The sequence below is a fragment of the Nocardioides sp. NPDC101246 genome, from assembly GCF_044767415.1.
In the GTDB taxonomy this organism is placed as follows: domain Bacteria; phylum Actinomycetota; class Actinomycetes; order Propionibacteriales; family Nocardioidaceae; genus Nocardioides.
Genome location: NZ_JBIWNX010000003.1, coordinates 444654 through 487783 on the forward strand (window position 1 = coordinate 444654; position 43130 = coordinate 487783).

At 70.4% G+C, this 43130-nt stretch carries 34 protein-coding genes (1 of these 34 only partly in view); 9 read left to right on the top strand and 25 right to left on the bottom strand.

Annotated elements, in window-relative coordinates:
- Positions 1–1239, bottom strand: the 5' portion of a protein-coding gene (locus ACIRON_RS07650; RefSeq protein WP_402991090.1) for a DUF222 domain-containing protein. The gene continues 36 nt to the left of window position 1, outside the view; the window shows 1239 of its 1275 coding nt (coding positions 1–1239); its start codon is at positions 1237–1239; its stop codon lies off the left edge, out of view.
- A 597-nt stretch (positions 1240–1836) separates the two neighbouring features.
- Here ACIRON_RS07650 and ACIRON_RS07655 point away from each other — a divergent pair.
- The gene (locus ACIRON_RS07655; RefSeq protein ID WP_402991092.1) at positions 1837–2988 is read left to right on the top strand and encodes an MFS transporter; all 1152 of its coding nucleotides are present in this window, start codon (positions 1837–1839) and stop codon (positions 2986–2988) included.
- Here ACIRON_RS07655 and ACIRON_RS07660 read toward each other — a convergent pair whose 3' ends face one another.
- Together ACIRON_RS07660 and ACIRON_RS07665 are read right to left on the bottom strand one after the other, a co-directional pair.
- Positions 2989–4104: a DUF1972 domain-containing protein gene (locus ACIRON_RS07660; protein WP_402991095.1), complete on the bottom strand. Its 1116-nt coding sequence runs from the start codon at positions 4102–4104 to the stop codon at positions 2989–2991.
- 118 nt (positions 4105–4222) lie between these two features.
- On the bottom strand, positions 4223–5554 hold the full coding sequence (locus ACIRON_RS07665) for a glycosyltransferase family 4 protein (protein ID WP_402991097.1): 1332 nt from the start codon (positions 5552–5554) through the stop codon (positions 4223–4225).
- Positions 5555–5677: 123 nt separating this feature from the next.
- Here ACIRON_RS07665 and ACIRON_RS07670 point away from each other — a divergent pair, with 123 nt between their 5' ends.
- On the top strand, positions 5678–7072 hold the full coding sequence (locus ACIRON_RS07670; protein ID WP_402991100.1) for an AMP-binding protein: 1395 nt from the start codon (positions 5678–5680) through the stop codon (positions 7070–7072).
- A gap of 65 nt (positions 7073–7137) precedes the next feature.
- Here the strand turns inward: ACIRON_RS07670 and ACIRON_RS07675 are convergent, their stop codons facing one another.
- The 4 genes from ACIRON_RS07675 to ACIRON_RS07690 are packed head-to-tail and all read right to left on the bottom strand — an operon-like array spanning position 7138 to position 10434.
- Positions 7138–7404 carry an acyl carrier protein gene (locus ACIRON_RS07675; RefSeq protein WP_402991103.1) on the bottom strand — a complete coding sequence of 89 codons (267 nt, stop codon included), beginning with the start codon at positions 7402–7404 and terminating at the stop codon, positions 7138–7140.
- Between the two features lie 39 nt (positions 7405–7443).
- Entirely contained in the window at positions 7444–8643 is a 1200-nt protein-coding gene (locus ACIRON_RS07680) for a pyridoxal-dependent decarboxylase, exosortase A system-associated (RefSeq protein WP_402991106.1), read from the bottom strand.
- 1 nt (position 8644) lies between these two features.
- Positions 8645–9499, bottom strand: a complete 855-nt coding sequence (locus ACIRON_RS07685; RefSeq protein ID WP_402991109.1) for a hypothetical protein — start codon at positions 9497–9499, stop codon at positions 8645–8647.
- The gene (locus tag ACIRON_RS07690) at positions 9496–10434 is read right to left on the bottom strand and encodes a glycosyltransferase (protein ID WP_402991111.1); all 939 of its coding nucleotides are present in this window, start codon (positions 10432–10434) and stop codon (positions 9496–9498) included. The genes ACIRON_RS07685 and ACIRON_RS07690 overlap by 4 nt, the downstream gene beginning before the upstream one ends.
- Before the next feature lie 123 nt (positions 10435–10557).
- On the opposite strand from ACIRON_RS07690, the gene ACIRON_RS07695 reads away from it, so the two are divergent.
- Complete coding sequence (locus ACIRON_RS07695; RefSeq protein ID WP_402991114.1) at positions 10558–11223, top strand: polysaccharide deacetylase family protein; 666 nt, start codon at positions 10558–10560, stop codon at positions 11221–11223.
- Between the two features lie 20 nt (positions 11224–11243).
- Here the strand turns inward: ACIRON_RS07695 and ACIRON_RS07700 are convergent, their stop codons facing one another.
- Positions 11244–12827, bottom strand: a complete 1584-nt coding sequence (locus ACIRON_RS07700) for an acyl-CoA ligase (AMP-forming), exosortase A system-associated (RefSeq protein ID WP_402991117.1) — start codon at positions 12825–12827, stop codon at positions 11244–11246.
- Complete coding sequence (locus tag ACIRON_RS07705) at positions 12824–13489, bottom strand: hypothetical protein (protein WP_402991120.1); 666 nt, start codon at positions 13487–13489, stop codon at positions 12824–12826. Before ACIRON_RS07705 ends, ACIRON_RS07700 begins: the two co-directional genes overlap by 4 nt.
- A 208-nt stretch (positions 13490–13697) precedes the next feature.
- Here ACIRON_RS07705 and ACIRON_RS07710 point away from each other — a divergent pair, with 208 nt between their 5' ends.
- A complete protein-coding gene (locus ACIRON_RS07710; protein WP_402991123.1) occupies positions 13698–15290 on the top strand; it encodes a DUF4082 domain-containing protein in 1593 nt (530 codons plus the stop codon).
- Here the strand turns inward: ACIRON_RS07710 and ACIRON_RS07715 are convergent.
- Both ACIRON_RS07715 and ACIRON_RS07720 read right to left on the bottom strand, forming a co-directional pair.
- Positions 15225–16607, bottom strand: a complete 1383-nt coding sequence (locus tag ACIRON_RS07715) for an O-antigen ligase family protein (protein ID WP_402991126.1) — start codon at positions 16605–16607, stop codon at positions 15225–15227. The two genes, ACIRON_RS07710 and ACIRON_RS07715, sit on opposite strands and share 66 nt — an antisense overlap.
- Positions 16608–16613: 6 nt before the next feature.
- Positions 16614–17399, bottom strand: coding sequence for a hypothetical protein (locus ACIRON_RS07720; protein ID WP_402991129.1), 786 nt, complete (start codon positions 17397–17399; stop codon positions 16614–16616).
- Positions 17400–17572: 173 nt separating this feature from the next.
- On the opposite strand from ACIRON_RS07720, the gene ACIRON_RS07725 reads away from it, so the two are divergent.
- Positions 17573–18280: a hypothetical protein gene (locus ACIRON_RS07725; protein ID WP_402991132.1), complete on the top strand. Its 708-nt coding sequence runs from the start codon at positions 17573–17575 to the stop codon at positions 18278–18280.
- Here ACIRON_RS07725 and ACIRON_RS07730 read toward each other — a convergent pair.
- The 13 genes from ACIRON_RS07730 to ACIRON_RS07790 form a co-directional block, all read right to left on the bottom strand.
- Complete coding sequence (locus tag ACIRON_RS07730; protein WP_402991135.1) at positions 18264–20036, bottom strand: hypothetical protein; 1773 nt, start codon at positions 20034–20036, stop codon at positions 18264–18266. The two genes, ACIRON_RS07725 and ACIRON_RS07730, sit on opposite strands and share 17 nt — an antisense overlap.
- 9 nt (positions 20037–20045) lie before the next feature.
- Positions 20046–21305, bottom strand: coding sequence for a glycosyltransferase family 1 protein (locus ACIRON_RS07735; RefSeq protein WP_402991137.1), 1260 nt, complete (start codon positions 21303–21305; stop codon positions 20046–20048).
- Positions 21302–22420: a DegT/DnrJ/EryC1/StrS family aminotransferase gene (locus tag ACIRON_RS07740; protein ID WP_402991140.1), complete on the bottom strand. Its 1119-nt coding sequence runs from the start codon at positions 22418–22420 to the stop codon at positions 21302–21304. The genes ACIRON_RS07735 and ACIRON_RS07740 overlap by 4 nt, the downstream gene beginning before the upstream one ends.
- The gene (locus tag ACIRON_RS07745) at positions 22417–23883 is read right to left on the bottom strand and encodes an oligosaccharide flippase family protein (RefSeq protein WP_402991142.1); all 1467 of its coding nucleotides are present in this window, start codon (positions 23881–23883) and stop codon (positions 22417–22419) included. Before ACIRON_RS07745 ends, ACIRON_RS07740 begins: the two co-directional genes overlap by 4 nt.
- Positions 23880–24929, bottom strand: a complete 1050-nt coding sequence (locus ACIRON_RS07750) for a glycosyltransferase family 2 protein (protein WP_402991145.1) — start codon at positions 24927–24929, stop codon at positions 23880–23882. The genes ACIRON_RS07745 and ACIRON_RS07750 overlap by 4 nt, the downstream gene beginning before the upstream one ends.
- The gene (locus ACIRON_RS07755; protein WP_402991147.1) at positions 24929–25555 is read right to left on the bottom strand and encodes a NeuD/PglB/VioB family sugar acetyltransferase; all 627 of its coding nucleotides are present in this window, start codon (positions 25553–25555) and stop codon (positions 24929–24931) included. Before ACIRON_RS07755 ends, ACIRON_RS07750 begins: the two co-directional genes overlap by 1 nt.
- A complete protein-coding gene (locus tag ACIRON_RS07760; protein ID WP_402991150.1) occupies positions 25552–26703 on the bottom strand; it encodes a DegT/DnrJ/EryC1/StrS family aminotransferase in 1152 nt (383 codons plus the stop codon). The genes ACIRON_RS07755 and ACIRON_RS07760 overlap by 4 nt, the downstream gene beginning before the upstream one ends.
- Positions 26700–27701: an NAD-dependent epimerase/dehydratase family protein gene (locus ACIRON_RS07765; RefSeq protein WP_402991153.1), complete on the bottom strand. Its 1002-nt coding sequence runs from the start codon at positions 27699–27701 to the stop codon at positions 26700–26702. The genes ACIRON_RS07760 and ACIRON_RS07765 overlap by 4 nt, the downstream gene beginning before the upstream one ends.
- A complete protein-coding gene (locus ACIRON_RS07770) occupies positions 27698–28768 on the bottom strand; it encodes a Gfo/Idh/MocA family protein (RefSeq protein WP_402991155.1) in 1071 nt (356 codons plus the stop codon). The genes ACIRON_RS07765 and ACIRON_RS07770 overlap by 4 nt, the downstream gene beginning before the upstream one ends.
- A gap of 83 nt (positions 28769–28851) precedes the next feature.
- The gene (locus ACIRON_RS07775; RefSeq protein ID WP_402991157.1) at positions 28852–33579 is read right to left on the bottom strand and encodes a DUF4082 domain-containing protein; all 4728 of its coding nucleotides are present in this window, start codon (positions 33577–33579) and stop codon (positions 28852–28854) included.
- A 62-nt stretch (positions 33580–33641) separates the two neighbouring features.
- A complete protein-coding gene (locus tag ACIRON_RS07780) occupies positions 33642–34487 on the bottom strand; it encodes a glycosyltransferase (protein WP_402991160.1) in 846 nt (281 codons plus the stop codon).
- Positions 34488–34532: 45 nt separating this feature from the next.
- Complete coding sequence (locus tag ACIRON_RS07785; protein WP_402991163.1) at positions 34533–35195, bottom strand: serine O-acetyltransferase; 663 nt, start codon at positions 35193–35195, stop codon at positions 34533–34535.
- Positions 35185–35451 carry a phosphopantetheine-binding protein gene (locus ACIRON_RS07790; RefSeq protein WP_091050683.1) on the bottom strand — a complete coding sequence of 89 codons (267 nt, stop codon included), beginning with the start codon at positions 35449–35451 and terminating at the stop codon, positions 35185–35187. Before ACIRON_RS07790 ends, ACIRON_RS07785 begins: the two co-directional genes overlap by 11 nt.
- A 212-nt stretch (positions 35452–35663) precedes the next feature.
- Between ACIRON_RS07790 and asnB the strand changes: the two genes are divergently transcribed.
- From asnB to ACIRON_RS07810, 4 genes are read left to right on the top strand one after another with little or no spacing between them, the layout of a single operon-like run.
- Entirely contained in the window at positions 35664–37664 is a 2001-nt protein-coding gene (gene asnB, locus ACIRON_RS07795) for an asparagine synthase (glutamine-hydrolyzing) (RefSeq protein WP_402991167.1), read from the top strand.
- Positions 37661–38677 (top strand): NAD(+) synthase, encoded by a 1017-nt coding sequence (gene nadE, locus ACIRON_RS07800; protein ID WP_402991170.1) that lies wholly within the window; start codon positions 37661–37663, stop codon positions 38675–38677. Before asnB ends, nadE begins: the two co-directional genes overlap by 4 nt.
- Before the next feature lie 16 nt (positions 38678–38693).
- Positions 38694–39341 (top strand): SRPBCC family protein, encoded by a 648-nt coding sequence (locus ACIRON_RS07805; RefSeq protein ID WP_402991173.1) that lies wholly within the window; start codon positions 38694–38696, stop codon positions 39339–39341.
- Positions 39342–39355: 14 nt separating this feature from the next.
- Complete coding sequence (locus tag ACIRON_RS07810; protein ID WP_402991176.1) at positions 39356–39691, top strand: ArsR/SmtB family transcription factor; 336 nt, start codon at positions 39356–39358, stop codon at positions 39689–39691.
- A gap of 1881 nt (positions 39692–41572) precedes the next feature.
- Here the strand turns inward: ACIRON_RS07810 and ACIRON_RS07815 are convergent.
- Positions 41573–42847, bottom strand: coding sequence for an HNH endonuclease (locus ACIRON_RS07815; protein WP_402991179.1), 1275 nt, complete (start codon positions 42845–42847; stop codon positions 41573–41575).
- Positions 42848–43130: the final 283 nt, after the last annotated feature.

The window sequence follows — 43130 nt, forward strand, 5'->3', positions numbered from 1 at the left end:
TAGTCGCTCATGGAGGTACGCCGGGGCGTGGGCCAGACGATGGTGATGCGAACAGAGCAACGCCCCGTCCTTGAGATCGGTCTTTCCACCGGCAGCCCATGGATTGAGGTGGTGGGCGTCGCACCATTCGGGTGGCATGTCACAGCCCTCGGCTTGGCAGCACTTCTGCCGCAACCGGAGTGCTTTGCGTTGGATCGGCTGGAAGAACCTGCTGGCCCGGCCGGCGTCGAGGACCTCGCCATCACCGCCGAGGACCCAGGGGATGATGGTGGCGTTGCAGGCCATGCGCCGGGCCTCGGCGGCGGTGATGGTGGCTCCGTTGGTCTCGTCGTAGCCCAACGTGGCGGTCCCGAGGTCTTTGCGGAGCTCCTCGAGGGAGATCACCACGTTGAGGGTGGTGGCATCGCCACCGTGGCGGGGCAACGCGGCAGGGTCGATCGTCTCCAACAGGCGGGCAAAGCCTTGGCCCATGAGTCGTCCCCAGGGAGGCAACGCCGCACCCTTCTCCACCAGTTGCTGTTTGCGGGGCTGGGCGTAGGCCTCGACGAGCCGTTTGAACCGCATTCCGATCGAGGTCGGGAGCACGCCGTCGAATCCGACGGTACCGTCGTGGTTGTCCCAGACTCGGAGTGCGGTCTTCTGCTGGGCGCGTTCTTCCTCGGCGAGCAGGGCCTTGGCTTCGGCATCTTCGAACCGGGCGGGGTCGATCTCGGCCAGGATCTTCCTGCCGACGATCGCCAGTTCGTTGGCGGTGAGCCGGGTGGCGTAGTCGACCAGGAGCTTCTCGGCCAAGGCGAGGTCTTCGGTGCTGGCGACCGGGTCGGTTTCGATCTTGTCGAGGGCCTTGGTGATCGCTCGGGCCTTGTCTTGGGACACGACACCAGCAGCAAGACCCTCGGCGACGAGCTCGTACTTGGCGATCTTGGTGGCGAGCTTGATCTGCGACCGGGCCACCGCCTTGTCGACCAAGAGCTCGGCGCGCATCCAGGCGGAGGCGTCCTTGTCGCCGGTCTCCTCGGCGATATCGCCGGCCGTGGCCAACACGCGGAGCTTCAACGCAGCCTGCTGGGCCTGGATCGTCTCCAGGCGGGCCAGAAGGTCCTTCTTCGTCGAGGTCCGCCAATAGGCAGGGTCACTGGCGAGCAGGTCCTGGAGGGAGGATTCGATGGCTCTCAGGGCGGCGTCGATCGCATCACCGGGGCGGCTGCCCCAGTGGTCGACGTCGCGGTCCAGACTCATCGTGATCCCTCCCCTCAGAGGTGTGTTGTGATGGGTCTGATTCTACGCCCCCGAACGGATACCTAGCCACCTATAGGTGCAGGTCAAAGCCCATTTTCGCGGTGAGCGAACGGCATCGTCCCTGTGGATGGTAAGTGGCCCGAAGGGCCACCCTCCACCCCCACAAGCCCCACTGATCCCACCAAAGTTTCCGCTGCGCCACACCCGGGCCGCCGCCCCGATAGCCAGCCAAATCTTTTCTCGATGGTCCCCGGTGTCAAGGACCGCGAAGCGGCCGGCGAAGCCGGCGGCCGAAGGCCGTCCTTTACTCCGGGGACCATCGAGAACACCCTCAAAGCAAGGGTCGGCGGCCCACGGTCCCCCGAAGAAACAGTCCCCGACAACCGCCAGAACGAACTCAACAAAGTCGAAACACCCCGACCAGACCCCCGAACCCGACCGTGTTGATCTCGACACGCTCGCTAGCGCTCGCGGCTCGACCAGCGGCGGAGGCGGTCTCGACAAGCTCGCCCACCGGGGACATCAGTCCTTTACTAACCTGACAGAGTGCCCCACACCCCCGACTCGTCTCCCCAGCGCCCACCGTTATGGATCTCGGTGGCCTCGTTCGTGAGCAGCTTCGACCGATTCGTGGTCAGCCCGATCCTCGTCCTCGTCGCGGCGACGTTCGAGGTCTCGGTGGGGCAGGCGGTGGCGATCGCGAGCGGCTACTACCTGGCGTACGGACTGTGCCAGCCGCTGTGGGGCGCGCTGTCCGACAGATTCGGCCGGGTGCGGCTGATGCAGGGGGCGCTCGTCGGGGCGGGGATCGCCGGACTGGTCTCGGCAGCGGCGCCTGATCTCATCACCCTGGTCCTGGTGCGGGTCGTCGCGGGAGCGTTCTTCGGGGCGATCGTGCCGACCTCACTGACGTACGTCGGGGACACCGTCTCCGACACCCACCGACAGCGCGCCCTGTCCGACCTGATGGCCGCGATGGCGGTGGGTACGGCGCTGGCCGCCGCCGCGGCGGGGATCACCGGACAGATGGCGGGGTGGCGGGTCGTGTTCGCGGTGCCGGCGCTCGTGGCACTGGTCAGCGCCTGGGGTCTGAGGAAGCTCGCCGAGCCGCCACGAACCACCGGCGGCGGAATCGCAGCCTCGTTCCGGGCCGCGCTGAGCAACCGCTGGGTGATCGTGGTCGGGCTGCTGGTCTTCGTCGAGGGCGGCCTCGTCCTGGGGGTCCTCACCCTTCTCGCACCGGCGCTCCAGGCGCAGGGCGTCGACGCCGCGCGAGCAGGGCTGGCGGCGGCTGCGTACGGCATCGCGGTCCTGCTCTCCTCGCAGGTGCTCAAGGCGCTGACCCGGCGGCTCCCGCGCTGGGCGCTGATGGGGATCGGAGGCGTCGCCCTGACCGCCGGGTACGCCGTCGCGACCATGCGCGTCTCGGTGCCCACCATCATCGGCATCGTCGTGATGCTGGGGATCACCTGGGCCTTCCTGCACACCTCGCTGCAGACCTGGGCGACCTCGATCGTCCCCGAGGCGCGCGGCACCGTCGTCGCCTGCTTCGCCGCCTCGCTCTTCATCGGCAGCTCGGTCGCGGCCGTCGTCGCCGGCCCGGCGGCCGACCACGACGAGTGGCACACCCTCTTCACCGTCTGCGCCGCCACCGCCGCGGTCCTCACCGTGGCCTGCGTCGTCGCCTACCGCGCCTACGTCGCCCGCGAGGCCGCACCCCAGGGCGCGGATGTCGCCACGGACGTCTAGTCAGCGCATGTGGGCGCGGATGAGCTGCTCGTACTGGTCGGTGATCCGGCTCCAGGTGAACTCGGCGGAGTGACGATCCCGGGCGGCCGAGGACAGCGACGCCGCGAGATCGGGCTCGGACAGCAGCCGCTCCAGCGCGGTGACGACGCCAGCCTCGTCGGAGAAGTAGAGGGCGGCGGCGTCGGCGACCCAGCGGTTGTAGCGGTTGTCGTGGGCGATCACGGCGTTGCCGCAGCCGAGCGCCTCGACGAGCGAGGGGTTGGTGCCGCCGACCTGGTGGCCATGGACGTACGCCACGGAGTGGAAGCGCAGGGCCGAGACGATGTCGGTGTCGTAGATCGCGCCGAGGAAGACGACCTCGTCGCTCGCCGCCTCCAGGACGGCGCGCTGGTAGGCGTCAGCTGGGTCGTAGGACCCCAGCACGACCAGCTTCCGGCCCCAGCGTCGGCTGGAGAAGGCCCGGACGACCTCGAGGATGCTGTTCTCCGGGACCGGCCGGGCGACCAGGGTGAGGTAGGAACCCGGCTCCAGCCCGTGCTCGAGCACCGCCCGGACCGGCGCGTCGACAACACGCGGCGCGCCATAGGCGATCGTGGTGATCTTCTCGGCCGGCACCCGGGTCGCCAGGTGGCGCGCGATCTCGGGGTGGTCGGCGATGAGGTGGTCGCCCAGCCAGCAGGCGGCACGCTCCTGGGTCCACAGGAACGCCTTCTCCGGGCCGGACCAACGGGCCCGCTTCCACTCGATGCCGTCCATGTTGATGATGTTGGGGACGCGGCGAGAGCGCAGTACGGAGTTGAGCGCGCCGGTGTTGTAGCCGAACGTCACGCACACGCTGCCGTCCTGCGCGGCCTCGCGGGCGGCGTGCCGCACCGCTCCGACGTCGAACTCGATCGTCCCGCGCGGGCCGTCGTGCCGGGCCGGCACGTGGACGCGCTCGATGCCCTTCCACGAGTCGATCCGCAGGTCCGCGGTTGGCTCGTCGTCCTGGCAGTAGACGACGACCCGCCAGCCGCGGTCGACCAGGTCGAGCCCGATGTTCTCCACAGCGGTCTCGAAGCCGCCGTGGGCTGCGGGCACGCCACGGGTCCCGAGCATCCGAACAGTTGGGGTCACGTGGGGTTGACTCCTATATTCTTAGGAGCCGACGGCCCCTATTTTCAGCACAAGGAGCCATCCAAGAGGATCCGCGGGGATCGCGGTCCAGAAGTCGGGTTCATATACCCGAAATCGGTTACGTCACCGCGGGCCCGCGGGTGAGCACGAACTGGCGCAGCGCGTCCGGGTCGTCCAGATCGACGTACTCGAACCCGTCCACCGCCGCCGGCGCCTCCCCGATCGCGCACATCGAGTCGTAGACCTGCACGTACGCCGCTGACTGCGGGCCCCAGTCGAGCACCTTCGCCGCGCGCTCCCGCGCCCGCAGGGCCAGCTCGACCCGCAGCTCGGGATCATCCAGCAGCGACTCGACCGCGTCGGTGAACGCGGCCACGTCCCCCGACGGCACGAAGAGCGCCGCGTCCTCGGCGGAGACCCGCGTCTCGACCAGGTCGAAGGAGACCGACGGCAGTGCGTACGCCATGTACTCCATGGTCTTGTTCATCGTCGAGACGTCGTTGAGCGGCGTCTTCAGGTCGGGGCACAGGCCGATGGTGGCGGCGCTGAGGTGCTGGGCGATCAGCGCCGAGCCGGCCCGCCCGGTGAAGGTGACGACGTCGTCGAGACCCAGCTCGGTGCAGCGTCGCTTGAGGTCCTCGAGGCAGTCGCCGAAGCCCATCAGCACGGCGTCGACATCGCTGCGGCCGCGCCGGTGGACGAGCTCCTCCATGACCTCCAGCACCGTGTCGACACCGTCCTGCGGACCCATGATCCCCAGGTAGACCAGGGTGTGGCGCCTGCCCTTGTCGGAGACGACGTCGTGGGGCCGCACCGGGCGCATCACCGAGGTGTCCGGTCCGCTGCGGACCACGGTCACGTCCGCGGGTGCCATCCCGCCGCGGGTGATCGCGACCTTCCGGTAGGACTCGTTGGTCGAGATGACCTTGTCGGCGGTGGCGTACGTCTGCTTCTCGAGCCAGCGCAGCGCGGCCAGCTGGGCGCGGCCGGACAGCGATGTCGGCGCACCGAAGCGGGAGAGGAAGAGCTCGGGGTTGAGATCGTGCTGGTCGAAGACGAACTCGACGCCACGGCGCTTCCAGATGCGGGCCAGCAGCCAGTAGGTGTCGGGCGGGTTGCACGCCTGCATGATCGCGAACGGACGGTCCCGCCAGACCTTGTTGGCCAGCAGTGCCGTGCGGATCCAGCAGTAGACGAACTCGAGCAGGTAGCCGAGCACGCCGCGGGCCTGCGGCGCGGGCCGATACTTGTAGATGCGTACGCCGCCGAGCTGCTGGCGCCCGGGATCGCCGGGGCCCTTCGGGCAGATCACGCTGACCTCGTAGCCCCGGGCGACCAGGGCCTGGCACTCGAGCCAGACCCGTCGGTCGAGCGGCACCGGAAGGTTCTGGACGATGATCAGCACGTGCGTCTTTGCGACGCCTTGTCTCTGCTGGGCTGCGTTGACCATATGAGCAGCGTTGAGGAGCCCGGAGACCCCCTCGACGGGGACGCCCGGCATATCCCCGAATCCGGGGATCGTGAGCGGTGACGCGGGTGTCCCGGGGCCTCGCGGCTCCTAGCGTCGCCTGATGTGAACCCGCTGGCCGAGCGCATCCGTTCCGTACGCACCCGACCCCGGTCGCACGCCGTGATCGCGGACCGGCGCACGTCGGTCGACGCGGACGGGCTGGTCGGCGCCGCCGAGGAGCTGCGGCTCGCCCTCGTCGCGGCCGCCGGTCGCCCGCAGCCGCTGGTCGCGGTGTCGCTGCCACTGTCCACCGACGCGGTGGTGGCGCTCGTCGCCGCGATCCTCGGCGACCTCTCGGTCTGCTTCGTGGATCCGTCGGCGAGCGAGGACCACCGCCGATCCCTCCTCCAGGCGCTTCATCCTGACGTCGTGCTCGACCGGTCGGGGATCCGGGCGGTCGCTTCGTCGTCCCGCTCCGACCTCGAGGCCGGGTACGTCGCGATGTCCTCCGGCTCCACCGGCGGCGGCCCCAAGGGCGTGCTGTCCTCCTGGGCCGGCATCGACGCCTTCGTCCCGCACGGCGCGGCCGCGCTCGATCTCGACGCCTCCTCGGCGTGGGCCGAGGTCTCACATCTCTCCTACGACCTGGCGATGACCAACCTGCTCGTCGCCCTGGCCGCCGGCTCCTCCCTCCACCTGTCCGGATCGCTGGGCGACCGGCTCCGGCCGCTCGGCTTCTGCGCCCGGGTCGAGGCGACGCACCTGCGACTCGCCCCTCGGTTCATCGACCTCGCGGCCGCCGAGCGGGCCGCCGGGGCCCCACCCAGCCTGCGGGTGTGGGGCTCCGGCGGCGACCGGCTCTCCGCCGCCGACGCGCAGCGCGTCTTCGACCTGGGTGTCCCGACCGTCGTCAACACGTACGGCACCAGCGAGACGATCGGGTTCGCCAGCGCCGCCCGGTTCGAAGCCGGCGACGACCTGCCGGCGGTCCACGGCGCGGTCGCGATCGGGCGCGGGGTGGTCGGGGCGTGGCGTACGTCCATGGAGCCGTCGGGCGAGATGCTGGCCATCGAGTCGCCCCACCTGCCCGGCGGCTATCTCTTCGGCTCCCCGAGCGGCGAGTTCCCGCGCTGGGACGGGCCGGAGCGGGTGCTGACCGGCGACGTCGGGGCCCGGCGCGGCGAGGAGCTCTTCTGCCTGGGCCGCGCGGGCCGCCGGGTGAAGCGCAGCGCGAGCTTCGTCGACCTGGACGCGCTCGACGCCGAGGTGAAGCAGGCCTTCGGCCTGGTCACGTTCACCGCCGCCACCCCCGAGGGCGCCCTGGTCAGCCTCGTCGAGGGTCCCGAGGCTCACCTGGACGACCTCCGCCGCCGGCTGCCGACGGTGCTGCGGCCCGACTCGGTCCCCGACGTGCTCGTCCCCGTCGCCCAGCTCCCCCGCACCGGCAACGGCAAGATCGACCACGCCGCCGCTCAGGCGCTGGTCGAGGGCGGGATGTTCACCGAGTTACCTCGGTGAACAGTCACTGCCTTCGCGGAACTCCACGAAGTAGGTGGCGCCGAACCGAGGTAACTCGGTGAACATCACCCGACCTGCGCGCGCACGTGGTCGGCCAGGGACCCGACGGACTCGAAGACCTCGGCGTTGATGTCGTCCTCGTCCATCTCGAAGTCGAAGCGGTCCTCCAGGACCGTGATCAGCTCGACCAGGGCGAGCGAGTCGAGCTCGGGCAGGGAGCCGAAGAGCAGGGTGTCCGCGGCCAGGGTGCCGGCGCTGTGGTCGGGGCCGATCACCTCGGTGATCGCCTCGGCGACGCTGACGAGGGTCGCGTCGGTCGTGTCGATGGTCATGGGACTCCTTGGGTTGCAGATCGGGTTGCAGATCGGGTTTCAGACGAGAACTTCGAGCGGGACGGGGTGGCTCAGGAAGGCGGTCGGGCTGGCGGTGAGTCCGTACGCCCCGGCCTGGTGCACCACGACCAGATCGCCCACCTCGGCGCGCGGCAGGCTCACCTTGTCGCCGAGCAGGTCCAGGGGCGTGCACAGGCAGCCGACGACCTGTACGGTCTCGACCGCAGCCTCGCCATCACCGGCCACGGCGACCGAGATCGGGTAGTTGCGGCGGATGACCTGGCCGAAGTTGCCGGAGGCGGCGAGCTGGTGGTGCATGCCGCCGTCGACGACCAGGAAGGTCTTGCCACGCGAGATCTTGCGGTCGACGACCCTGGTCACATAGACCCCGGCCTCGCCGACGAGATAGCGGCCGAGCTCGATGACGACCTGCGCGGACGGCAGCGCAGGACGTACGCGGGTGGCGAGCAGCTCCTCGAGCCGCGCGCCGACCAGTGGGAGGTCGAGCGGCTGATCCTGGGTGTAGTAGGGGATGCCGAAGCCACCGCCGATGTTGAGGTACGTCATCGGCTCCGCGAGGTCACCGGAGAGCCGCAGGACGAGGTCGACGGTGCGCTCCTGAGCCTCCGCCAGGATCGAGGCGTGCAGGTTCTGAGAGCCCGAGAAGACGTGGAAGCCGGCCACCTCGACGTCGCGGTCGTGCAGCGTCTTGAGCAGCATCGGCACCGTCTCGGCGTCGACCCCGAACTGCTGGGCGCCGCCGCCCATCCGCATCCCGGAGCCCTTGACCTCGAAGTCCGGGTTGACCCGCACCGCGACCCGCGGCCGGATCCCGAGCCGTTCGGCGGCCTCGACCAGGCGGTCGGCCTCCAGCGGCGACTCGATCTCGACGAGCACCCCGGCCGCGACGGCCTGGGACAGCTCGCCGACCGACTTCCCCGGCCCCGCGAAGCTCACCGCGCCCGGATCCGTCCCGGTGTCGAGCGCCACCCGCATCTCGGCCCCCGATGCGACGTCGAGCGCGTCGACGGCGCGGGCCAGGTGCTGCACCACCGCGGGCATCGGGTTGGCCTTGACCGCATAGCTCAGGTGCACATCACCGGGAAGGGCTGCCCGCAGCGAGGCCACCCGGGCGTCGATCGCGGCCCGGTCGTAGGCGAAGAACGGGGTCGAGCCGACCCGCTCGGCCAACCTCGAGACGGTCAGTCCCCCGACCGTCGGCCCGCCGGCGTACGTCATCTCACCACTCCAGACATGTCAGCTCGCTGTACAGGTAGTCGACCCGCGCGGGGTCGAGGGCGTCGCTGCGCAGCATCTTCGGCCGCGACCGCGACAGCCGGTAGGACCCGGCCGGAGAACCGCCCACGACCCGGTGCTCGACCAGGGTCGCCGCGGCACCGTGCTGGGTCAGCAGGTGCGAGGCCAGCCGCGGCGCGTGCCGCCGGAGCAGCTCCGGGTTGCTCGCGTAGAGGACCGAGCCGAAGACACGTACGCCCTTGCGGGTGTCCTTGCGGGCCACGACGTAGCAGTGCTCGGAGCCCGTGCTCAGCACCACGTGCAGGGCGGCCGCCGCGGCACGGTGGTCGGCGTAGAGGTCTCGCTCATCGCCCTGCAGCACCGAGTCCAGTACGTCGGGACGACTGCTCACCCGCACCCCGCGCCGTCGCGGCAATGCCACTCCGGGCACCAGCGAGGTGGTCGTGTCCAGGTCGGTGAACTTGAGCTTCCGGTTGAGCGCGATCACGTTGCCCGAGGGCGAGAAGTCGGTGAACTCGTAGCCGGGCTGCTTGAGCAGCGTGGTCAGCAGCCGCAGCCCCTGATGACGGTGGCTGTCGAGCACGCACCAGGCGCCCAGGTTGCAGACCTGGAGCGTCTCCGCGCCGACCCTCCGATCGGAGTAGTAGGCGAGGTAGGCCCCGACCACCCGCTCCTCCTCGGCGAGGAAGAACCCGTGGTTGGGCTGGGGTACGTCCCAGGGCACCCTCAGCGCGTGGGTCCACTCCAGCTCCTGCACCCGCGGGTTCAGCTGCTCGTGCAGGAACGTCGAGACGGCCGGGAGGTCGTCGGCGGTGATCGGGGCGAGCACGGCCTTCATGCGCTCGCCACCCACTCGGGCCCACGCGGGGCGCTCATCCGGCGGGGGCTGACCAGGGTGCGGACGGCACGTCGCGACGTCTGCTTGCCCAGCAGCGCCCGGCTGCACTCGCGGGCCAGCACCATCAGCCAGTACGCGGCCCCTTGGACCCGCCCGCGGCGAACCGTGAAGAGCCGCACCCGGTTGGCGACCAGGAGCGCCCACAGCCCCGGTGAGGTGGTGGACTCGCCGCCGAGGTGGACGGCGCGCGCGGCGGGCACGAACCGCACCCGGAAGCCCCGGTCACGAGCGCGCAGGTGGAACTCGGTCTCCTCGGAGTAGAGGAAGTAGGACTCGTCCCAGGAGCCGCACGCGCGCCAGCACTCGGCGCTGATCAGCTGCGTCGACCCCTCGGCCCAGTCGGTGTCCTGGCCGCGGTCGTACTCGGCCGGGTCGGCCACGACCTCCCCTGCCCACCGGACCCGGCCGGCGCGGTTGGCGCCGACCACGGCATCTGCGAAGGCCCGCACCAGGCTCGGGGCGCCACGCATCGACTCGATCAGCCGGCCATCGGCGTCGACCAGCCGGGGCACGGCCACGCCGACCCCGGGCACGAGCTCGCGCGCGAGCGCGGCGACGCAGTCCGGCTCGAGGCGTACGTCCGGGTTCAGGACCAGCACCGCGTCGACGTCCGGATCCGCGGCGAAGGCTGCCGCGACACCCGCGTTGATCCCGGCGGCGTAGCCGCCGTTGCGACCGGTCTCGACGACGGTCGCGTCCGGCGCGAGACGGCGCGTAGTCGCCACGGTGTCGTCGGCGGAGGCGTTGTCGGCGACCACCAGCCGCCACCCGAGGCCGGCCAGCCCACCCGGCAGGGAGCCGACGAGATCGGCCAGCAGGTGAGCACTGTTGTAGGTCACCACCACGACTGCGATGGTTCGGATCGGGAGCGACACATCACCGAGTCTCAACGGGGTCCACCCCCGCCGGAACCGCCTCCCGACCGCAGATCCCCCGTATGAGGTAGGCCTTCGCAAAGGCTGGCCCGGCGTGGCCTCCGGATCCCTAGCGTGGAGAACATGCCCGCCCACGTGACCAACATCTGCTTCCACGGCATCGGCGAGCCCGAGCGCGAGCTGGAGCCGGGTGAGGACCGCTACTGGATCAGCCAGGACGCCTACGAGGACATCCTCGATGCCGTCGCCGGCCGCCCCGAGGTGCGACTCAGCTTCGACGACGGCAACCACTCCGACGTCGCGCTCGGGTTGCCGGGCCTGCTGACCCGCGGCCTGAGCGCGACCTTCTTCGTGCTCGCGGGACGCCTGGGGAAGCCGGGAAGCGTCGACCGTCTCGACATCCGGCTCCTCCGGGTAGCGGGCATGCGGATCGGCACCCACGGCATGGACCACGTCAGCTGGCGCGGCCTCGATCCCGCGGGCATACGCCGCGAGCTGATCCAGGCCCGCGAGCAGATCACCATGGCGGCCGGCGAGACGGTGGACGAGGCGGCGCTCCCGCTCGGCCGCTACGACCGCATCACGCTGCGCCACCTGCGCCGCCTGGGCTATGAGCACGTCTACACCAGCGACCGTGCGCACGCGGTGGCCGGCGCCTGGCTGCAGCCGAGGTTCAGCGTCACCGCGAACGACGACGGCGCCAGCGTACGCAGCCAGATCCTGAACGGGCAGGGCATCGCCAAGCGGGTGGAGCGCCAGGCGGCAGGCCTGGTCAAGCGGCTGCGCTGAGCTTCAGGACGCGCTGAGCTTCACGACGTCAGCACGCTCAGGATCAGGACGCGGTCGAACTTGCCGTTCGGGGAGCGCGGAAGCTCGGGGCGTACGTCGATGGTCGAGGGAACCATGTAGGGCGGCATCGCACGGCGCAGCGCGGTCAGCAGCCGGTCGGCCTCGATCTCCGTCCGACCGGCGGGAGGCGTCACCAGCAGCACGATCCGCTGCCCGAGCCGGTCGTCGGGCAGGCCGAGCGCCACCGCATCGCGGACCAGGCCGGTGTCGTAGGCCACCTCCTCGATCTCGGTCGGGCTGACCCGGTAACCGGAGGTCTTGATCATGTCGTCCAGGCGCCCGACGAAGTAGAGGAAACCCTCCTCGTCCGCCACCACCCGGTCCCCCGACCACACGCACAGCTCGGGCGTACGCCACGAGGCCTGCTCGCGCGGCAGCGGCCGGAACCGTTCGGCGGTCCGGCCGGGGTCGCCCCAGTAGCCTTGGGCCACCAGTGCGCCGCGATGGACCAGCTCCCCCTCCTCGCCGGGCTCGCACGGCGTCCCGTCCTGGCGTACGACGAGAACCTCCGCGTTGGGGATGGCCTTGCCGATGGAGTCCGGCCGGCGGTCGACCTCGGCCGGGTCGAGATAGGTGGAGCGGAACGACTCGGTCAGTCCGTACATCAGGAAGGGCTGCGCCGCCGGGAAGTGCTCGCGGAGCCGTTGCAGCGTGGCCCGCGGCATCCGGCCGCCGGTGTTCGCGAAGTAGCGCAGGCGCTCTCGCGCCTCCTGTGGCCACTCGACGCCGGCCAGCTGCAGCCACAGCGGCGGTACGCAGGTCAGCCCCGTCACGCCGTACTCGGTGCACAGCGCAGGGACCTCGCCGGGCAGCAGATAGTTCATCAGCACCACGTGTGCTCCGACCGCGAAGGCGGTGGTGATCTGGCTCAGGCCGGCATCGAAGCTGAGCGGGAGCACGGAGAGGATGACGTCCTCGGGCCCGTTGCCGAGATAGCTGCTGACGCTCTCGGCGCCGGCCACGAGGTTGCGGTGGCTCAGCACCACGCCCTTCGGCTTCCCGGTGCTGCCCGAGGTGTAGAGGATGGCGGCCAGATCCTGGTCGATCGTCGCGTCGGCGGGCGCGGAGGCGCCGGCCGGGAACACCTCGTCCCAGGCGTGCACCGCGATGTCGAGCGCGATCTCGTCAGGAACCCCGGTGCCGGCCCCGGTGCCGACCAGAACGATGTGCTCGAGCGCCTCGCACCGCTTCAGCTCCTCGCGGAGCATGAGCAACCGCTCGCGCGAGGAGATCAGCACCTTGACCGAGCAGTCCTCGAGGATGTGAGCGACCTGGCCGGCCTTGAGCAGCGGATTGACCGGCACGAAGACGCCGCCCGCGGCCGTGGCCGCGAAGATCGAGGCGACCGTCTCGGGTCGCTTCTCCAGGAAGATCGCGCAGCGGTCGCCCCGAGCCAGGCCGAGATCGCCGAGTCCGGCGGCGATCGCGCACGCCGAGGCCCAGATCTCGGCGTAGCTCTGCGTGCTGCCCTTGTACGAGAGCGCGGGGGCGTCAGGTCGAGACTCGGCGTGCTCGCGCAACAGCGAGTGGAGCACCGTCCTCATCGCGTCCGTACCGCGATCATCGACTTGGTCAGACCGAGGAGCCGCTCCCGGAGGATCTCGGAGTCGGGGAAGTAGGAGCGCATCTCGGTCATCCCGACCAGTTCGGTCCACTGCACATCGGCCATCGCCTCGGCCCGGGACGCGGGGAGCGTGTGGACCAGCGGCCAGCGCTCGGCGACCCGGGCGCGCAGCGCCATCGGGAGGAACTGCATCCCGGGGAAGAGCCAGTGCGGCTCGATCGGGAAGTACCGGTAGGGCGTCTGGACCCAGTGCCGTGGCGCGGCCTGACGGATCTGCTCGGCCAGCCTGGACCGCTGGGCGTGGCCCCCGACGTGCTCGAGCAGGGAGTTGGAGAACACCAGGTCGTACGCCACCGGTGCCCCCGCACCCTCCAACGCGCCGCGTGCGTCGCAGGCGTCTCCGGTCACCGGCGTCAACCAGCCCTCCTCACCGGCCCCCGGCTCGGTGAGGTTGAGCACGACGACGTGCGCAGGGCGTACGGGTGCCCGCAGCCAGGACTCGGTGGTGCCGCCGACGTCGAGCACCTTCATGTCGGCGATGTCGGGGAAGTGCGCCGTGAACCTCTCCCAGCGGCGCAGCCGAAGCGTGGCGCCCAAGGACGCGGGAGAGTCCACCAGTCGGGATCGGAGCTCGAGCTTCACCCGACAATCGTCAACGGCGCAGCCGCCCGGCGAACGGCTCCCCGAACCCGGATCCCCCGTATCAGGTAGAAGCGGTCGCGCTGCCCGGACAGGTGACCGCCCCCAGAAACATGGCCGACATACCGATTCTGGTGGATGCCCGAACGCTCCGCATCTGTGCAGGGTCGGTATCGCAACGGTGCTGCCTAGACCTGAACGGTGCAACCACATGCAAACCTCGGCAAGTCGAACGTCCGGTCCGACTGGCTCTCGAGGCCATGCCCGAAAACCGATCCTGCTGGTCGGCAGCACCCTGATCACGGTCTTCGCCATCGTCGCCTGGACGATCTGGCCGATCTCGCAGAGCCAGGCGAAGACGGTCAGCCTGCTCCCCGACGACGCGGTCCCCGCGATCGTGACCGACCCGGATCGACGTCCGGTCGAGGTCGGCCTGCGCTTCCGGGTGACCGAGCCCGCCGAGGCGGTCGCGGTGCAGTTCTACAAGAGTTCCGCGAACACCGGGCCGCACACGGGCACCCTGTGGTCCGGGCGGGGGCGTGAGCTCGCCACCGCACGGTTCGGCGACAAGCCGCGGCGTGGCCTGCAGGTGGCCGAGTTCGACCCCAAGGTGATCCTGCGACCCGGCCGGGACTACGTCGTCTCCTACACCGCGCCCAAGGGCCGCTACTCCACCGACCAGAGCTTCTTCGACAAGCCCGTGTCCAGGGGGCCGATCACCGCCGGGGTCAACGCCGGCGTCTACTCCTACCGGCCCGGCTCCTTCCCCACTCAGACCTACGGGGCCAACAGCTACGCCGTGGACATCGTGGTGCGCCCGACCGGCTCCGGCGGGTCGCCCTCGCCCTCACCCTCGTCGTCCCCGTCCTCGGCGACCTCCCCGTCGGCCGCTCCGTCGACCGCTTCACCGAGCCCGTCCCCGAGCTCGCCCCCATCGAAATCGGCTCCCGCGACCCCGACCGCCCCGCCTCCGAGCTCGGCGTCACCGGAGGTCACCGGCGGGCCGACGCCCCCGACCTCGATACCCGACGGGTTCCCGAACCCGTCCACCACCGGGGTACCCGCGGGCGTACGACTGACTCCCTACGCGGGATCGTGCAACATCACCAAGCCCGGCACCGTGATCGACGGCAAGATCGTGAACTGCACGCTGAACGTACGCGCGGCCGACGTCACGATCCGCAACTCGGTGATCAACGGGACCGTCTACAACGACGAGGGGTCCAACGGGCTCGGGTTCACGATCGTCGACAGCGAGGTCCGGATCGGCAACCGCGGCGGCACGGGCATCGGCAACGTCGGCTTCACGGCCCTGCGGGTGGAGGTCACCGGAGGCAACCGCTCGATCAACTGCTGGCGCGACTGCACCGTGCGGGACTCCTACGTGCACGGCCAGTTCACCGACGTGACCGGCGTCGCCCACGAGTCCGGGATCCGGATGGGTTCGGGGGGTGTCATCAGCCACAACACGATCACCTGCGACGCACCGGACGTCCCGCCCGACGCCGGCTGCTCGGCCGGCCTGACCGGGTACGGGGACTTCGCCACCGTGGAGAACAACCTCATCGAGCGCAACATGTTCCTGGTGACGACCGGCGGCACCTGCGCCTACGGCGGCTCGTCGTCGGGCAAGGCCTACGGCGGCACCAACCACATCCGCTTCATCGACAACGTGTTCCAGCGCACCGCCGCGCGACCGAACTGCGGCTACTGGTTCCCGATCGCCTCCTTCGACTCCTCAGCGCCGGGCAACGTCTGGAAGGGCAACGTCTGGTCGGACGGCGGCGTCGTGAATCCCGGGTGACGGCTCCGCGGGTCCCTGCTTGACCAGGCGGTGCAGGGCACCGGCGAGACCGACCACCAGGAAGAAACAGCCGGAGGACTGCGGGAACGCGAACAGGTCGTAGAAGGCCATCGCGGTCGCACCGGCGAGGACAGCGGCGAGCAGCCCCTGCGCGAGCTCGCGGTCGAAGTCCGTGGTCGCTGCCTTCCGAGCGCTGCGAGCCATGAACGCCGCGACGAGGATGACCGCGAGCAGCGCAGCCATCCCGACCAGCCCGGTCTCGATCGTGTGGCCCAGGTACTGGTTGTCCAGGATCCAGTACTGCGGCAGGAACGTCCCGGGCCCGCGGCCCAGCCACGGGTCACGCGCGATGAACTGGAACGCCACCCCGTAGGCATCCGTCCGAGACGCCACGCTGGCGTCGTCGCCGGCGCCGACGAACAGCCCGGTGAGGACACCGAGCATCCCCGGCACCACGAGATAGACCAGACCCGAGATCGCGGCCAGGCAACCGAGTGCGACCAGGCGCATGCGCCAACGCCAACGGAGGGCGAGGACCAGGATCGCGACGGCGGTGCAGAGGATCGCCGAGCGCGAGATCACCATGAAGATCGCGATCGCGACAACGGCCAGGACGACGCGGTAGAACCAGCGTCGGGTGGGTGCGTGCAGGGCGTACACGATCACCAGCGGCAGCACCATCGACAAGATGACGCCGTACTCGATCGGGTGGGTCGAGGTCCCGCTGAGCCGTGGCATGCCGCTGCGTTCGTACAGGCCGATCTCGATGCCACGGGCGGAGAGTCCGGGGATGCTGATCCGGTCCACCAGGGCCTGCCGGGTCACGAACTGGAGCAGGCCCAGCACCGCGACCAACCCGATCCCGATCACCAGCCGGCGCACCACCGCGTGCAGTCGGTCGAGGGACGAGATCCCCTCTGCCGCCACCATGGCCAGACCGGCCATCCCGATCATCTTGAGCAGTCCGCTGTCGGCGGGGGTCAGCTCGTTGCCGGGCATCGGCGCCGACATCGCCAGCACGTACGACGCCATCACGACCAGGAGAAGCCCCAGGATCGCGATGCGTAGCGGCTGGACTCCCACGTCGATCCGATAGATCCGTTGGACGTGGTACCAGACCCACCACAGGAACGCCCCGATCGCGACGATCGTCGCGGGCGCGCCGGCCGTGCCCAGCGCCGGGACGACGAGCACGGACCGGATCGAGAGCAGCACGACGATGTAGACCGTCAGGATGGCCGCGGCGTCGATCGACCGGGACACACCTACCTTCGGCTCGCCGGGACTACGCAGTCCGGTGAGCGGGGCCGTCCGCATCGTCCCTCACCTGCGTTGCACCGCTGAGGACTGCTCGTCATGCGGTACGACCTGGGCGAACCCGTTCCGGGGTGGCCTCATCCGGCCATCCGAGTCCAGGGGCTCCACGATTCTGGGGCCGGCGCGGTCATCGCCGACGTCGCCTGCTCCGTGAGACTCGTCCTCCTCCTGGCGCCTGGCACGGCCGCGCGAGAGCAGCAGCCCGTCCAGCAGCCCGATGCCGAGGAGCCCGACCACCAAGACGCCCGCACCGCCGACGATCCCCGCACGGACCTGGTCCTTGGTGACCTTCTCCGCGGTCTCGTCGATGGTGAGCTTCTGGATGGAGATGTACTCACGACGCTTGATCCCCAGGTCGGACTGCAGGCCGACGAGCACACCCGGCGCGGCGTCGAACAGGTCGTTCAGAGCACCGATCGTGTCCTCCTCGCTGGCGCCGGTCACATCGACCACGACGATCGGCCCGCTCACCGCCATGTCGGCGTACATCTCATAGCTCACGTCCGGATGGCTCTCCTCGAGCTCGGCCCGAGCCGTCTTCGAGGTCATCGCGCGGATGAGGATGTCGCGGGCCGGGTTGAGCCCGCCCAGGGAGAGATAGGGGTTGCCCTCGATCTTCTCGCCCGCTCGGGTGGTCCCATCGGGCGGGAAGAGGAGCAGGGTCCCCTGAGCCGTGTAGGAGGGACCCACCCGCCCCATCATCACCACGACGGCGACGACCGTCAGCCCCAGCGTGACGATCACGAGATACCAGCGGCGCGCCAAGGCCCCCCACACCGCGCTGAGTTCCATGTGTTCCGGTCGCTTTCGCTAGAGAGTGGCTGAAGGCATCCGCGTGCCCGGGCACAGCCATCGTCAGGTTCTCCGGCCTGCTCCGAGGCGCACCCACCACGTCATACCCAAGACGAGGTACCGACCGCACCGATCGCGGCCGCCGATCGGCGCCCGCACACAGGGTGAGGGTTGTGACAGCCCTCGAACTCGTCGGCCTGCTGCTGCGCAGGTGGTACGTCGTGGTCGTCTGCGCGTTGCTGACGCTGGGCGGCGCGGTGGTGCTGCTCGACCGGCCGCCGGTCTACTTCACCCAGTTCGAGGTGGTGCTGCTCCCGCCGAAGGAGTCGGTGAACCCGAACACCCTCCGCGAGGACCCCTATGGGATGGTCCCGATGGCGGGCCTGCTGGTGGAGGAGTACAACCAGGGCCGGCACCCGCTCAACATGAGCACCACCGAGACGACCCTCTACGGCGAAGGCCTCGACCAGGGCGAGCGGGTCCGGATGCGCAACGTCGGCAACCAGTGGCTCCCCATCTACAGCAACCCGGTGATCGACGTGCAGGTCGTGGACCCGGACGCGGATCGGGTCGAGGAGGAGGCCGCCCGGATCGCCCGGGACCTCGACGGCATCCTGCAACGGCGACAGGACGAGCTGGGCGTCCGCAAGGCGTCGCGGATGTCCACCGAGATGGCGCCTGAGGACGTGGTCGTCCAGCAGATCAGCGGCAGCAGGTCGCGTACGGCGGCGGGACTCCTGCTGCTGGGCGGATCGCTCACCGTGGTGGCGGTCATCTGGATCGAGCGTCTCTCCCGTGTCCGCGCCGCGCGCCGGACGCAGGCCCGTGATCACAGCGGTTCGACCCTCCGGCCCGAGCGGGACCTCATCTCGCAGCGGTGACTCCGGGGTGGCGCACCGCGCCGGCGGCGAGGGAGAGGTTGAGCAGGAACGCGACGGTGCCGGGCCCCGGATCGTGCCTGCCCGTCAGCACGTCGTCGAGCCAGCTCGGCTCGACGACCTCGGTCTCCGCGAGGCCGGAGACCGTCTCCGGGTGGATCCGCCAGTAGGTCACCACGGCGTCGGCCAGGATCTCGCCGCCCACAGGTGGCCGACCGCGTCGCCGGACTCGCTGGCCGAGCTTGCGACCGGCCTTGGTCATCACCGTCGCGCCTCGGCGCCAGGAGCTGCGCCATCCGGGCGTGACGTACGTCGCCGGCGAGGGGCGTCCCTCGAGCGGCAGCCGGGCCAGCTCGACATCGAGCTCGACCTGGAGCCGGGCGAGGAACCGGGAGCCCATCTTGTCCGCGGACGCAAGGGCCCGGACGGTCGCGATCCAACGATCGTCGAGCATCGGGTTGACGATCCGGCGGCGGGCGCTCACCGGCGACTCGGTCGCTCCCGCCCAGTGCTGCATCCGCTGGCCGAGGTAGAGGTCGTCGGTCGCCTCGAACCACGAGCGCCCGCCCTCGGCGAGTGCGGCCAGGACCTGGGCGTGGGCGATCTCGCGCGCCCGCTCCCGGAACGCGGGCCGGAGCGCCGAGGACTCGACGGCCTCGTTGACGAACATCCGCCAGTCGGCGAGGCGCCGCGCCCGTGCCTCGGTCACCGGGCCGTCACCGTCGCGGCCGAGGTAGTAGAAACCCCGGGCCACCTCTCCGCCGAGGCCGGAGATCCGCGGGCCCGGCATCGCCCGGGCCTCGGCGAAGTCCAGGGCCGCCCAGGCCAGCGGGTCCGCACCGAGCTCGATCGCACCGGCGGCAGCCGCACACCGTGCGTACGCCTCCTCGGGGTCGAGCGCGTCGAGCCCGTCCACACCGATGATCTCGTGCCTCATCCCGTAGCGACCTGCCAGGCCTGCGGCGATCCGTACGTCCGGAGAGTCGGGCCGCCCCAGCGTCACCACCCTCAGCCCGCGGCGACGCCGCGGGTCGATCGCGGAGAGGAGCAGGCGTGAGTCCTGGCCGCCGGTGAGCTGGAGGATCGCGTCGGGGTGGTCGTCGAGGTAGGCGTCGAGGTAGCCACGGAGCATGCTGCTCATCGAGGTGACCCCCTCGGCGAGGCCGATGCGCTCCTCGTCCGGCTCGTCGGTGAAGGCGTCCAGGCCGAGCAGGCCGTCGCGGAGCTCGACCGACCGGCCGGCGGGCACCTTCGTCACCGACTCGAACAGGCTGCGCCCACGCAGCTGCCAACCGAGCAGGCTCTGCACGGCGAGACCCTCCTCGTCCAGCGACGTCGGCGCCAGTGCCGCCAGCACCCGTGCCGACGTCGAGACCGCCGCCCAGCCGTCGCCGACGCGGTAGTAGAGGTGCCGGAACCCGAGCGCGTCGGTCGTGGCGGTGACGACCTTTCCCGCCTGCCGCACGGCGCCGAACGTCGGCAGCATCTCCGCGAGCGCCTTCCGGTCCCCGACGGCGAGCATCCGGGCCACGTCCTCGGGATCGACGCCCAGGTTCCGTCGCCTCAGCTCGCGGGTGAGGACCAGCGTCCGGCCGTCGGCCAGCGGTTCGTACGCTCCCCAGGTCGCGGTCTGGAGCCCGGACCGGGTGCCGCCGCAGGCCGCCTCGGGTGCGACGGACTCGACCGCTGCCGACAAGGCCGGCGCACTCCGGCCGACGCCTGCGGAGACTGCCGCGAAACCTGGCGGTGAGGACGTCATGCGAGAACCCTAGGAAGGGCTGCTGGCGGCGCCGGCGCCTCCAGCCACGCGTACCCAATCCACGGGAGCACCGCCCCTGGCCGTGTTCTCGATGATCCGGCGTACGCCGTCGCGTGTGCGCGCCCAGTTGTCGGTGCGTACGCTCCCGGCGGCGGCCGCCGCCCGGGCCGGGACGTTGGCCGCCCCGACCGCCTCGAACAGGGCACCGGCGATGCCTCCCGGTGTCGGGGACGCCCAGCCGACATGTGGGTTGTCCAGGTCCGCACGGGCATCGGGCGAGGAGTTGACCACCGGCACACAGCCTGCCGCGAGCATCTCCTCCGCGACCAGCGAGATGTTGGTGAACGACATCGCCAGGCCGGCGACGCACCGGTTGTAGAGCGCGTTCAGCTCCTCGGGAGTGAGCCGGCCGTGGTGGACCACCGGGAACCTGAGCTCGGGCACCGGCGAACCGTAGACGTGGATGGGCTGATCCGGGTGCCGCCGGTGGAACTCCGCGAGCGCGAGGGTGCCGAGCAGGTAGCCGCGCCGCGCCAGGCCCGGCTTGGCGTAGAAGACGACGCCGGAGCGCGGGCCCTGGTTGTGCAGCGAGTAGACGGAGGTGTCGCAGGAGAACGGCACCAGCTCCGAGGAGACGCCCAGGTCCTCGCGCAGCCGGCGGTGCACCATCTCCCCCAACGCGATGTTGGTGAACCCGAACCGGTAGGTGTCGGCGGCCAGCTCGTACTCGGAGCCGTGCGGCGAGAAGAGCGGCTCGTAGTCCTGGATGAAGTAGAGCCGGTGCAGCGGCCGCGTCGGCCGGACGGCGAGCACGTGGGCCGACTCCCACCCGGTCGCCACGCAGGCGTCCAGCCCGTCGAACCCCTCGTCGACCGAACGGACCTCGGCCCGGACCCCCGGCCAGCAGTCGCGGATCACCTCGGCCTGAGCGGCCGCCGAGCCGTGGTGCCGGTCGTAGAGCAGCACGACACAACGGTGGCCGGCCTGTTCCAGCGCCTCCACCATCCGGAACATCGTGGTGTGACCGCCCGAGCCGGCCGCCGGCGGCGTGGTCAGCCAGCCGACCACGAGCGGGCGCCCGCGCGGCACCGGCGGCACCGGACCGAGCTCCAGGCGCGTGGAGTCGGCGATGTCCTCGGGCAGCAGGCCGAAGTCGAGGGTGTGCGCGTCGAGCTGCTGATAGGCACGCCGTACGGCGCGGCGGACCACCCCGCGCGGCCCTTCGCGCCGGAGCTTCCCGGCGATGCCACCGAGCACGCCGCCGCTCACCGTCCCACCGCCCCGCTGAGAGCATCCGCGACGATCTCCTGCTGCTCTGCGGTGATGCCCGGGAACATCGGCAGCGAGATGATCTCGCGCGCGAGCGCCTCCGCGACCGGGAACGAGCCGACGCCGTGTCTGAGCCAGGAGAAGGCCGGCCACAGGTGCACCGGCGCCGGGTAGTGGATGCCGGCACCGACCCCGGCCTCCAAGAGGTCGCCCAGCACCCGGTCGCGGTCGGCGACCCGCGCGACGTAGAGGTGCCAGACGTGCTGGTTTCCCGGCAGGACCCGCGGCAGGACCACCTCGGGCACCTCGGCGAGCAGCGTGGCGTACCGCTGCGCGGCCTCGTCCCGCTCGGCGTTCCAGCCCTTGAGGCGCTCGAGCTTGAGCGAGAGGACGGCCGCCTGGACCGAGTCCAGACGGGAGTTGGTGCCGACGTCGAGGTGCTCGTACTTCGCCACCCCGCCGTGGTTGCGCAGGGCACGGACCCGGTCGGCGATCTCCGCCGACCCGGTGGTCACCGCTCCCGCGTCCCCGTAGGCGCCGAGGTTCTTGCCCGGGTAGAAGCTGGTCCCGGCAGCCGAGCCGAAGGACCCCGCCGGGCGGCCGTTCCGGCTGGCTCCCTGGGACTGGGCCGCATCCTCCAGGAGGAGTACGTCATCACCCACCGCCTCGCGGAGCCGCTCGAAGGGCGCCACCTGTCCGTACAGATCCACCCCGATGACCGCTCGGGTGCGGCCGGTGACCCGGCGGGCGACGTCGGCGGGGTCGATCAGGAAGTCCTCGTCGCAGTCGGCGAGCACCAGGTCGGCGCCGACGATCGCTACCGCCTCGGCGGTGGCGACGAAGGTGTTGGCGGGGACGATCACCTCGTCGCCCGCCCCGATGCCCGCGCCGCGCAGAGCGAGCACCAGCGCGTCGGTGCCGTTGCCGACGCCGATGCAGTGCTCGACGCCGGCGAACTCGGCGTACTCCTCCTCGAAGCGCCGCACCTGCGGCCCCAGGACGAACGCGCCGCTCTCGCAGATCTCGGCGAACGCGCTCACCGCCTCGTCGTTGATGGCCTCGTTCTGGGGCCGCAGGTCGACGAAGGGCACGCTCGGGCGTGGGTTCGCGGTCATGACGGGGTTCCTTCCGGGACGGGGGCCGGCTCGAGCCGGCGAAGCTGGGTGAATCGCGCGCGCCACCACCGCAGCAGCGGCAGTGCGTAGAGCACGAGGACGGCGGCGGCGACGGCGGCCAGCGTGAGGAGCCGGTTGCTCCAGAGGCCGGCGAGCCAGCCGCAGACGACGGCCGCCGGGACGGCCGCGAGGAGCGGGACCGCCGCCGGTCGGAGGAGGTCTCCGGACCGGATCCCGACCTTGGCGAGCGCACGCAGGTAGAGCGGCACCACCACGACCGCGACGACCACGACATGGGTCCAGCCGGCGCCGGCCAGGCCCCAGCGCGCGACGCCGACGATCATCGCCGGCACCATCGCCACGACCCACGCGACCTGCACGACGAGGACGGCTCGGGTCTCCCCCGCGGCGACGAGGAAGGTGGCCACCAGGTCGAGCACGACCCGGACACCTCCGAACACCGCGAGCCCGGTGAGCGCGGCGGCCGCCGGCTCCCAGCGCTCGCCGTAGACCAGGGTGACCAGCGGGACGGCCGCCCCGGCGAGGCCGAGCGAGGCCAGGGTGGCCACGGTGGCCAGGGGTGCGATGCAGAGCACCAGGCCACGGTTGCGGACCTGTGGTGAGGATGCCTGCGAGAACGCGGGCAGCGCCACCACCCTGATGGCGGCTCCGAGCGCGCTCATCGGCCAGGAGGAGATGTTGAACGCCAGCACGTAGAGCCCGAGCTGCTCGGGGCCGAGGGTGCGGGAGACGATGAGGTTGTCGAGGCTCAGCAGCAGCCAGGAGAGCAGGTTCGCGGCGGCCAGCGGGAGACAGAACGCGAGCGACTCCCGGGCCAGCGCAGGATCGAATCCCAGCCGTGGCACGGTCCGGGTGACGATGTACAGGCCCACCGCGATGATGCTCTGGCAGGCGATCTGGCCACAGGCGAGCGCCTCGGCACCGACACCGCCCAGGATCAGGCCGAGGGAGACGACCACCGAGGCCAGCAGGCCGAGCGCGTTGATGCCGAACAGGGCACCTTGCCGATAGGCCCTGGTCAGTCGCGCCGAGGGAACGATCGTGAAGCCGAAGACGGCGATGCTCACCGCCATCAGCCTGATCACGCCGACCGACTCCGGGCTGTCGAAGGCGAGCGCGATCGGCTCGGCGGCCAGGGCCATCGTCGCGCCGAGGGCGACGCTCACGCCCAGGCCGATGCTCGCCACGGTCGGCGCCCGCGGCTCCATGTCGGGCGCGCGGACCAGGTCGGCGCCGAGCCCGAGGTCGGCCAGGGTGCTCAGGATCGCCCAGACCGTCAGCGCCACCGCATAGACGCCGAACTCCGCCGGCGCGACCAGCCGGGCGACGAGGATCCCGAACAGCACGCTTCCGACGCGCATCGCGATGGTGCCGCCGAGCCCCCAGCCGAGGCCGCGGCTCACCCGCCCGGCCACCGTCCCATGAGAGGTCGTCGTGGTCATGTGCCGTACCTGCGCTCGAACCGCCACCGCAGGTGGTGCCGGACCTTCGCCGTCGCGCGGCTCCACGGTGCCGGACTGGGCACCCGGCCCTCCGTGGCCTCGGCCCAGGCGCGTTCCCAGGCCCTGGTGCTGCGGATGGCGGAGTGCGTCTCGGCGGCGAAGCGGAGGTGGTCGAGGAGGATCGAGGAGTCGCCGTGAGCGACCTCCCGGCCGCGAACCAGCGCTTCCTTCGCCAGCGCCTTCATCGCGTACGGCCGCAGGCTCTGGACCTCGGCGACGTCCGGTGCGCGCTCCTCGAAGAGGATGTCGAAGGTACGCCGACGCTCGCGCAGGTCGGTGAGCCAGCCCGCGTACTCGGTCAGGTGCATGTTGGCGTCGTGGACGCGGTAGGCCGCCTGGATCGGTCCGTCCACCCGGCCGACGTCCCAGCGAACAGCTGTGCGCAGCCACATGTCGAAGTCGCCCGAATGGGGCAGCCGAGGGTCGTAGCCGTCGGTCTGCTCGAGCGCCTCGCGGCGCATCACCGCCTCGGGGCTGACCAGGAAGCAGCGACCCTGCCGGGCCGCGGTGCCGAGCCAGTCCCTTCCCGACCAGACCGACCAGCTGCGGGTCCTCCTCGGCCCGACCGGGAGCTCGTCGGTGAACGAGCGGGCGTACCCGTAGACCAGGCCGACCCCGGGATGGTGCTCCATCAGCGCGACCGCACGGGTGAGCGCGTCGGGCATCAGCACGTCGTCCGCGGAGACGAGGGTGACATAGTCCCCGCGCACCCGGGAGAGCCCGTCGTTGTAGGTCTGGATGTGCCCGGCGTTCTGCTCGTGGACGAGTACGTCGACGCGTGGATCCGCGGCGGCCAGTGAACGTGCGACATCGGCGCTGCCGTCCGGGGACGCGTCGTCGACGATCAGCACATCGACGTCGACGCCGTCCTGGGCGAGGGCACCCGCGACCGCCTGAGGCAGATAGCGCCCATAGTTGTAGCAAGGGATCACGACACTGACCGACGGGCGCGTCCGCAGCGGTCGCGGGCGTTCGAACCGGCGCATCAGACCGGCACCCGGACCGGTCGGGCGGGAACCCCGGCCCACGTCTCGCCGGTGGGAAGGTCCGTGAGGAGCACGGCCCCCATGCCGAGAACGGAGTCGGCACCCACAGCGACGCGCTGGCGCACCGAGGAGTTCATCCCGAGGTAGGCGGCCTCGCCGACGACGACCTCCCCACCCAGAGCGACACCGGCGCACAGGGTGGCGAAGTCCCCGACGATGTCGTCGTGGGTGAGGACGGCATTGGGCATGACCACGACATGCCGGCCGACCGAGACCTGCGAGGTCAGCCGGGCACCGGCGAGCAGGATGCTGCCCCGTCCGACCTCGCACCCGTGGGCGACCGAGGCATCGGGGTGGATGACGGTCGCGAACCGCTCCGGGGTCACCCCGTAGTCGAGCAGCCGCGCGATGAGCCGGCGGCGTATCCGGCCCGATCCGGCGCAGACGACCAGGTCGGTGCCGCTGTCGGAGACCAGCTCGACCGGGCCGATGACCTCGACCCCGCCGACGATGGTCCCCCAACGTTCGCGGTCGTCGTCGACCGCGACGATCTGGTCGTAGCCCGTGGTGGCGGCCGCCACCTCCCCGGCCAGCCCGCTGGCGGCGACGAGAACGAGCGTGGTCATCGGCGTACTCCCCCCTGTCGGAGTACGCCGATGACTCGCGCCTGCTCCGAGTCCGAGAGCTGGTGGAAGAGCGGCAGGATGAGCGTGGAGTCGGTGAGATGCTCGGTGGCAGGCAGCACGACCCCCTCCGAGACGTACGCGGGCTGCCGGTGCGCCGCCATGATCCCGCGTCGCGCGGAGATCCCGGCCTCTGCCAGGGCGCTCAGCAGCCCCTCGCGGTCCATCCCGTACCCCCCGGTGGTCGAGCCTGTCGAGGCCACCTCGATCCAGAACGACTGGAAGTTGCTCGTGCCCCAGGCCGGGTCGGCCACCGCACGCAGCCCGTCGATCTCGGCGACCGCCTTCGCATAGCCCGCGGCCAGCTCGCGGCGCCGGGCCACGACCTCGGGCAGTCGGGACAGCTGCACCAGGCCTACGGCCGCCTGCAGGTCGGTCATCCGGAAGTTGAAGCCGACCTCGTCGTAGGACTCCGGCGGCGAGACAAGACTGGCGTGCCGGTCGGCCGCCGAGACGCTCATCGCGTGCTCACGCAGCGTGCGGGCCCGTGCGGCCCAGTCCTCGCGCGAGGTGGTGAGCATCCCGCCCTCGCCGGTGGTGAGGATCTTGCGCGGGTGGAAGGACCAGGCGGCGATCTCGGCGCCGGCGCCGACGGGACGACCTCGGTAGGTCGAACCGGCACCGCAGGCGGCGTCCTCGATGACGACGATGTCGAGCGGGTCGCAGACCTCCCGGATCGCGTCCAGGTCGACCGGCACCCCGCCCTGGTCGACCACGATCACCGCGGTCGTCCGCGGCGTGAGGGCCTCCCGGACGGTCGCCGCGGTGAGGTTCCCGGTGACCGGAGAGACGTCCGCGAAGACCGGGCGGGCGCCGACGTAGACCGCCGCGTTGGCGGTCGCGATGAACGAGAAGGACGGGACGACGACGTCGTCCCCGGGGGTCACCCCGGCCACGACCAGCGCCAGGTGGAGCGCCGTCGTGCAGCTCGAGGTGGCGACCGCGTGAGCAGCCTGCTGCGAGTCCGCGAAGCGACGCTCGAACTCGGCCACGCGCGGCCCCTGGGCGACCCAGCCGGAGCGGAGCACCTCGGTGACCGCCGCGACCTCCTCCTCGCCCAGCCAGGGCTGCATGACGTTGATCCGGCTCATGACGTACCGCCTTGGAGAGCCCGGCCGGCCGCGATCTCGGAGCGCAGCGGCGTCCACCACTCGACCAGCTGCCGCAGCCCCTCCTCGAGCCCGATCGTCGGCTCCCAGCCCAGGTCGTCGCGGGCCGCATCGATCGAGGCGAGCCGGCGGGTGACCCCGTTGACCGCTCGCTCGGGACCGTGCTCGACGCCGAGGTCGGACCCCATGACGCGGACGAGCGCCTCGGCCAGCTCCAGCAACGAGGTCTCGGTGCCGGAGGCGATGTTGTAGACGCCCTCGGTCACGCCGGAGGCGGCGGCCAGGATGTTGGCGCGGGCGATGTCGGGGACGCAGACGAAGTCCATCGTCTGGCGCCCGTCGCCGAAGATCAGCGGCGGCTTGCCGTCGGCGATCCGCTCCATCCAGCGCACCAGCACCTCGGTGTAGGCGCCGTGCACGTCCATCCGGGGCCCGTAGACGTTGAAGTAGCGCAGCCCGACGTAGTCGAGGCCGTGCATCGCCCGGAAGGACCGCACGAGCCCCTCGTTGTAGGACTTCGCGGCGCCGTAGAGGGTGTCGTTGTTGTTGTGGTGGTGCCCTTCCGGCGTCGGGAACTCCTCGGCGAGCCCGAAGACCGAGGCCGAGGAGGCGTAGACCAGCTTGTCCACGCCCGCGGTGACCGCGGCCTCGACCACGTTGAAGGTGCCGTCGACCAGCACCTCGTTGGCCAGCCGCGGCTCCTCGGCGCACAGCGTGATCCGGATGGCGGCCTGGTGGAAGACGAGGTCCTTGCCCGCGGTGAGGTCGCCGACCAGGTCGCGGTCGCGGATGTCGCCCTCGACCAGGGTGACCCGGCCGGAGGCGAGGGCGTCGTCGAGGTTGGCCTTGCGTCCCCGGATCAGGCTGTCGAGCACGTCGACATGGCCCACGCCTTCCGAGAGCAGCTGGTCGACGATGGTGGAGGCGATCGTGCCCGCACCTCCGGTGACCAGGACGTTCGCGCCGTTGAGAGTTGTCATCGGATCAGCTCCAGGGTCGGGGTCTCGGCGGCCACCTCGACGAGGGCGCCGCGGGCTCGGAGGCTGGTCTGGGCCGCCTCCAGGACGGAGAGGACACGGAGCCCGGCGGCCCCGTCGGTGCGCGGCGTACGGCCGTCCCGGATCGCCTCGGCGAACTCGCCGACCATCCGGGAGAGCGCCTCGTACTCGGGCAGCGCCGGCGCCCAGGTGTCGCCCAGCCGGTAGGCGATGGTCGCGGTGGCGCGGTCGGCGATGTCCACGCTCTGCTGGACCAGGTCGACGCCGCGGTCGAAGACGCTGAGCCGCTGTTGCGGGTTGAGGTCGTCCCAGACCAACGTACGCCGGCTCCCGCCGATCACCATCTGCCTGATCTTGGTGGGGCTGAGCCAGTTGACGTGGACGTGGGCCATCACCCCGCCCTCCAGCGGCAGCGTCAGGTAGCCGACGCACGCCTTGCCCGCCTTGAGCGGGTCGGCGCCGTGCGCGGCGACCCCGGTGGGGCGCAGCCCGCCGGGCAGGACGAAGTCGAGGATGGAGAGGTCGTGCGGGGCCAGGTCCCAGAAGACGTCGACGTCGGGCTGCACCAGCCCGAGGTTGATCCGCACCGAGTCCACGAACAGGATCTCGCCGAGCGACCCGTCCTCGACCAGCTCGCGGATCTTCTGCACGACCGGCGTGTAGCAGTAGGTGTGGTCGGCCATCAGCACGAGATCGTTGGCGCGCGCAGCCTCGACCATGCTCCGCCCGGACTCCACGTCGTCGGCCAGCGGCTTCTCGACGAGCACGTGCTTCCCGGCCCGCAGCGCCCTCTCGACGAGGTGCCGATGCGTGCCCGCCGGCGTCGCGATCGCCACCGCGTCCACGTCCTCGCGTGCGAGCACCTCGTCGAGGTCGGTCGTGGCCAGCACGTCCGTGCCGCCCCCGATCACCTCCTGGGCCCGTCCGAGGTCCAGGTCGACGACCGCCACCAGCGTCCAGTCCGGTGCGTTCCGGAAGTTTCGGACCAGGTTGGGCCCCCAGTACCCGGCCCCGACCACTGCCACACCGAGCGGTTCCCCATCAGTCATGTCGACCATGAAATCCGCGAGGGGCGAGGCTCCGAAGAGCCTCGCCCCACCTATCCCCCCAATTAGGGACCGCCTCCCCCGGCTTATGGTGACGCCGGGCGGAACCGCACGTCCACGAAGTAGTTCGTGGAGTTCCAGGATCGGTTCGGGAGCCCCCCTCCGGACCCGTACCGATACCTGCCGTTGGCTCCGCCCGGTGCCGTCAATGGGCCGACCGTCCGCGACTGAGTGAGGGCGGCGGGAGTGGAGGAGTAGCGCCCGTTGGGGGCGTAGTAGGACACGACGTACGTCACCCCCGGCGTGAGCGCGACCGGGGTCGGCAACGTGGCGGTCTGCCAGCCGGTCGCGGTCTCTCCGGTGAAGGTCACCTGGGCGATCCTGGTGCCGGCCGAGTTCCACAGCGAGCCGGTGTGGGTGCCGGTGTTGCCGGTGCCCTTGTAGAACCGGATCGCCGTCACCGAGCCGGCCACGGACGTCGTGAAGGCGGTGCCGACCTCGATCGGCAGCAGGTCGACTGTCGACGCGGTCTGCGGCGTGACCCCGGTGAACAGCGAGACCTCGTTCACGACAGCCGCGGCCGTCGTGAACGACCACGTCTGCGTCGGCAGGCTCACCCCGTCGGTCGAGACCACGCCCGAGGCGCTCACCGACACCGTCGCCCCGGCCGGCAGCGCGGCCGACGGCGTGAACTGCAGCGTACGTCCGTCGCTGCTCAGCGCCGCCGAACCAGCCACCGAGGACCCGTTGGCGGTGGCCGACATGCTCCAGCCGTTCGCCACCGACGCCGAGAACGTGATCGCTGGATCGACCCCGGTGTCCACGCCGGTCGCGCCCGGGCTCGGATCACGCCCGGTGACGCTCATCGTCGCCGCTGCCCGTTCGAAGACGACGTCGACGAAGTAGTTCGTCGCGCCATAGCTGAACGTGGGGAACCCACCCGCGGCGCCGTAGAGATAGCGGCCGTTGTTGGTCGCCGGCGCGGTCAGGTCACCCGAGGTCCAGGCGGTGTTGAAGAACCCGGGGGTGCCCGAGTAGTGACCCTGCGGAGCGAGATAGGAGACGACGTACGTCGCCCCCGCCGTCACCGGGACCGGGTTGGAGAGCGTCGCCTCCTGCCAGCCCGAGGCGGTCTCGCCTACGAAGGTGACCGAGGCGAGCCGGGTGCCGGAGTCGGACCACAGCGACCCGACATGGGTTCCGTTGTTGCCCGTCCCCTTGTAGAACCGGATCGCGGTCACCTGGCCGTCGCGTGCGGAGGTGAAGGCGGTGCCCACCTCCACCGGGGACGCATCGCTCACAGCCAGCTGCTGCGGCACCTGGGCACCGAAGAGCGACTGGCTGGTCGCCGACTGGGCCCGGGTGCGGAACGTCCAGTTCTGTGGAGCCAGCGTGGCCCCCTCGACAGAGGTCACCCCGGTCAGGCTGACCGAGACGTTCGCATCGGACGGGAGCAGATCGGTGGGATCGAAGGTGATCTCGTTGCCGGCCTGGTTCAGCGACGACGTCCCCGCGATCGGGCCGCTCGGGCCCGAGACGTTCATCTGGTAGCCGGAGGTGATCGCGCTCGAGAAACCGACCGTGATGTTGGTGCCGCGCGGCACCGAGACCGCACCCGGAGCCGGGCTCTGTGCCGTCACCGTCAGCGTCGGCGCACCCTTCTGGAAGACCAGGTCCACCATGTAGCTGGAGGCCGAGGAGTTGCCCGGGAATCCTTCGCCATAGGTAAAGGCGCCGGCGGTCGAGCTGACCGAGATCGGCCCCTTGGAGAGGTCCGAGGCGGCGAACGCGTTCGGCGTCGCCGAGTAGGACCCGTTGGTGTGGTAGGAGGCGACGTAGTCCACCCCCGCCTGGACCGCGACCGGCTGGGTGAAGGTGAGCGTCTGCCAGCCGGAGGTGCTCTCCCCGGTGAACGTGCCCTGGGCCAACGCCTGACCGCTGCTCGACCACAGTGTGCCCGTGTGCGACCCGGTGTTGTTCACCCCCTTGTAGAACCGGACACCCGTGACGGTCCCGGTGACGGTCGGGCGGAACCGCACACCCAGGGTGAGCGAGGCACGCTCGGAGTCCTCCAGGATCGTCGGCACGTCATCGTCGTTGTAGATCGAGCACGGGCAGACTCCTGGTGTCGCCGGCGGTTTCGCGGTCGTGAACGACCAGGTCTTGCCGCCGGTGAGCGGGGTTCCCTGGGTGTCCGTGGCCGCGAGCGTGACGGTGTGCTTCACGAAGCCGGCCAGCGTGTTCGAGGGCGTGAAGGTGACCGTCCTGGTGGCTGCGTCATAGCTGGTCGAACCGGGCACCGTCGCTCCCACGGCGTCCTTGACCGAGACCTGGACCGAGGAGGACACCACCGGCTTGGAGAAGCGGGCACTGATGGTCGTCGACCGCGGGACCGAGGACGAGTCCGCCAACGGCCAGGGGCTGATCGCGGAGAGCGGCGAGTCGTCGGTGGTCGTGAAGACCACGTCGACGTAGTAGTTGGAGTTCTGGTGCGAGTTGGCCGGGAAGGTCCCGGGGTTGGCGTAGACGCCCGCAGGCTCAGCCCCGTAGCCACCCGCGATCTCGAGCGGGTACGCCTCCATCCCCTTCGCGCCGAAGGCCCATGGCTGCACGGCGTAGCGCCCGTTGGGGGCGGTGTAGGAGACGATGTACGTCGTGCCCGCACTCAGCGCCACCGGGCTGGTGAACAGTGCCTGTTGCCAGCCACCGGAGGTCTCGCCGCTGAAGGTGACCTGGGCGAGCCGCTCGCCGCTGGTGCTCCACAGCGAGCCGGTGTGGGTGCCAGTGTTCCCCGCGCCCTTGTAGAAGCGCACGCCGGCCGCGTACCCGTCGGAGAGAGGGGTGAAACGCAGGCCGAGCTCGGCAGCGCTGGGGTCGTCGGCCGAGGGTGTCGCCGGGCCGGTCAGGGCCGTCCAGGTGGTCGGGATCGCGGTCTGACCGAAGATGCTGCAGCCGCAGGAGACGTTGAACGTACGGGTTGCCGTCGCGCCGATGTTGGCGCTGTCGTCGACCGCCCGGACCCTGACCGAGGTGTTGCCGACGCCGGGCTGGATGTATTCAACCGTCCATGCCGAGGTGCCCTTGCCGGGGTGCCAGCTGGTGCCGCCGTCGGTGGAGTACTCCACGCCGGCCACGACTCCGCCGGTGTCGGTCGCGGTGCCGGTCAGGGTCACCTTGGACCCGTTGGCCTGGGTCGATCCCGCCGCGGGCGTGCTGATCGAGACCGTCGGACCGGTGGTGTCGGTCGAGGCCGTGACCGCCTGCATGCCGGCCATGAGCGTGGTCGGTTGGGCGCCCATGTCGGCGAGCAGGTTGATCTGCGCCTGTTGCATCGCCGGGCTGGTCGCGTCGTCGTTGTAGGGACTGTCGTGGGTCGTGTCCAGGCCCCAGGTCCATTGCACGGTGCCGGCCCCGAAGACCAGCGCGCCGCTCTGAGCGCGGTAGAGCGTGATCGAGTGGGTGGTCGTCCCGTCCCCGACGCTGCTGCCGAAGTCGTGCATGTACTGGCCCTCGATGAACCCGGTCGTCTCCGAGGCCCGGATCAGGCCGGGCGGACGGAACCCGTTGTCCTGGGCCTCGTCTGACTCGTAGCCCACCGTGTGCGGAGCCAGCGCCGTGGTGGCACCGCTCATCTGGTTCAGGCCGGTGCCGCGCCAGAGCCGCTGCTTGCCCTGCTCCCGGGTGACGGTCAGCGGCAGGTTGGTGTTGTTGGACATGAAGATGGTGCCGGTCAGCGCGTTCTCCGGCAGCCCGCCGCCCTGGCTCTTCGGCGCGTAGCGCGGGTCCCGCCAGGTCGAGGTGGACTCGTCGGCGGGGTCCGAGGCGCCCCAGGCCTCCTTGTAGGTGACCAGCGTGCGGTAGGACCGCTTCGCGGACTCACCCAACTGCGAGGACTCGTAGCGGGTACGCCAGTAGACCTCGTTCCCGCTGAGGAACTGCAGGTTCACCCCGGCGTCACGAGCAGCCTCGACGTTGGCCCGCTGGGCGCCGCTCCAGTACTCGTCATGGCCGACGGAGAGGAAGGTCTTGTGGTTGGTGAGCAGCCCGCCGCGACGGTCGGTGTCGACCCCGGCGATGTAGCTGACGTCGTACCCGTTCCGCTCCAGGAACCTCACCAGCGGGAACTCGTTGGCGAAGTAGAAGTCCCGCGCCGGGCTGTGCCGGGTCACGAAGGGCCGGTTGTAGCTGAGCTTGTACGCCCGCCCGTTCGCCCCACCCTGGTAGAAGCTCGACCCGCCGTAGAGGTTGTACGCCTGCCAGGTGGTGTCCGAGGTCTGGAAGACCACATCCGAGTGGCTGGCGTCGTCGCGGACGATGAAGGTGATGTGGCTGGCTTCGTTCGTGTCGGCGCGGTGGAGCAGCGCGACGTAGACACCCGAGACCGCGTCGGCGGGCACCTGCCAGGTGGCGGAGATTCCCCAGTTGCCGCAGTCGACCATCTCCGTGGCGGACTCGCGCATGCAGTTCGGCTGGGTCTGCGGCAGGGACGCGGACGGCGTGACCGAGGTGATCCGCCGGGCACCGTTACCTCCGTACCACCCGGTGCGGTAGATCGTGATCGTGTACGCCCTGGCGTCGGTGTCGACCTTGAAGTCGATCGGGTTGCCGACATTGACACTGATATCGGTGGCGAACCCCTGGATCGAGTCGTCCCCCGCACCGTCGATGTCCCATTCGCTCGGCGGCGAGCCCGGTTTGGAGTTCTCGCAGGCGATCTTGTTGCCACCGGGACCACAGGGGTCGCCGGCGGCCTGGGCAGTCGTCGCGGTGGTGGCCGTGAGGCCGGTGAGGATCAGGACGGCTCCGAGAAACACGGCCAAGAGCCTGCGGCCCCCGGTTCTGGGATGCAGCATGTGCTTCGTGCTCCTTCAGGGGTTCAGGCTCGCGAGCTCTCGTCACGCAGCCAGGTCGTGTAGTCGCCGGCACGGACGGCTCTGCGGGAGAACCGGCGCGCGATGACGGTGATCGTCAGGAAGACCGGCACCCGGAGACCGATCGACGGCTGACGCAGCCCGAGCTTGATGAGGTCCGAGACGGATGTCGATGCGTGGCGGGCCGCATGCTGGTCCGCCTGGTTGTTGCCGGTCGCCACCCTGGTCCGGCGACGGACCAGGTCGGCGACCGTACGCGGCGGCTGCACCACCACCACGGCGTTCGCGACGATCCGGCGCTCCTGCGGCGCGAACGCCTCGGAGACCACCAGGTCGTCGTTCATGAGCCGCACCTGGGCGTCCACCCGGGCCTGGCCCTCGGCGGAGAGACAGAACGCGCCGCGACCGAACAGGCCGTTGCGTACGTTCGGGAGGCTCTCCCACACCCGGTAGTAGGCCCGGACCGGCCACGATGAGGCACCGGACGGAACCTCACGGGACGGCCCGGCGGCGTGCACCCCCGGCTCCGCCACAGCGGCGACCAGGCGCAGCGCGTCGGGACCGGGAAGGCGTACGTCCGCATCGAGATGGATCCGGGGGAACACCGAGGTGGCCGCGTTACCCAGCTCGACGGCGAGCGCTTTCGAGGCGGACGAGGTCTCGAGGACACGTACGCCCGGGACCGACCGCGCCACCGTGACGGTGTCGTCGGTGCAGCCGTTGCAGACCACCACCACGTCGAAGGTGCCCGCCGGGACACCGTCGAGCAGCGCGGCCAGGTTCCCACGCAGACCAACCGACTCGTCGTGCGCAGGCACGACGACGCTCGCTGCTGTCGGGGAACGCTCCATGCCCCGGAGCATCGCCGCCCTCGAGCGGCCCCCGATCGGCCGGGCTCACTCATCACCCAATATCGGTGACGACGGCTCCGCGGGCCGGCCGGGAACGACGAAGTTGATCATGTTGGCGTTGTCGTAGTCCCGGGCGATCACCCGGCCGGGGTTCCCTCCGACGAGGCTGCGTGGCGGCACGTCCTTGGACAGCACCGTCCCGGCGGAGATGGTGCAGCCGTCACCGACCGTGATCGCACCGGAGATCACCGCGCCCGGGCCGATCCAGACGTCGTCCCCGATGGACGGTACGCCGTGGTCTCCGGCGGCGATCCGCTGCCCGATGGTCACGTTGTGGTGGAGCACGCAGTTGCTGCCGATCACCACCGGCCCGATCATGATCCCGGAGCGGTGCATGACCAGCAGCCCGGGGCCGATGTCGGCCCGGCGGCCGATCTCGGCGTGATGGATCCGCATGTTGTGCCGGTTCCAGAACCAGAAGACGCCCAGGCCGAGCACTCCCAGCACCGGGCGCCGCTCGCGGAGCCCCCCGACCCAGTGCCCGAAGCGATAGCAGGCCACGCAGTGGAGCTCGTAGTCGGTCAGCCAGAACCGGACCTTGGCGAGCAGGGACGGGTGCCTGCTGCCGAGGTTGATCGTGTACATCTTGGCCAGGTCGACGGCGAAGTCGCCGTCTCCCCGACCGACAGGATCAGGCCTAACCAGCAAGGCGGTCCGCCGTCGTCTTCTCGGCCACGTAGGCCACCAGGTTGGCGACACCGTCGAGGTTCGCCGGCACCGTCTCCGCCTCGGTGACCGTGATCTGGAACTCCTCCTCGAGGAACTCGATGAGCTCCAGGATCCCGGTCGAGTCGATCACCCCGGACTCCACCAGCGAGTCCGTCGGTGCCGGCAGCCGCTCCTCGTCGCCCAGCAGGAGGCTGTCGAGGATGAACGCCTCGATCGTTCGCTGTACGTCAGACATCTTCTGCTCTCTCCCTGGTCACCTTCGTGGTGCCGGACCGGCCGGCCACGTCCATTCACGCCCACTGTTCTGGCAGGCGGCGTCGGCCCAGCGCTCCGACCGGCACGAAACATGCCGACATTGGGTGATAAACGCCTCGGTAGGAGCCCGCTCTCCCGCCTGCGCCGACAAGCCTTGGCGCTCAGACGCGCAGACATCTACCGAGGAGAGCCATGTGCGGAATCTGCGGAGTCCACTCCGCCGCCGAGGCGCCTGACCCCGGCCTCGTCCGCCGGATGCTGGCTGCCCTGGCGCACCGCGGACCCGACGGCAGCGGCTACTACCGCGACGAGCGGGTCGCACTCGGCCACACCCGGCTGGCGATCGTCGACACGGTCGGCGGCGTACAGCCGATGTGCGGCGAGGACGACCAGGTCTGGGTCACCTTCAACGGCGAGATCTTCAACCATGTCGAGCTGGCCGCCGACCTCCGTGCCCGCGGTCACCGCTTCCGCACCCGTAGCGACACCGAGGTGATCGTGCACGCCTGGGAGGAGTGGGGTCCGGGCTGCTTCGACCGGTTCAACGGCCAGTGGGCGCTGGCGATCTGGGACCGGCGCACCGGTGACCTGGTGCTGTCCCGGGACCGGTTCGGCGTACGCCCGCTCTACTACACGCGGTCCGGGGGAAGGCTGCTGTTCGCCTCGGAGGTGAAGGCGCTCTTCGCCGATCCGGAGGTGCCGCGCGAGCTCGACCCGGCCGGGATCGACCAGGTACTGACGCTGTGGTCCACGGTCGCGCCGCAGACGGTCTTCCGCGGGATCGAGCAGGTGCCGCCCGGCAGCTACCTGACCTTTCGGGACGGTGTCGCGACCGACTGCACTCGCTACTGGGCCCCGACCTTCCCCGCCCGTGGCAGCGAGCAGCGCACCGATCTGAGGGGCAACGCCGAGGAGCTGCGGGAGCGGCTGGTGGCCGCCACCCGGCTGCGCTTCGAACGCAGCGACGTTCCGGTGGCCGCGTACCTCTCCGGCGGGATCGACTCCGCGGTCACCGCCGGTGCGATCGCGGGTTTCACAGACGTTCCGCTGCACACGTTCTCGCTGCGTTTCGCCGACGACGAGTTCGACGAAGGCAGCTACCAGACCCTGATGGCCAAGCAGCTGGGCACGGTGCATCAGGATGTCGTGGTCCGCGAGCGCGACATCGCCGATGTCTTCCCCGACGTCGTACGTCACGCCGAGAGTCCGCTGCTGCGCACCGGCCCCGCGCCGATGTTCCTGCTCTCCCGCCTCGTGCGCGAGTCGGGCTTCAAGGTGGTGGTGACCGGTGAGGGCAGCGACGAGGTGCTCGGCGGGTACGACATCTTCCGCGAGGGACGGATCCGGGAGCTGTGGACTCGCGACCCGGCCGCCGCAGAGGCAGCCGTGGAGCAGCTCTACCCGTGGATGAAGCGATCCCCGCACCAGGCGCCCGCCTTCGCCAAGAGCTTCTTCGGCCGCAACCTCGTCGCCGGCGACCCGGCGATCTCGCATCGGCCCCGCTGGGATGCCACGGCCGTGCTGCGCTCGATGCTGACCGCCGACGTCCGCGGGGCCGGCGATCGGGTCCCGGCCGACGACGTCCTCGCGGCGATGCCCGCCGAGCAGGCGGGCTGGGACCCGCTGTCGAGGGCGCAGTGGCTGGAGATGACGACCCTGCTGCCGGGCTACATCCTGGCCTCCCAGGGCGACCGGATGCTGATGGGCAACTCGGTCGAGGGCCGGTTCCCGTTCCTCGACCTGCACGTCGCCGAGCTCGCCTCCCAGGTGCCGGCCGACCACAAGATCCATGGGATGGACGAGAAACACCTGCTGAAGGTCGCCTTCGCCGACCTGGTGCCCGAAGAGATCCTGCGGCGCCCCAAGCAGCCCTATCGGGCGCCTGACGCCGCGGCCTTCTTCGCCGGCGGCACCCCGGACTGGGTCTTCGACGTCACCTCCGGCTCCGCGCTGGAGGCCGCCGGGATCTTCCGGCCCGAGCTCGTCCAGCGGCTGCTGGAGAAGGCCCGGCGGACGGGCGGGCGCCGTCTCGGCAACACCGACAACATGCGGCTGGTCGCCGTCCTGTCCACCCAGCTGCTGCACAGCGAGCTGCTCGCGGGACCGGTCGCCGGGCCGACCGCGCCACCCGAGCCGCTGACCATCTTCGACCGCACTCTCGAGTCCACCGGAAGGAACCCGGCCCAGCCATGAACAGAACAGCCACGACCAGCCAGAACGCAGCGTACGGACTGGAGACGCTCCGCTTCGACGAGGAGGCGGAAGCGACCCGGATCGGCGAGTCGATCCGCCGCTACCTGGTCGCCAACAAGCGCAAGGGCATCGTGCTCGGCGTCTCCGGCGGGATCGACTCCAGCGTGGTCGCCGCGCTGGCGGTCAAGGCGCTCGGCCCGGAGCGGGTCTTCGCGCTGCACATGCCCGAGCAGGAGTCCTCCGAGGACACGATCGGGTTCAGCACGAAGCTGACCGATGCCCTGGGGATCGACTCGGTGCTCGAGGACATCTCCCCGGTCCTGGTCGGTCTCGGCGCCTACCAGCGGCGGGACGACGCGATCCGACGGGTCGTGCCGGCGTACGGGCCGGGGTGGAAGTCGAAGATCATTCTGCCCAGCGTCGTCGACTCCGACGCGTTCCGGCTCTTCTCCGTCGTCGTCGAGGACCCCTCGGGCACGCAGAGCACGCATCGCCTGACGACCGAGGCCTACCTGGAGATCGTCGCCGCGACGAACTTCAAGCAGCGTGCCCGCAAGGCGTTGGAGTACTTCCACGCCGACCGGCTCAACTACGCCGTCGCGGGCACCCCGAACCGGCTCGAGTACGACCAGGGCTTCTTCGTGAAGCTCGGCGACGGCGCCGCCGACGTGAAGCCGATCGCGCATCTCTACAAGTCGCAGGTCTACGCGATGGCCGCCCACCTCGGTGTGCCCGAGGAGATCCAGGCCCGCCCCTCGACCACCGACACCTACTCCCTGGAGCAGTCGCAGGAGGAGTTCTACTTCTCGCTGCCCTACCAGCGGATGGACCTGTGTCTCTACGGGCTCAACCACGGCGTGCCGACCGTCGAGGTCGCCGAGGCCACCGGCCTCACCGTCGAGCAGGTCGAGCGCGTCTACCGCGACATCGAGCAGAAGCGGCGTACCACCGCCTACTTCCACGCCGCCCCCGTGCTCGTCGACGAGGTTCCGTTGAATATCAAGGGTTCTTGATATAATGTCGGCAGGCATGACCACACCACCCTTCATCCCTGCCGACCACCTCGGTGCCGTGAACCGCGCCCTGACCACCACGACCCGCGGGGGCGAGGAGCTGCGCGTGCTCGTCGTCGAGCGCAGCTACGACGCCGACCCGGACGAGGTCTGGGACGCGCTGACCACCAAGGAGCGCATCCCGCGCTGGCTGATGCCGGTCACCGGCGAGTTCGAGGTCGGCGGCCGCTACCAGCTCGAGGGCAACGCCGGCGGCGAGATCCTCGCCTGCGACCGCCCCAAGCTGCTCTCGATCACCTGGGCTTACGGCGACATGATGTCCTGGGTCGACGCGACCCTGACCGCCACCGGTGGCCGCACGCTGCTCCGCCTCGAGCACTCCGCCCCCGTCCCCCCGGAGCAGTGGAAGGAGTTCGGCCCCAGCGCCGTCGGCATCGGCTGGGAGCAGATGCTGCTCGGCCTCGCCCTCCACCTCTCCGCCCCCGAGGCCGAGAAGATGGACCCGATGTCCCCCGACGCGCTGCCCGCGATGATCGAGCACACCCAGGGCTCCGCCGCCGCCTGGGTCGAGGCCGACATCGCCTTCGGCACCTCCCCCGACCAGGCCCGCGCCGCCGGCGAGCGCTGCGTGGCCGCCTACACCGCGATGCCGGAGCCGGAGTAGCGGGGAACAGTCGCTTGCACGCCTTCGACGTCCTCGGCGACCCCGTACGCCGCCGCATCCTCGAGCTCCTCGCCGACGACGACCTCACCTCGGGTGAGATCGTCGAGACCATCTCGGCCGAGTTCGGCATCCGCCAACCCGCCGTCTCCATGCAGCTCAAGGTCCTGCGCGAACACGGCTTCGCCAACGTACGCCCCGACGGCACCCGCCGCATCTACTCCCTCGACACCGGCCCCATGGCCGAGGTCGACGCCTGGCTCACCCCCTTCCGCCGCTTCTGGACCCAGCACCTAGATGCGCTCGACACCGAGATCAGGCGTGGGCGTCGGCAGGGTCCAACGGAGGGCTGATGCCGCGTGCGGGCCCGAGAGGCTCGCGAACGTGGCCGTGGCTTCGTTTCAGTGTTCGCCGCCGACCCTTGGTTCGATTGTTTCTCGATCACGCACCGCGTCAAGGACGGGCTTCGCCCGCCGCTTCGCGGTGGCCTGCGGCCATCCTTGACCCGGCACCCGATCGAGAAAGATTTCGCCTGTATCGGGTCGGCGGCGAGAGTGTGGCGCAGCAGATTCCGTTTGATCCGGGCATGGGCCGTGAGCTGGCCGTGCGCGGGGAGGCCCGGTGCCTCGTGGGTGCCTACGGCAGTGGGCGTGACCTTGTGAACCGTTCACAAGCGGGCCGTGGCTTTTGATCGGGTCGGGTTGGCGTCGGCAGCGTCACGATCTCCCCACTGGGTGGGGCAGCTCGTGTCGCCGCACGAGCCGATGAGACCTTGCGAGAGGCTTCACAATCCTCGACTGCCCAAGATCCGCGCAGGACCGGGACAGTATTTCGCCGGTCGGGCAGGAAGGTGCGCGACGGCGATGCGTTCGCCCTCGGCCCTCGGCGCTGCGTCAGATCAAGGGCACCATGGTCGCGGAGGTAGAGCACCAAGGCGGCCGCACCCCCGCGAGCATCTGCCGGCGCACAGGTTCCTACCGAGAGTGTCACGCGACCCAGCCACATCGGCCGGTGGTCGCGCCGGCACAGAGACCGGTTGCCCTGAGGAGTCGTCATGACTCGCACATTCCGACCCGAGTGAGTCTCACCGACCGTGGCGCGCTTGACGGCGCAACCACGTCGACCATGTGGGCCAGCCAAGCAACCACGCCAGCAGCGACCCGCCAACCAGCGAACGCGACGACTCGGGTGCGCCGACAGGGGGCGACCGGGGCGGCCTGAGTGCTGGCCGAAGCGACCGGGCTAGCCGGAGTGCTGGCCGAAGCGACCGGGCTAGCCGGAGTGCTGGCCGAAGCGACCGGGCTAGCCGGAGTGCTGGCCGAAGCGATCGGGTCGATTGGAGTGCATGGGACAGGGCGCGTCGGACTGGGCGCCCAGCCCCAGGGGGCCGCACCCATGCGTGCGCTCCGCCCCGGAAGGGCACGCAGACCAGGGTCGCTCTTGACGGGAGGCCACACCGACTCGGGTCGGCGGGGTGGGGATGCGGCCTCGGCTGGAGCCGACCCAGGTTCAGCGATGCCACGATCGTGACTTGATGGGGTGACCGTTGGCCGACCTGGCCTAGGGACGCCGGGTGAACCGGATCGCGCCATCCGGTAGTCGCTCATGGACATACGCCGGGGCGTGGGCCAGGCGGTGATGGTGGAGACAGAGCAAGGCCCCGTCCTTCAGGTTGGTCTTGCCGCCGGCAGCCCACGGATCTAGGTGGTAGGCATCGCACCACCGTCGCGCGCGTGACGGCGCAACCACGTCGACCTTGTATGGGCCAGCCAAGGCAACCGCGCCAGCAGCGACCCGCCGACCCGCGAACGCGACAACTCGGGTGCGACAACTCGGGTGCGACAACTCGGGTGCGACAACTCGGGTGCGCCGACCGGGTGCGCCGACCGGGTGCGCCGACCGGGTGCGCCGACCGGGTGCGCCGACCGGGTGCGCCGACCGGGTGCGCCGACCGGGGCCACCGGGGCCACCGGGGCGGCTGGATTGCTACTCGAAGCGACCGCGTCGATCGGAGTGCATGGGGCAGGACAAGTCGGAGACTGGGCGTTCAGCCCCAGGGGGCCACACCCATGCGTGCGTTCCGCCCCGGAAGGGCACGCAGACCAGGGTCGCTTCTGACGGGGCGGCCGCACCGACTCGGATCGGCGGGTGGGGATGCCGCCTCGGCTGGAGCCGAAGCGGCATCAGCGATGCCACGATCGTGGCTTGATGGGGTGGCCGTTGGCCGACGCGGTCTAGGGACGCCGGGTGAACCGGATCGTTCCGTCCGGTAGGCGCTCATGGAGGTACGCCGGGGCGTGGGCCAGGCGGTGATGGTGGAGACAGAGCAGTGCGCCGTCCTTGAGGTCGGTCTTGCCTCCCGCAGCCCACGGATTCAGGTGGTGGGCGTCGCACCATTCCGGTGGCATGTCACACCCTTCGGCTTGGCAGCACTTGGCCTGCAACCGGAGTGCCTTGCGCTGGATCGGCTGGAAGAACCTGCTGGCCCGGCCGGCGTCGAGGACCTCACCGTCACCGCCCAGCACCCACGGGATGATGGCGGCGTTGCAGGCCATCCGGCGGGCCTCAGCGGCGGTGATCGTGGCCCCGTTGGTCTCGTCGTAGCCCAGGATGGCGGTGCCGAGGTCCTTGCGGAGCTCCTCGAGGGAGATCACTACGTTCACGGTGGTCGCATCCCCACCATGGCGGGGCAGGCTGGCCGGATCGAGGGTCTCCAACAGGCGGGAGAACCCCTGCCCCATCAACCGCTCCCACGGCGGCAACGAGGCACCCTTGTCAACCAACTGCTGCTTGCGGGGCTGGGCATAAGCCTCGACCAGCCGCTTGAACCGCATCCCGATCGAGACCGGCAGCACGCCGTCGAACCCGACGGTCCCGTCGTGGTTGTCCCACACCCGGAGCGCGGTCCTCGCCTGGGCGCGTTCCTCTTCGGCGAGGAGGGCCTGGGCTTCGGCGTCTTCGAACCGGGCCGGGTCGATCTCGGCCAGGATCTTCCTGCCCACAATCGCCAACTCGTTCGCGGTCAGCCTGGTGGCGTAGTCGACCAGGAGCTTCTCGGCCAGGACCAGGTCCTCGGCGCTGGCGATCGGGTCGGCCTCGATCTTGTCCAACGCTTTGGTGATGACCCGGGCCTTGTCGGAGGAGACGACACCGGCAGCGAGACCGTCGGCGACGAGCTCGTACTGGGCGATCTTGGTGGCGAGCTTGATCTGGGATCGGGCCACGGCCTTGTCGACCAAGAGCTCGGCGCGCATCCAGGCCGAGGCGTCCTTATCCCCGGTCTCCTCGGCGATATCACCGGACGAGGCCAACACTCGCAGCTTCAACGCGGCCTGCTGGGCCTGGATCGTCTCCAACCGGGCCAGCAGGTCCTTCTTCGTCGCGGTCCGCCAATAGGCAGGGTCACTGGCGAGCAGGTCGTGAAGGGAGGACTCGATGGCAGCGAGAGCGGCGTCGATCGCATCACCGGGATGGCTTCCCCAGTGGTCGACGTCGCGCTCGAGACTCATCGTGATCCCTCCCTTCAGAGGCGTGTTGTGATGGGTCTAATTCTACGCCGCCGGAGGGATACCTAGCCACCTATAGGTGCAGGTCAGAGGCCATTTTCGCGGTAAGTGAACGAGGTCGCCCCTGTGGATGGTAAGTGGCCCGAAGGGCCACCCCTCTACCCCCACAAGCCCCACCTTCCCCAGCAGGATTCCGCTGCGCCACACCCGGGCCGCCGCCCCGATAGCCAGCCAAATCTTTTCTCGATCTGGTCCGGAGTCCAGGACCGCGAAGCGGCCGGCGAAG

What these genes read in the sequence shown, in the direction of transcription:
- ACIRON_RS07750 (WP_402991145.1), bottom strand. Translation starts at nt 24,929, where the DNA reads ATGCGCCGGTTCGAACGCCCGCGACCGCTGCGGACGCGCCCGTCGGTC.
- ACIRON_RS07695 (WP_402991114.1), top strand. Translation starts at nt 10,558, where the DNA reads ATGCCCGCCCACGTGACCAACATCTGCTTCCACGGCATCGGCGAGCCC.
- asnB (WP_402991167.1), top strand. Translation starts at nt 35,664, where the DNA reads ATGTGCGGAATCTGCGGAGTCCACTCCGCCGCCGAGGCGCCTGACCCC.
- ACIRON_RS07710 (WP_402991123.1), top strand. Translation starts at nt 13,698, where the DNA reads ATGCAAACCTCGGCAAGTCGAACGTCCGGTCCGACTGGCTCTCGAGGC.
- ACIRON_RS07715 (WP_402991126.1), bottom strand. Translation starts at nt 16,607, where the DNA reads ATGCGGACGGCCCCGCTCACCGGACTGCGTAGTCCCGGCGAGCCGAAG.
- ACIRON_RS07675 (WP_402991103.1), bottom strand. Translation starts at nt 7,404, where the DNA reads ATGACCATCGACACGACCGACGCGACCCTCGTCAGCGTCGCCGAGGCG.
- ACIRON_RS07815 (WP_402991179.1), bottom strand. Translation starts at nt 42,847, where the DNA reads ATGAGTCTCGAGCGCGACGTCGACCACTGGGGAAGCCATCCCGGTGAT.
- ACIRON_RS07755 (WP_402991147.1), bottom strand. Translation starts at nt 25,555, where the DNA reads ATGACCACGCTCGTTCTCGTCGCCGCCAGCGGGCTGGCCGGGGAGGTG.
- ACIRON_RS07665 (WP_402991097.1), bottom strand. Translation starts at nt 5,554, where the DNA reads ATGGTCAACGCAGCCCAGCAGAGACAAGGCGTCGCAAAGACGCACGTG.
- nadE (WP_402991170.1), top strand. Translation starts at nt 37,661, where the DNA reads ATGAACAGAACAGCCACGACCAGCCAGAACGCAGCGTACGGACTGGAG.
- ACIRON_RS07770 (WP_402991155.1), bottom strand. Translation starts at nt 28,768, where the DNA reads ATGACTGATGGGGAACCGCTCGGTGTGGCAGTGGTCGGGGCCGGGTAC.
- ACIRON_RS07700 (WP_402991117.1), bottom strand. Translation starts at nt 12,827, where the DNA reads ATGAGGACGGTGCTCCACTCGCTGTTGCGCGAGCACGCCGAGTCTCGA.
- ACIRON_RS07765 (WP_402991153.1), bottom strand. Translation starts at nt 27,701, where the DNA reads ATGACAACTCTCAACGGCGCGAACGTCCTGGTCACCGGAGGTGCGGGC.
- ACIRON_RS07740 (WP_402991140.1), bottom strand. Translation starts at nt 22,420, where the DNA reads ATGACCGCGAACCCACGCCCGAGCGTGCCCTTCGTCGACCTGCGGCCC.
- ACIRON_RS07680 (WP_402991106.1), bottom strand. Translation starts at nt 8,643, where the DNA reads ATGACGTACGCCGGCGGGCCGACGGTCGGGGGACTGACCGTCTCGAGG.
- ACIRON_RS07760 (WP_402991150.1), bottom strand. Translation starts at nt 26,703, where the DNA reads ATGAGCCGGATCAACGTCATGCAGCCCTGGCTGGGCGAGGAGGAGGTC.
- ACIRON_RS07805 (WP_402991173.1), top strand. Translation starts at nt 38,694, where the DNA reads ATGACCACACCACCCTTCATCCCTGCCGACCACCTCGGTGCCGTGAAC.
- ACIRON_RS07790 (WP_091050683.1), bottom strand. Translation starts at nt 35,451, where the DNA reads ATGTCTGACGTACAGCGAACGATCGAGGCGTTCATCCTCGACAGCCTC.
- ACIRON_RS07730 (WP_402991135.1), bottom strand. Translation starts at nt 20,036, where the DNA reads ATGACGTCCTCACCGCCAGGTTTCGCGGCAGTCTCCGCAGGCGTCGGC.
- ACIRON_RS07780 (WP_402991160.1), bottom strand. Translation starts at nt 34,487, where the DNA reads ATGGAGCGTTCCCCGACAGCAGCGAGCGTCGTCGTGCCTGCGCACGAC.
- ACIRON_RS07720 (WP_402991129.1), bottom strand. Translation starts at nt 17,399, where the DNA reads ATGGAACTCAGCGCGGTGTGGGGGGCCTTGGCGCGCCGCTGGTATCTC.
- ACIRON_RS07685 (WP_402991109.1), bottom strand. Translation starts at nt 9,499, where the DNA reads ATGAAGGCCGTGCTCGCCCCGATCACCGCCGACGACCTCCCGGCCGTC.
- ACIRON_RS07745 (WP_402991142.1), bottom strand. Translation starts at nt 23,883, where the DNA reads ATGACCACGACGACCTCTCATGGGACGGTGGCCGGGCGGGTGAGCCGC.